At 63.9% G+C, this 56,753-nt stretch carries 49 protein-coding genes, 1 tRNA gene and 2 pseudogenes; 23 read left to right on the top strand and 29 right to left on the bottom strand.

The window, feature by feature from the left end:
• Nucleotides 1–31: 31 nt before the first annotated feature.
• From AC1DQR_RS22270 to AC1DQR_RS22245, 6 genes are all read right to left on the bottom strand, one after another.
• The gene (locus AC1DQR_RS22270) at nucleotides 32–1,090 is read right to left on the bottom strand and encodes a branched-chain amino acid ABC transporter permease (protein ID WP_416052048.1); all 1,059 of its coding nucleotides are present in this window, start codon (nucleotides 1,088–1,090) and stop codon (nucleotides 32–34) included.
• A complete protein-coding gene (locus AC1DQR_RS22265) occupies nucleotides 1,090–1,974 on the bottom strand; it encodes a branched-chain amino acid ABC transporter permease (protein ID WP_150986100.1) in 885 nt (294 codons plus the stop codon). Before AC1DQR_RS22265 ends, AC1DQR_RS22270 begins: the two co-directional genes overlap by 1 nt.
• A 12-nt stretch (nucleotides 1,975–1,986) precedes the next feature.
• Nucleotides 1,987–2,742 (bottom strand): ABC transporter ATP-binding protein, encoded by a 756-nt coding sequence (locus AC1DQR_RS22260; RefSeq protein WP_477133838.1) that lies wholly within the window; start codon nucleotides 2,740–2,742, stop codon nucleotides 1,987–1,989.
• Entirely contained in the window at nucleotides 2,742–3,518 is a 777-nt protein-coding gene (locus AC1DQR_RS22255; RefSeq protein ID WP_416052049.1) for an ABC transporter ATP-binding protein, read from the bottom strand. Before AC1DQR_RS22255 ends, AC1DQR_RS22260 begins: the two co-directional genes overlap by 1 nt.
• A gap of 46 nt (nucleotides 3,519–3,564) precedes the next feature.
• A complete protein-coding gene (locus AC1DQR_RS22250; protein WP_416052050.1) occupies nucleotides 3,565–4,791 on the bottom strand; it encodes an ABC transporter substrate-binding protein in 1,227 nt (408 codons plus the stop codon).
• A gap of 191 nt (nucleotides 4,792–4,982) precedes the next feature.
• Nucleotides 4,983–6,587: an MFS transporter gene (locus AC1DQR_RS22245; protein WP_416052051.1), complete on the bottom strand. Its 1,605-nt coding sequence runs from the start codon at nucleotides 6,585–6,587 to the stop codon at nucleotides 4,983–4,985.
• Between the two features lie 221 nt (nucleotides 6,588–6,808).
• Here AC1DQR_RS22245 and AC1DQR_RS22240 point away from each other — a divergent pair, with 221 nt between their 5' ends.
• The 8 genes from AC1DQR_RS22240 to AC1DQR_RS22205 all read left to right on the top strand — a co-directional run bounded on the left by AC1DQR_RS22240 (nucleotide 6,809) and on the right by AC1DQR_RS22205 (nucleotide 15,770).
• A complete protein-coding gene (locus AC1DQR_RS22240; RefSeq protein ID WP_416052052.1) occupies nucleotides 6,809–7,771 on the top strand; it encodes an amidohydrolase family protein in 963 nt (320 codons plus the stop codon).
• 23 nt (nucleotides 7,772–7,794) lie between these two features.
• On the top strand, nucleotides 7,795–8,547 hold the full coding sequence (locus AC1DQR_RS22235; RefSeq protein WP_463322599.1) for a maleate cis-trans isomerase family protein: 753 nt from the start codon (nucleotides 7,795–7,797) through the stop codon (nucleotides 8,545–8,547).
• Between the two features lies 1 nt (nucleotide 8,548).
• A complete protein-coding gene (locus AC1DQR_RS22230) occupies nucleotides 8,549–9,394 on the top strand; it encodes an alpha/beta fold hydrolase (protein ID WP_477133802.1) in 846 nt (281 codons plus the stop codon).
• Between the two features lie 39 nt (nucleotides 9,395–9,433).
• Complete coding sequence (locus AC1DQR_RS22225; RefSeq protein ID WP_477133801.1) at nucleotides 9,434–10,480, top strand: 2,5-dihydroxypyridine 5,6-dioxygenase NicX family protein; 1,047 nt, start codon at nucleotides 9,434–9,436, stop codon at nucleotides 10,478–10,480.
• A complete protein-coding gene (locus tag AC1DQR_RS22220) occupies nucleotides 10,477–11,106 on the top strand; it encodes an isochorismatase family protein (protein WP_477133800.1) in 630 nt (209 codons plus the stop codon). The genes AC1DQR_RS22225 and AC1DQR_RS22220 overlap by 4 nt, the downstream gene beginning before the upstream one ends.
• Nucleotides 11,107–11,349: 243 nt before the next feature.
• Nucleotides 11,350–13,758, top strand: a complete 2,409-nt coding sequence (locus AC1DQR_RS22215; protein ID WP_477133799.1) for a xanthine dehydrogenase family protein molybdopterin-binding subunit — start codon at nucleotides 11,350–11,352, stop codon at nucleotides 13,756–13,758.
• A 6-nt stretch (nucleotides 13,759–13,764) separates the two neighbouring features.
• A complete protein-coding gene (locus AC1DQR_RS22210) occupies nucleotides 13,765–14,592 on the top strand; it encodes an FAD binding domain-containing protein (RefSeq protein ID WP_416052057.1) in 828 nt (275 codons plus the stop codon).
• Nucleotides 14,593–14,600: 8 nt separating this feature from the next.
• Entirely contained in the window at nucleotides 14,601–15,770 is a 1,170-nt protein-coding gene (locus AC1DQR_RS22205) for a xanthine dehydrogenase family Fe-S subunit (RefSeq protein ID WP_477133798.1), read from the top strand.
• Between the two features lie 28 nt (nucleotides 15,771–15,798).
• On the opposite strand, the gene AC1DQR_RS22200 is transcribed toward AC1DQR_RS22205, so the two are convergent.
• The 3 genes from AC1DQR_RS22200 to AC1DQR_RS22190 all read right to left on the bottom strand — a co-directional run bounded on the left by AC1DQR_RS22200 (nucleotide 15,799) and on the right by AC1DQR_RS22190 (nucleotide 17,385).
• Nucleotides 15,799–16,425, bottom strand: coding sequence for a LysE family translocator (locus AC1DQR_RS22200; RefSeq protein ID WP_416052059.1), 627 nt, complete (start codon nucleotides 16,423–16,425; stop codon nucleotides 15,799–15,801).
• Between the two features lie 375 nt (nucleotides 16,426–16,800).
• Nucleotides 16,801–16,876 (bottom strand) — tRNA-Met (locus tag AC1DQR_RS22195).
• Nucleotides 16,877–17,145: 269 nt separating this feature from the next.
• The gene (locus AC1DQR_RS22190) at nucleotides 17,146–17,385 is read right to left on the bottom strand and encodes a hypothetical protein (RefSeq protein ID WP_150986120.1); all 240 of its coding nucleotides are present in this window, start codon (nucleotides 17,383–17,385) and stop codon (nucleotides 17,146–17,148) included.
• 157 nt (nucleotides 17,386–17,542) lie between these two features.
• On the opposite strand from AC1DQR_RS22190, the gene AC1DQR_RS22185 reads away from it, so the two are divergent.
• Both AC1DQR_RS22185 and gltS read left to right on the top strand, forming a co-directional pair.
• Nucleotides 17,543–18,349 (top strand): 5'-3' exonuclease, encoded by an 807-nt coding sequence (locus AC1DQR_RS22185; RefSeq protein WP_043354389.1) that lies wholly within the window; start codon nucleotides 17,543–17,545, stop codon nucleotides 18,347–18,349.
• A gap of 121 nt (nucleotides 18,350–18,470) precedes the next feature.
• Nucleotides 18,471–19,669 (top strand): annotated as a pseudogene (gltS, locus tag AC1DQR_RS22180) (sodium/glutamate symporter).
• A gap of 59 nt (nucleotides 19,670–19,728) precedes the next feature.
• On the opposite strand, the gene AC1DQR_RS22175 reads toward gltS, so the two are convergent.
• Complete coding sequence (locus tag AC1DQR_RS22175; protein ID WP_477133797.1) at nucleotides 19,729–20,895, bottom strand: serine hydrolase domain-containing protein; 1,167 nt, start codon at nucleotides 20,893–20,895, stop codon at nucleotides 19,729–19,731.
• 149 nt (nucleotides 20,896–21,044) lie between these two features.
• Here AC1DQR_RS22175 and AC1DQR_RS22170 point away from each other — a divergent pair, with 149 nt between their 5' ends.
• On the top strand, nucleotides 21,045–21,950 hold the full coding sequence (locus AC1DQR_RS22170; RefSeq protein ID WP_477133796.1) for a LysR family transcriptional regulator: 906 nt from the start codon (nucleotides 21,045–21,047) through the stop codon (nucleotides 21,948–21,950).
• 50 nt (nucleotides 21,951–22,000) lie between these two features.
• On the opposite strand, the gene AC1DQR_RS22165 is transcribed toward AC1DQR_RS22170, so the two are convergent.
• A complete protein-coding gene (locus AC1DQR_RS22165; RefSeq protein WP_416052063.1) occupies nucleotides 22,001–22,870 on the bottom strand; it encodes a LysR substrate-binding domain-containing protein in 870 nt (289 codons plus the stop codon).
• Nucleotides 22,871–22,965: 95 nt separating this feature from the next.
• Between AC1DQR_RS22165 and AC1DQR_RS22160 the strand changes: the two genes are divergently transcribed.
• The 4 genes from AC1DQR_RS22160 to AC1DQR_RS22145 all read left to right on the top strand — a co-directional run bounded on the left by AC1DQR_RS22160 (nucleotide 22,966) and on the right by AC1DQR_RS22145 (nucleotide 28,490).
• Nucleotides 22,966–23,847: an HpcH/HpaI aldolase/citrate lyase family protein gene (locus AC1DQR_RS22160; protein ID WP_416052064.1), complete on the top strand. Its 882-nt coding sequence runs from the start codon at nucleotides 22,966–22,968 to the stop codon at nucleotides 23,845–23,847.
• Between the two features lie 71 nt (nucleotides 23,848–23,918).
• Complete coding sequence (locus AC1DQR_RS22155) at nucleotides 23,919–24,926, top strand: tripartite tricarboxylate transporter substrate binding protein (protein WP_477133795.1); 1,008 nt, start codon at nucleotides 23,919–23,921, stop codon at nucleotides 24,924–24,926.
• A gap of 42 nt (nucleotides 24,927–24,968) precedes the next feature.
• On the top strand, nucleotides 24,969–26,162 hold the full coding sequence (locus AC1DQR_RS22150; protein ID WP_416052065.1) for a CaiB/BaiF CoA transferase family protein: 1,194 nt from the start codon (nucleotides 24,969–24,971) through the stop codon (nucleotides 26,160–26,162).
• Nucleotides 26,163–26,366: 204 nt separating this feature from the next.
• Nucleotides 26,367–28,490 (top strand): TonB-dependent receptor, encoded by a 2,124-nt coding sequence (locus tag AC1DQR_RS22145; RefSeq protein WP_477133794.1) that lies wholly within the window; start codon nucleotides 26,367–26,369, stop codon nucleotides 28,488–28,490.
• On the opposite strand, the gene AC1DQR_RS22140 is transcribed toward AC1DQR_RS22145, so the two are convergent.
• The 11 genes from AC1DQR_RS22140 to AC1DQR_RS22090 all read right to left on the bottom strand — a co-directional run bounded on the left by AC1DQR_RS22140 (nucleotide 28,474) and on the right by AC1DQR_RS22090 (nucleotide 38,559).
• The gene (locus AC1DQR_RS22140) at nucleotides 28,474–29,913 is read right to left on the bottom strand and encodes a PepSY-associated TM helix domain-containing protein (RefSeq protein ID WP_416052067.1); all 1,440 of its coding nucleotides are present in this window, start codon (nucleotides 29,911–29,913) and stop codon (nucleotides 28,474–28,476) included. The two genes, AC1DQR_RS22145 and AC1DQR_RS22140, sit on opposite strands and share 17 nt — an antisense overlap.
• 11 nt (nucleotides 29,914–29,924) lie before the next feature.
• The gene (locus tag AC1DQR_RS22135) at nucleotides 29,925–32,240 is read right to left on the bottom strand and encodes a TonB-dependent receptor (protein ID WP_416052068.1); all 2,316 of its coding nucleotides are present in this window, start codon (nucleotides 32,238–32,240) and stop codon (nucleotides 29,925–29,927) included.
• Between the two features lie 84 nt (nucleotides 32,241–32,324).
• On the bottom strand, nucleotides 32,325–32,699 hold the full coding sequence (locus AC1DQR_RS22130) for a DUF2946 domain-containing protein (RefSeq protein ID WP_416052069.1): 375 nt from the start codon (nucleotides 32,697–32,699) through the stop codon (nucleotides 32,325–32,327).
• A gap of 131 nt (nucleotides 32,700–32,830) precedes the next feature.
• Nucleotides 32,831–33,466: a Fic family protein gene (locus tag AC1DQR_RS22125; protein WP_477133793.1), complete on the bottom strand. Its 636-nt coding sequence runs from the start codon at nucleotides 33,464–33,466 to the stop codon at nucleotides 32,831–32,833.
• 61 nt (nucleotides 33,467–33,527) lie between these two features.
• Nucleotides 33,528–34,028 carry a hypothetical protein gene (locus tag AC1DQR_RS22120; RefSeq protein ID WP_416052071.1) on the bottom strand — a complete coding sequence of 167 codons (501 nt, stop codon included), beginning with the start codon at nucleotides 34,026–34,028 and terminating at the stop codon, nucleotides 33,528–33,530.
• A gap of 29 nt (nucleotides 34,029–34,057) precedes the next feature.
• Nucleotides 34,058–34,510, bottom strand: a complete 453-nt coding sequence (locus AC1DQR_RS22115) for a hypothetical protein (RefSeq protein WP_416052072.1) — start codon at nucleotides 34,508–34,510, stop codon at nucleotides 34,058–34,060.
• A 2-nt stretch (nucleotides 34,511–34,512) separates the two neighbouring features.
• Complete coding sequence (locus AC1DQR_RS22110) at nucleotides 34,513–34,863, bottom strand: hypothetical protein (RefSeq protein ID WP_416052073.1); 351 nt, start codon at nucleotides 34,861–34,863, stop codon at nucleotides 34,513–34,515.
• Between the two features lie 137 nt (nucleotides 34,864–35,000).
• Nucleotides 35,001–35,810 (bottom strand): YbaY family lipoprotein, encoded by an 810-nt coding sequence (locus AC1DQR_RS22105; protein ID WP_416052074.1) that lies wholly within the window; start codon nucleotides 35,808–35,810, stop codon nucleotides 35,001–35,003.
• Nucleotides 35,811–35,879: 69 nt separating this feature from the next.
• Nucleotides 35,880–36,473: a thioredoxin domain-containing protein gene (locus AC1DQR_RS22100; protein WP_416052075.1), complete on the bottom strand. Its 594-nt coding sequence runs from the start codon at nucleotides 36,471–36,473 to the stop codon at nucleotides 35,880–35,882.
• Nucleotides 36,474–36,511: 38 nt separating this feature from the next.
• On the bottom strand, nucleotides 36,512–37,057 hold the full coding sequence (locus AC1DQR_RS22095) for a DUF1697 domain-containing protein (RefSeq protein ID WP_416052076.1): 546 nt from the start codon (nucleotides 37,055–37,057) through the stop codon (nucleotides 36,512–36,514).
• Nucleotides 37,058–37,164: 107 nt separating this feature from the next.
• Nucleotides 37,165–38,559: an aminotransferase-like domain-containing protein gene (locus AC1DQR_RS22090; protein WP_477133792.1), complete on the bottom strand. Its 1,395-nt coding sequence runs from the start codon at nucleotides 38,557–38,559 to the stop codon at nucleotides 37,165–37,167.
• A 93-nt stretch (nucleotides 38,560–38,652) separates the two neighbouring features.
• Between AC1DQR_RS22090 and AC1DQR_RS22085 the strand changes: the two genes are divergently transcribed.
• A complete protein-coding gene (locus AC1DQR_RS22085; RefSeq protein WP_477133791.1) occupies nucleotides 38,653–39,852 on the top strand; it encodes an MFS transporter in 1,200 nt (399 codons plus the stop codon).
• A gap of 25 nt (nucleotides 39,853–39,877) precedes the next feature.
• Here AC1DQR_RS22085 and AC1DQR_RS22080 read toward each other — a convergent pair.
• Both AC1DQR_RS22080 and AC1DQR_RS22075 read right to left on the bottom strand, forming a co-directional pair.
• Nucleotides 39,878–40,009: pseudogene (locus AC1DQR_RS22080) on the bottom strand (PepSY domain-containing protein); the annotation flags it as partial.
• Nucleotides 40,010–40,063: 54 nt separating this feature from the next.
• Nucleotides 40,064–42,499 carry a TonB-dependent siderophore receptor gene (locus AC1DQR_RS22075; RefSeq protein ID WP_477133790.1) on the bottom strand — a complete coding sequence of 812 codons (2,436 nt, stop codon included), beginning with the start codon at nucleotides 42,497–42,499 and terminating at the stop codon, nucleotides 40,064–40,066.
• Between the two features lie 458 nt (nucleotides 42,500–42,957).
• Here AC1DQR_RS22075 and AC1DQR_RS22070 point away from each other — a divergent pair, with 458 nt between their 5' ends.
• The 7 genes from AC1DQR_RS22070 to AC1DQR_RS22040 all read left to right on the top strand — a co-directional run bounded on the left by AC1DQR_RS22070 (nucleotide 42,958) and on the right by AC1DQR_RS22040 (nucleotide 50,583).
• The gene (locus AC1DQR_RS22070) at nucleotides 42,958–43,761 is read left to right on the top strand and encodes a cyclase family protein (RefSeq protein ID WP_416052081.1); all 804 of its coding nucleotides are present in this window, start codon (nucleotides 42,958–42,960) and stop codon (nucleotides 43,759–43,761) included.
• Between the two features lie 70 nt (nucleotides 43,762–43,831).
• Nucleotides 43,832–44,512 (top strand): TetR/AcrR family transcriptional regulator, encoded by a 681-nt coding sequence (locus AC1DQR_RS22065; protein WP_477133789.1) that lies wholly within the window; start codon nucleotides 43,832–43,834, stop codon nucleotides 44,510–44,512.
• 74 nt (nucleotides 44,513–44,586) lie between these two features.
• Nucleotides 44,587–45,825: a thiolase family protein gene (locus AC1DQR_RS22060; protein ID WP_416052083.1), complete on the top strand. Its 1,239-nt coding sequence runs from the start codon at nucleotides 44,587–44,589 to the stop codon at nucleotides 45,823–45,825.
• On the top strand, nucleotides 45,822–47,426 hold the full coding sequence (locus AC1DQR_RS22055) for an AMP-binding protein (protein ID WP_416052084.1): 1,605 nt from the start codon (nucleotides 45,822–45,824) through the stop codon (nucleotides 47,424–47,426). The genes AC1DQR_RS22060 and AC1DQR_RS22055 overlap by 4 nt, the downstream gene beginning before the upstream one ends.
• Before the next feature lie 80 nt (nucleotides 47,427–47,506).
• Nucleotides 47,507–48,535 (top strand): porin, encoded by a 1,029-nt coding sequence (locus tag AC1DQR_RS22050; protein ID WP_416052085.1) that lies wholly within the window; start codon nucleotides 47,507–47,509, stop codon nucleotides 48,533–48,535.
• A gap of 35 nt (nucleotides 48,536–48,570) precedes the next feature.
• Entirely contained in the window at nucleotides 48,571–49,533 is a 963-nt protein-coding gene (locus AC1DQR_RS22045; RefSeq protein WP_477133788.1) for a Bug family tripartite tricarboxylate transporter substrate binding protein, read from the top strand.
• A 54-nt stretch (nucleotides 49,534–49,587) separates the two neighbouring features.
• Complete coding sequence (locus tag AC1DQR_RS22040; protein WP_416052087.1) at nucleotides 49,588–50,583, top strand: fumarylacetoacetate hydrolase family protein; 996 nt, start codon at nucleotides 49,588–49,590, stop codon at nucleotides 50,581–50,583.
• A gap of 462 nt (nucleotides 50,584–51,045) precedes the next feature.
• On the opposite strand, the gene AC1DQR_RS22035 is transcribed toward AC1DQR_RS22040, so the two are convergent.
• The 5 genes from AC1DQR_RS22035 to AC1DQR_RS22015 all read right to left on the bottom strand — a co-directional run bounded on the left by AC1DQR_RS22035 (nucleotide 51,046) and on the right by AC1DQR_RS22015 (nucleotide 56,391).
• Nucleotides 51,046–51,834, bottom strand: a complete 789-nt coding sequence (locus AC1DQR_RS22035; RefSeq protein WP_477133787.1) for a FecR family protein — start codon at nucleotides 51,832–51,834, stop codon at nucleotides 51,046–51,048.
• On the bottom strand, nucleotides 51,800–52,417 hold the full coding sequence (locus tag AC1DQR_RS22030) for an RNA polymerase sigma factor (protein WP_477133786.1): 618 nt from the start codon (nucleotides 52,415–52,417) through the stop codon (nucleotides 51,800–51,802). Before AC1DQR_RS22030 ends, AC1DQR_RS22035 begins: the two co-directional genes overlap by 35 nt.
• Before the next feature lie 125 nt (nucleotides 52,418–52,542).
• Nucleotides 52,543–53,943 (bottom strand): FAD-binding oxidoreductase, encoded by a 1,401-nt coding sequence (locus AC1DQR_RS22025; RefSeq protein WP_477133837.1) that lies wholly within the window; start codon nucleotides 53,941–53,943, stop codon nucleotides 52,543–52,545.
• Nucleotides 53,944–54,056: 113 nt separating this feature from the next.
• Nucleotides 54,057–54,860: a 4-hydroxy-2-oxoheptanedioate aldolase gene (gene hpaI, locus AC1DQR_RS22020; protein WP_416052090.1), complete on the bottom strand. Its 804-nt coding sequence runs from the start codon at nucleotides 54,858–54,860 to the stop codon at nucleotides 54,057–54,059.
• A 46-nt stretch (nucleotides 54,861–54,906) separates the two neighbouring features.
• Complete coding sequence (locus AC1DQR_RS22015; protein ID WP_477133785.1) at nucleotides 54,907–56,391, bottom strand: NAD-dependent succinate-semialdehyde dehydrogenase; 1,485 nt, start codon at nucleotides 56,389–56,391, stop codon at nucleotides 54,907–54,909.
• Nucleotides 56,392–56,753: the final 362 nt, after the last annotated feature.

Raw genomic sequence — 56,753 nt, 5'->3', positions numbered from 1 at the left:
GTACTGATTTAAATTGCCGACTGAATCAGCGTTAACCCTTGAGCGTCGCCGAGGTGGCGGAATGGCCATGCAAGGGCGTGGCGGCGCTGGCCTGGGCAGGGCGCGCCAGCGCGGCCCGGCGCTCCAGCAGGGCTTGCACCTCGCCCATGATGCCGCGGCGAAAGGTGAGCACGCAGACCACGAAGATCAGGCCGGTGACCATGCTGACCGACTCGCCCAGCGTATTGAACCAGTCCACGCCCGTCATCGCGGCCAGGCTGCTGCCGGCATCGCCGAGTTTGTTCTCGACCGCGACGATCACCAGCGCGCCCAGGATCGGCCCGGACAAGGTGCCCATGCCGCCCACCAGCGTCATCAGGATGACGGATCCGGACATGGCCCAGTGCACGTCGGTCAGCGTGGCAAAGCCGAGCACCAGCGTCTTCAATGCGCCTGCCAGTCCCGCCAGCGCGGACGACAGCACAAAGGCCAGCAGCTTGAACCTGTCCGTGTCGTAGCCCAGCGAGATCGCGCGCGGCTCGTTTTCCTTGATGGCCCGCAGCACCTGGCCGAAAGGCGAGTTCACCACCCGCGCGATCAGCAGCAGTGCGGCGCCGACCACGATGGATACCACGTAGTACATCGTCAGGTCGCCCTCCAGCGAGAGCAGCCCGAACAGGCTGCCGCGCGGCACCGCCTGCAAGCCGTCCTCGCCGCCCGTCACCGGAGCCTGCAGGCAGAAGAAGTAGAACATCTGCGCCAGCGCCAGCGTCACCATCGCAAAGTAGATGCCCTGGCGCCGGATCGCCAGCGCGCCAAAGGCCAGGCCGAGCAGCGCGCCGAACGCCGTGCCGGCCAGCAGCCCGAGCTCCGGCGTGGCGTGCAGGGATTTCATCACGTAGCCGCAGGCATAGGCCGCGCCGCCAAAGAACGCGGCATGGCCGAAGGACAGCAGCCCGGTAAAGCCCAGCAGCAGGTTGAAGGCGCAGGCAAACAAGGCGAAGCACATCAGCTTCATCGCCAGCACCGGGTAGGCGCCGAGGAAGGGGGCAAGCGCGACGGCCACCATCAGCAAGGTGCCGGTCAGTCTTGCGCGAGAGTCAAAGGTCATTATTTTTCCTTTCCGAACAGGCCGGCGGGGCGCACCATCAGCACGCACACCATGGCCACGAAGACGACGGTTGCCGAGGCTTCCGGGTAGAACACCTTGGTCATGCCTTCGAACACGCCCAGGCCCAGCCCTGTAAAGATGGAACCGAGGATCGAGCCCATGCCGCCGATCACCACCACGGCGAACACGGTGATGATCAGGTTCTGGCCCATCAGGGGCGAGATCTGCATCACGGGCGCGGCCAGCACGCCGGCAAAGGCGGCCAGCCCCACGCCGAAGGCGTAGGTCAGCGTCACCAGCAACGGCACGTTGATGCCGAATGCTTCCACCATGCGCGGGTTCTCCGTGCCGGCGCGCAGGTAGGCGCCAAGCCGCGTCTTCTCGATCACGTACCAGGTGGCGAAGCACACCACCAGCGAGGCCGCCACCACCCAGGCGCGGTAGTTGGGCAGCACCATGAAGCCCACGCTGGTGGCGCCCGTCAGCGCCTCGGGCGTGGCGTAGGACAGGCCGGAGACGCCATACGCCGAGCGCAGCAGCCCTTCGATCAGCAGGCAGATGCCTAGCGTCAGCAGCAGGCCATAGAGGTGATCGAAGCGATAGAGCCGGCGCAGCATGGTGCGCTCCAGCACCACGCCCAGCACGCCGGTGACGAGCGGGGCGAGGAGCAGCATCAGCCAGTAGCTCAGCCCCAGGTAGGCCAGGCCCATCCAGGCCAGCACGGCGCCCAGCATGAACAGGGCGCCATGGGCAAAGTTGATGACATTGAGCAGGCCAAAGATGACTGCCAGCCCAAGGCTCAGGATGGCGTAGAACGAGCCGTTGACGAGTCCGAGCAGCAACTGGCTCAGCAGGGCGGGCATGGGTATGCCAAAAAATTCCATGACGAGGGTTCCTTACACGCCAAGCAGGGCGTTCAGCGTGGGCATCTTGCGCGCGAGCGCGCTGGCGTCGAAGCGCTCCACCATGCGGCCGTGCTCCATCACGTAGAAGCGGTCGGCGAGTGGCGCGGCGAAGCGGAAGTTCTGCTCCACCATGACGATGGTGTAGCCGCGTTTCTTGAGCGTGGTGATCATTCTGGCGAGGGTCTGGACGATGACGGGGGCCAGGCCTTCGGAGATTTCATCGAGCAGCAGCASGYTSGCGCSGGTGCGCAGGATGCGSSCGACGGCCAGCATCTGCTGCTCGCCGCCCGACAKGCGCGTGCCCTGGCTCTKGCGGCGYTCCYWCAGGTTRGGGAACATCKCRTAGATCTCGTCCAGCGGCATCGGCTCTCGGCCTGACGTTGCGACGTCAGGCTTGAACACCGGCGGCAGCATCAGGTTTTCCTCGCACGACAGGCTGGMGAAGATSSCSCGYTCYTCCGGGCAATAGCCSAKGCCCAGCGGCGCGATSYKGTGCGTCKKCATGCCGATGGTCTCGGTGCCGTTGACGCGGATCGAGCCCTTGCGSKSGCCGGYCAGSCCCATGATGGCGCGCATGGTGGTGGTGCGGCCCGCACCGTTGCGGCCCAGCACGGTGACGACCTCGCCCGGGTTGACGCTCAGGTCCACGCCGTGAAGGATGTGGGATTCGCCATACCAGGCGTGCAGGTCCTGGATCTGCAGGGCGGGGGTGGGTTGGCTCGTGGGTTGGTTCGTGGGTTGGCTCATCATGCGGCCTCCGTCAGTGCGGCGTCGGCCGTGCCCATGTACGCTTCCATCACTTGCGGGTTGCGCGTCATTTCCTCGTACGGCCCCTCCGCCAGGATGGCGCCGCGCTGGAGCACGGTGATGCGCTCGGCGATGGACGACACCACGCTCATATTGTGTTCCACCATCAGCACGGTGCGTCCCGCGGAAACCTGCTTGATCAAGGCGGTCACCACCTCCACATCCTCGTGCCCCATGCCTTGCGTGGGCTCGTCGAGCAGCATCAGCTCGGGGTCCATGGCCAGCGTGGTGGCGATCTCCAGCGCACGCTTGCGGCCATAGGCCAGCTCGGCGGTCGGCAGGTCGGCAAAGCCCTCCAGGCCGACGGCCTTGAGCAGCGCGACCGCGCGGTCGTTGAGCTCGTCCAGCGAGCGCTTGCTCTTCCAGAAGTGATAGGCGGTGCCGAGCTTGCGCTGCAGCGCCACCCGCACGTTCTCCATCACGGTGAGCTGGGGGAACACCGCCGAGATCTGGAAGGACCGGATCACGCCCTTGCGGGCGATCTGTGCGGGGCGCTCCCGCGTGATGTCCTCGCCGTTGAACAGGATGGTCCCGGCGGAGGGCGAGTGGAACTTCGTCAGCAGGTTGAAGCACGTGGTCTTGCCGGCGCCATTGGGCCCGATCAGGGCGTGGATGGCGCCGCGCCGAACGCGCAGGTCGACCTTGCTGACGGCGGTGAAGCCCTTGAACTCCTTGGTGAGCCCCCGGGTTTCAAGGATGACGTCAGCCTGGCTCATGCGTGCTCCGCTTTTGGGTCTTGGCAGGTTGGTTCTGCATCGCGGCTCACTTCTTCACCAGTGCGCATTCGCTGGCGGACAGCGGGCGGAATGCCGAGTCGCCGGGGATGGTGCCGATGTACTTGACCAGGTCCCACGGGCCCTTCGACTCTGCCGGCGTCTTGGCCTGCGCCAGGTACATGTCATGCACCATGCGGCCATCCACGCGCACCTTGCCGGCATGCACGAAGTCGTCGTTGACCGCCAGGGCGCGCATCTTTTCCGCCACCGCCGGGCCATCCACCGTCCTGGCCGCCTCAACCGCCTTCAGGTAGTGCAGCACACCGGAATACACGCCGATCTGCCCGTGCGTCGGGTAAGCCTTGTGCTTGGCGTAGAAGCGCTCCACGAAGGCCTTTGACCTGGCGTCGAGGTCGAGCTTGAACGGGTCCACATAGGTCAGGCCCTGCGCCACGCTCGGGCCCAGGCTCTTCAGGTCGGTGATGAAGGTCGACGGCGTGATCACGGTCTGTCCGCCCTTGATCAGGCCGAACTCGCCCGCGGCCTTGACGCCGTTGATCATGTCGTTGCCGGCGTTGGCCAGCACTACCACCTTGGCCTTGGACGCAGAGGCGGCCACGATGGGGCTGCTGAAATCGCTGGCGTTAAGCGGATGCTTGGTGCTGCCTACGTTCTTGCCGCCGCTGGCCTCCACCTCCTTGCGGAAATCCGATTCCAGCGACTGGCCCAGCGCGTAGTCCACGGTGATGTAGTACCAGCTGTTCTTGCCGTCGGCGATCAGCCGCTTGACCAGCGGCGCCGACACCGAATACGTATCCCAGCCCCAGTGAAAGCCGGTGGGCGAGCAGTTCTGGTTGGTCAGCGCCATGGCGCCGCCGGTGGAGACGATATTGATCTTCTGCTTTTGCCTGGCGATTTCCTGCACCGCCAGCGCGGTGGAGGAGTTGGGGAAATCGATCACCATGTCCACGCCATCGGTGTCGAACCAGCGGCGCGCCAGCGACGAAGCGATGTCCGCCTTGTTCTGGTGGTCGCCGGAGAGCACCGTGACCGGCTTGCCGAGCGCCTTGCCGCCGAACTCTTCCACGGCCATCTGCGCCGCGAGCACCGAGCCGCGGCCCGAGAGATCGGCGTAGGAGCCGGACATATCGGTAATCACGCCAACCTTGACGCCGTTGGCATCCGCCAGCGCGGCGGTGCTGCATAGCAGTGCGATCAGGGCCGGGATCAAGGCAGGAATCGGGGTGCGGCGTGCGTTGTGCAGAGACTTCATGGGGGCGCTCCAGACAGGGTGAGTGGGGTTCGGGAACCGGGATAGAAAACCAGATGGCTTCGTCTTGGTGCAGCGATCAGTATGCTAATTATTAAATGCAGTGTACTGAGCAAATTTCGCGCCAGAGGACGAAGCCGGGCTACGGGGCTACAGGGCTACAGGGCTACAGGGCTACAGGGGGCACAGCGGGATCAGGTATCCAGGTCGCGGCCACGGGTCTCGGGCACGAACACCATGCCGACGACAAAGGCGATGGCGGCGATCGAGACCGGATACCAGAGGCCAAAGTACACATTGCCGCTGGACACGTTCATCGCCGTCACGACGAACGACAGCATGCCGCCCACCCAGCCCGCACCCAGGTGGAAGGGCAGGGACAGCGACGTGTAGCGGATGCGCGCCGGGAACAGCTCGACCATGAACGCCGCCAGCGGGCCGTACACCATGGCGAGCAAGAGAATGGGGATCAGCAACATCAGGAACAGCATCGGGCGGTTGATGGCAGCCGGGTCCGCGTGCTCCGGCCAGCCGGCGGCCACCAGCGCCTGCTTGATCGCCGCTTTGTCAAAGCCCTGCAGCGCGGTGTCGCCGATGCGCAGAGCGGGTTGCTCGCTGGCATCAATCTGCGTGAATTCGTAGCCGACGCCAAGATCCGTCAGGTAGCCCTTGACCTTGTCGCACGCCGACACCGGCTCGGCAAACAGGCGGAAGTGGCAGTCGCCGGCGCGCAGCTGCACCGTGTTGCGCTGCTGGAACTGCTCCAGCGCCGGGTTGGCGTAGTGCGTCAGCGCCCTGAAGATGGGCTGGGTGGCCAGCGCCGCCAGCAGGCAGGCGGCCATCATGATGTGCTTGCGGCCGATCCGGTCCGACAGCCARCCAAAGAACAGGTAGCAGGGCGTGGCGATCACCAGCGCGATGCCGATCAGCAGGTGCACCAGCTCCAGCGGCACGTGCAGCGTCTTGTTGACGAAGAACATCGTGTAGAAATGGCCGGTGCCGAAGATGGCGCCGAGCCCGGATGCCACCACGAACAGCAGCAGCACGTACTTCAGGTTGGCCCAGTTCGTGAAGCTGTCCAGGATGGGGGATTTCGACGTGGCATTGCCGGCTTTCATGCGCGCGAAGATCGGCGACTCATGCAGCTTGCCGCGGATGTAGACCGACACCACCAGCATCAGGAACGAGACCAGGAACGGCAAGCGCCATCCCCATTCGCGGAACTGCGCCTCGGTGAGGAATGTCTTGAGCAGGTACACGACCAGCAGCGACGAGAGCAGGCCGAGTGTGGCCGTGGTCTGCAGGGAACTGGTGTAGAGCCCGCGTTTTTCCACCGGAGAATGCTCGGCGACGTAGGTCACCGCGCCACCCACTTCGCCGCCCAGCGCCAGCCCCTGCAGCAGGCGCAGCACCACCAGCAGGATGGTGGCGGTGATGCCGATCTGGCCATAGGTGGGTAACAATCCGACGCCCACCGTGGCGATCCCCATGAGCAGGATCGTCACCAGGAAGGTGTGTTTCCGGCCGATCTTGTCGCCCAGCCGGCCGAACAGCAACGCCCCGACCGGGCGCACCAGGAAGCCTGCGCCGAAGGTGGCAAGGCTGGCGAGGAAGGCCGTGGTCTCGTTGCCGGGCGGGAAGAACAATGCACCAAAGTAGACCGCCAGCGCCGCGTAGATATAAAAGTCGTACCACTCCATCAGCGCCCCGAAAGACGACGCGAGGATCACTTTGCGTTCTTCCCTTGTCATGCCCTGCTTGCGCACGGCGGCACCATCATTGGCCAGGCTGATCGTCATGGTCGTTTCTCTCCGGGGGCAGGTCAGCCTGCCCGTGTGTGTGTCCCACACTGTCAGCATGCTGAGTAATTTCAGTCAGTGTACTGAGCAGAATTTGTCAGTGTTATGGGGGTTAACCCTTTTGGCTCCGGCTAGACATTCCCCAACCTCGTTGCTATATTAAAAATGCTCAGCATACTGATCAATTAGCAAGCCCCCACCCAAACAGGAGTCGCCACAGCATGACGAGAATTCGGAAGATTGCCCTGGAAGAGCACTTCATGGCCCCCGGTTTCCAGGCCTATTCGAAGGGATACCTCCAGCACATCGACGCAGCGGTCATGGCCGATCTCGCCAGGCGCCTGGCGGATTTTGACGACATCCGCATCGGCGAGATGGACCGCGCCGGCATCGATTTCACTATCCTGTCGCAGACCGGCCCGGGCGTGCAGGGCGAGACGGATCGCGTCGCCGCCATTGGCCGTGCCCGTGAGAACAACGACTTCCTGGCGGCGCAGGTGGCGCGCCACCCCACGCGCTTTGCTGGCTTTGCCGCGCTGCCGATGCATGACCCCGTCACGGCCGCGGACGAGCTGGAGCGCGCCGTGAAGCAGCTTGGCTTCAAGGGCTCGCTGGTCAACGGCCACACGCAGGGCGTGTATTACGACGATCCTTCCTATGACGCGTTCTGGGAGCGCATGCAAGCGCTGGACGTGCCCATGTACTTGCATCCGACCGATGCGTTTGTCGCGCCGCATGTGTATTCGGGCCATCCCGAAATCAGCGGCGCGGCCTGGGGCTGGGGCGTGGAGACGGCCAGCCACGCGCTGCGCCTGGTGTTCGGCGGCGTGTTCGACCGCTTCCCCCGGCTCAAGCTCATCCTTGGCCATATGGGCGAAGGGCTGCCGTTTCAGCGCTGGCGCTTCGATAGCCGCTTTGCGGTGTACTCGCATGGCATCAAGCTGGCGAAGAAGCCGTCGGAATACATCGGCAGCAATATCGTGATCACCACGTCGGGCGTGTGCTCGCCGGCTGCGCTGAACGGCGCCATTGCCGAGATGGGCGCCGAGGCCGTGCTGTTCTCGGTCGACTATCCCTACGAATCCACGGCGATTGCGGCGGATTTTATCGAGCAGGCACCGATGGATGAGGCCACCCGCCGCCTTGTCTGCCATGGCAATGCCGAACGCATTTTCAAGCTTTGAACCCCGAAACAACGGAGCGCCCCGTGCAAAAGACTTTCCGGATCGGCCAGATCGTGCCGAGTTCCAACACCACGATGGAAACCGAAATCCCCGCGATGCTGCTCGCGCGCCAGCAGGTGCGGCCCGAGCGGTTCACGTTCCACTCCAGCCGCATGCGCATGAAGAAGGTGGTCAAGGAAGAACTTGCCGCGATGGACGGCGAGTCCGACCGCTGCGCGCTGGAACTGAGCGACGCCCGCGTCGACGTGCTGGGCTATGCCTGCCTGGTGGCCATCATGGCGATGGGCCACGGCTATCACCGGGTCTCGGAGAAGCGCCTGCAGGCCCATACCGCGGCCAACGGCGCCGACGCGCCGGTGGTCACCAGCGCCGGTGCGTTGATCGATGCGCTCAAGGTGATCGGCGCCAAGCGCATCGCTGTGGTCGCGCCGTACATGAAGCCGCTGACCGAGCTGGTGGTGGACTACATCCGCAACGAAGGCTACGAAGTGGTGGACTGGCGCGCGCTGGAAATCCCCGACAACCTTGAAGTCGGCCGCCACGACCCCGCCAGGCTGCCCGGCATCGTCGCGCAGATGAACACCAAGGATGTGGACGCCATCGTGCTGTCCGCCTGTGTACAGATGCCGTCCCTGCCGGCGGTGGCCAAGGTCGAAGCCATGACCGGCAAGCCGGTCATCACCGCCGCCATCGCCACCACCTACGCCATCCTCAAGCAACTCGACCTGGAGCCCGTGGTGCCGGGCGCCGGCGCCTTGCTCTCGGGCGCTTACTAAGATGAGTACCTTTGTTTGCGGCGGCAACGTCCACGCCAACGGCATCCGCCAGCACTATCTCCGCTATGGCGGCCACAGCGGCGCGCGCGTGACGCGCGATCCGGTGATCGTGGTGCCGGGCATCACCAGCCCGGCCATCACCTGGGGCTTCGTTGGCGAGCGCCTTGGCGAGCAGTTCGATACCTATGTGCTGGATGTGCGCGGACGCGGCCTGTCGTCCGCGTCGGACACGCTGGACTACAGCCTGGACGCCCAGGCCGCCGACGTGCTGGCGTTCGCGCAGGCGATGAACCTCCCTAGCTACAGCGTGGTGGGCCATTCGATGGGCGCGCGCATCGGCATCCGTGCCGCGCGCAGCCAGCCTGCCGGGCTGGCGCGGCTGGTGATGGTGGATCCGCCGGTGTCCGGTCCGGGCCGGCGCGACTATCCCGCGCAGCTTGCCTGGTATGTGGACTCCATGGCGGTGGCGCGCCACGGCGTGGACATCGAGACCATGCGGCGCTTCTGTCCCACCTGGACCGACGAGCAACTGGCGTTGCGCGCCGAATGGCTGCACACCTGCGACGAGCGCGCCGTGCTGGCCAGCTTCCAGGGTTTCCATACCGACGACGTGCATGCCGACTTGCCGGGCATTGGCATTCCCGCCTTGTTGATGGTGGCCGGCCGTGGCGATGCGGTCCGCGCCGAGGATATCGAGGAGATTCGCGGGCTGCTGCCGCAGCTTGAAGTCAGCCATGTACCGGGCGCCGGCCACATGATTCCCTGGGACGACGAGGGCGGCTTCTACAACGCGCTGGGCGACTTCCTCGGCGCCGAAATTGTCCCCCGGCAAAAGGCCGCGGCCTGAACTATCGATCGACCGATCTACCGATCAGCAGGAGAGAACATGCCAGTCAGTGACCACGCTCTGATCCAGGCCTGGAAACAGGTCCTCACGCTGTCCCGGCTCGCGCCTGGGCAGACCGTCACCATTCTCACCAGCGCCGCCACGCATCCGCAGACGCTGTCGTGCGCGCTGGTTGCCACCCAGGCCATGGGCGCCATCGTCAATCGCCTGGACCTGCCGCCCGTCAATGCGGACAAGGCCTTGAGCCGCGACCCGCTGGCCTACCTGGGCACCACGGCGCTCACCGGCAACCGCGCGGCCATTGCCGCGCTCAAGGAGAGCGACCTGGTGCTGGACCTGATGACACTGCTGTTCTCGCCCGAGCAGCACGATATCCTCAAGACCGGCACCAAGATCCTGCTGGCGGTGGAGCCGCCCGAAGTGCTGGTGCGCATGGTGCCCAGCGAAGCCGACCGCGAGCGCGTGAGCGCCGCCAACGCGCGGTTGTCGCGGGCGAAGGAGATGACGGTCACATCTGGCGCGGGCACCGACCTGCGCTGCCCGCTCGGCGAGTTTCCCGCCATTAGCGAGTACGGCTTCGTCGACGAGCCGGGGCGCTGGGATCACTGGCCCAGCGGCTTCGTGCTGACCTGGCCGAACGAGGGCGGCGCGAGTGGGCGCATCGTGCTGGACCACGGTGACATTTTGCTGCCGCAAAAAGGCTACGTGGCGGACCGGGTCGAGTTGACCGTGGAAGGCGGCTTTGCCACGCGCATCGAAGGCGGCCTGGATGCCGAGCTGCTGAACGACTACATGGCGTCGTTCAACGACCGCGAGGCCTACGCCATCTCGCATATCGGCTGGGGCCTGCAACCGCGCGCGCGGTGGTCCACGCTGGGCCTGTATGACAGGGAGGCCTCGATCGGCATGGACGCGCGGGCTTACGAGGGCAATTTCCTGTTCTCGCTCGGCCCCAACAACGAGGCAGGCGGCAGCCGCACCACCGCCTGCCATATCGATATCCCGTTGCGCAACTGCACCGTGAGCCTGGACGGCGAGGCAGTGGTCAGGCAAGGCAAGGTACTGGACGGATGGAACAGCAAATGACGAGACATGGGGAGCTCCCCACCTACGAGCGCCAGGGCTTCGGCACCCAACTGCCGCTGCAGGGCCCCGTAGGCCTGCTGATCGTCGACTTCGTCAACGGCTTCGCGGATCCGGCGATGTTCGGCGGCGGCAATATCGCCGAGGCCATCGCCAACACGGTGCCCCTGCTGGCCAGCGCGCGGGAACAGGGCTGGGCGGTGGCGCACAGCCGCATCGTGTTTGCCGACGACGACGGCGACCAGAACATCTTCACGCTGAAGGTGCCCGGCCTGCTGACGCTGAAGGAGCATGGGCCGGCCAGCGCGATCGTTGCGCAGCTGGCCCCGCGCGATGGCGAGCTGGTAGTGCGCAAGACCGTGCCGTCCGCCTTCTTCGGCACGTCGTTGGCGGCGTGGCTGACGCAGCGCGGCGTGCGCACGCTGGTGGTGGCCGGCGCGGTCACCAGCGGCTGCGTGCGCGCCAGCGTGGTCGATGCCATGTCGCACGGGTTCCGCCCGCTGGTGGTGTCGGACTGCGTGGGCGACCGCGCGCTCCAGCCGCACGCGGCCAACCTGTTCGACATGGAGCAGAAGTACGCCGCCGTGATGCCGCGCGAGCAGGCGCTGGCGGCGCTGGCCCGGCTCTGAGCGGTGCCCGGTGCGCACGGTGATGCGCACCGGGCACATGCATCGGCTGAAGCCCCAATTGACGGGCGCCGCCCGTTTCGCCAATGTGTCGATAAGCTCAGTGCACTGAATATGTGCCGCTGGACGTGCGATCAGGCAGGTGCACGGAAATTGCTTGCCGACCTGCTGGTTGCCGGGCTATCCGCTACCCACGAACCCCACAAAGCAGTCACGGACGGCGGCAAGCCCGGGCTGGAGAAATGTATGGACAAAGACCACATCGAGAAGCAAGGCGGGCAAGGCGTAGGCGCGCGCGTGGCGCGCAAGGAGGACGCGCGCCACCTGCATGGCAAGGGCCGCTTCGTCGCCGATATCGCCATGCCCGGCCTGCAGGAGGTTGCGTTCCTGCGCAGCCCCATGGCGCATGCGCGGCTGCTGGCGCTGTACAAGCCGGAAGGGCTGGAGCATGCGGTGATCGGGCGGGACGATATGCATGGCGCGCTCGATATCGTGGCCGACTCGGCTTTCCCGTCATACCAGCCCTCGGCGCAGCCGCCCCTGGCCGCCGGCAAGGTTCGCTTTGTCGGCGAGCCCATCGCCATGGCCTTCGCGCCGACCCGCGCGCAGGCCGAGGATATCGCCGAGCGCATCGTCGCGGAGCTGGATGAACTGCCGGCGCTCACCGATGTGGATGGCGCACGGCAGGCCAGCGGCACCACGCGCGTGCACGAGCACTGGAAGGACAACCACTTCCTCACACTCACCGCCGACAAGAATTTCGACGCGCTCAGCAAGACGGCCTCCGTAGTGGTCAGCCGCAAGATCGACCTGGCGCGCCAATGCATGGTGCCGATGGAAGGCAAGGCCGTGCTGGCCTACTGGGACCACCAGTTCGACCAGCTGATCGTCTACAGCGCCACCCAGGTGCCGCACATGATTCGCACGGTGCTGAGCCATTGCCTGGGCCTGGAGCAGGAAAAAGTCCGCGTGATCTCCCCCGACGTGGGTGGCGCCTTTGGCTACAAGTGCGTGCTGCAGCAAGAGGAGCTGTGCATCGCCTGGCTCGCCATGACGTACCGCAAGCCGTTCCGTTTTATCGAAGACCGGCGCGAGCACCTGACCGCGGGCGCCAACTCGCGCGAGCATCATTACGAGGTCACGGCCTACGCCGACGCGCGCGGGCGCCTGCTGGCGCTGGACGCCAGGATCGCCATCGACGGCGGCGCCTATTCGGTGTGGCCCTTCACCATCGGCCTTGAACCCGGCCAGGCCATCGGCAACCTGCCGGGGCCGTACGCCTTCGACGGCTACCGCTGCATCACGGAATGCGTGGCTACCAACAAGCCCGGCTTTGTCCCGTACCGGGGCGTGGCGCGCACGGGCGTGTGCTTTGCCATGGAACTGCTGATGGATGCGCTGGCGCGCGAGGTCAAGCGCGAGCCGTGGGAGATCCGCTGCGAGAACCTGGTACAGCCGGAATCCATGCCCTATGTCAACGTCACCAACAAGCACTTCGATGGCGGCGACTACCCGGCCAGCGTGCGCAAGGCCGCGCAGATGATCGGGCTGGCGCGCATCCGTGAGCGCCAGCGTCAAAGGCTGAACGATCCTTCGGCGGGCTCGCGCTATCTCGGCGTGGGCTTTGGCACCTACACCGAGCAATCGGCGCATGGCACCTCGGTGTTCGCCGCCTGGGGCACGCCGGTGATTCCCGGCTTCGATTCCGCCACCGTGCGCATCACGCCGGATGGCGGGCTGGAAGTCCGCGTTGGCGTGCACTCGCATGGCCAGGGCATGGAAACCACCTTTGCCCAGATCGCGCACGAGATCCTCGGCGTCGATGTGTCGCGCGTGAAGGTCGTGCACGGGGACACCGGCGTGACGCCCTTCTCCACTGGCACCTATGCTTCGCGCTCGCTCGTGATGTCGGGCGGCGCGGTATCGCGTGCTTGCAAGGCGCTGGTGCCGCGCCTGCTGAAGATCGGCGCGCATATGCTGCAGCGTCCCGAGGAAGAGGCGACGCTGGCTGGTGGTTCGGTCAAGGCGGGCGACGCCGCCGTGCCGATCAGCGAAATCGCCAACGCCTGGTATATCAACCCGCAGCGGCTGCCCGCCAATGTGGATCCCACCGGGCTGGAAACCACCATGGGCTACAAGCCCAACGTGGATACCGGCAGCTTCACGTACTCCACCCACGCCGTGCTGGTGGAGGTGGACACGGATTCCGGCCACGTCGAGATCCTCGACTACGTGGTGGTGGAAGACTGCGGGACCATGGTCAACCCCATGGTGGTGGAAGGGCAGACCTATGGCGGCGTGGCGCAAGGCATCGGCACGGCCATGTTCGAGGAGATGCGCTACGACGGCAACGGCCAGCCGCTGGCCTCCACGCTGGCCGACTACATGCTGCCTGGCCCGACCGAAATCCCCTCGATCCGCATCCACCATTTCGAGACGCCGTCGCCGCATACGGAATTCGGCGCCAAGGGCATGGGCGAGGGCGGCGCCATCGCGCCCCCCGCGGCCATTTTCAACGCGGTCAACGACGCGCTGGGGCAGTTCGGCGTGGAGTTGCTGGAGACGCCGCTCACGCCGCGCAAGGTGCTCGAAGCGCTGGCCCGCGCCGAGCAAGCCCGGAAGCCGCAAGCCACGCCAACCAGAGAGGCGGCCTGAACCATCATGAAAGCAGCTGCATTCACCTATCACGCGGCCCCCACGCTGGCCGCCACCTGCGCCGAGCTGGCGGACCGCACCGACAACGCCAAGGTCATGGGCGGCGGGCAGTCCATGGGCCCGATGCTTAACCTGCGCCTGACGCGCCCCGATGCCATCTACGATCTGTCGAAGCTCGCCGAGCTACGCACAGTCACCACGCAGCAGGATCGCGTGCGCATCGGCGCGGCGGTCACCCATGCGCAGATCGAGGATGGCGAATTCCCGGCATTGCGCGGCGGCATGCTGCAATCCGTGGCGCGCGGCATCGCCTACCGCGCCATCCGCAATCGCGGCACCATCGGCGGCAGCCTGGCGCACGCCGATCCCGCGGCGGACTGGGTGGTGGCGCTGACCGCCATTGGCGCGCAGATCGAGCTTGCATCGAAGGCCGGCACGCGCCTCGTGCCCATGACGGAGTTCATGCTGGGTGCGTACACCACGGCGCTCACCGAAGGCGAGCTGATCTGTGCTGTCCATGTGCCGAGCCAGCCCGATACAGCACGCTGGGGCTACCACAAGCTGTGCCGCAAGACCGGCGAGTTCGCCGAGGCCAGTTGCGCCGCGTACTTCGATCCGTCCACGCGCTTCGCCCGCATCGCACTGGGCGCGCTCGACGGCGCGCCGGCGCTGCTGCGCGGCCTCGCCCACGACATTGCCGCGCAAGGCCCCGCCGCGCTCACGCCGCAGGCCGTGCTGGCCGCCGTGACGCAAGCCACGCCGGCCAAGGATGCGATCGACCGCAAGCTCTGCTGCGCAGCCGTCACTCGCTGCATCGAACAACTTTTCAACTGAGGGCAGCAGTGGAAACCATCGCACTGACGATCAATGGCCGCGCCGCGTCCGGCGCCTGCGCGCACCGCACCCACCTGGGCGACTTCCTGCGCGACGCACAGGGCCTCACCGGCACCCACCTGGGCTGCGAGCACGGGGTTTGCGGCGCCTGCACCGTGCTGGTCGACGACAAGCCCGTGCGCTCGTGCATCACCTTTGCCAGCGCCTGCGCCGGCAGCAAGGTGGTGACCATCGAAGGCTATGACGACGACCCCGTGATGCGCGACCTGCGCGCCGCGTTCAACCAGCACCACGCGCTGCAATGCGGCTACTGCACGCCCGGCATGCTGGCCACCGCGCGCGACAYTGTGCTGCGGCTGCCGGATGCCGACGAGGCAACCATCCGCCATGAGCTATCGGGCAACCTCTGCCGCTGCACGGGCTATATGGGGATCGTGGCCGCGATCAGCTCTGTGCTGGCGCAGCGCAAGCCACCTGCAACGGGCAACGCGGTGCAAGCCGTAGCAGCGACCGTGAAGCGCGAATTCGTCTGCTTCACGCCTGCGGCCGACAGCACTGTCCAGGCGCACGCCGAGCCTGCCGCCAAGGAAGAAGCCGAGCGCAGCGCCGACAAAAAGGGCTGGTCGCGCATCGACGGCAGCTTCAAGGTGCCGTTCCCGGCTGATGACGTGTGGCGCTTCATGGCGGACCTGCCGGCGGTGGCAAGCTGCCTGCCAGGCGCGGCGCTCACCGAGCAGGACGGCGATCGCGTCAAGGGGCATGTGGCGATCAAGTTCGGGCCGATGGCGGCGCGCTTTAACGGCGCGGCGCGGCTGGAGCGCGACGACGCGAACCGGCGCGGCGTGCTCAAGGGTGCGGGGCAGGATTCGCTGAGCAACTCCAAGGCCGCTGGTGATATCACCTATGTGCTGCAGGCGATATCGGCGGGCGAGACCGAAGTGCTGATCGACCTGCAGTACTCCCTGCAAGGCCCGCTGGCGCAGTTCTCCCGCTCGGGGCTGGTGCGCGATTTTGTCCGGCGCATGATGGCGGACTTCGGCAAGAACGTCGCCCGCAAGATGGACCCGTCGTTGTCGGAGAGCGAGCGCAGCCAGGCCACGCAGATGAATCCGGTGTCGATGATGCTGGGGGTGATGTGGGAGAGGGTGAAGCGGGTGTTTGGCGGAGGGCGGGATTAGAAGAGGGCGGCCAGCGGCCGTCCTTGGCCTACAGCCGTGACGACGCCAGCCGCGCGGCCAGCCCCAGGAACACCACCCCCGCAAACCGGTTCAGCGCGCGCTGCGCGCGTGCCGAGCGCAGCAGCAGGGCGCCGAACATGGCCGAGCAGTAGGCGATGACGGAAAAGACCAGCAGGGTGGCGATGATGAAGACCACGCCGAGCACCATGATCTGCAGCGCGATATGGCTACGGTCCGGCGCGACGAACTGCGGCAGGAACGCGAGGAAAAAGATCACCACCTTGGGGTTGGTCAGGTTCATCACCACGCCCCGCCGGTACATATGCCCCACGCCAGCCTTGTCGCCGTTGCCCTGGCTCATCACGCCCACCGGGGCGCGGAACGCCTGCCAGGCAAGATAGGCCAGGTATAGCGCACCGGCGATCTTGAGCACCATGAATGCGAGCTTGGACGCGGCGAACAGCGCGGCCAGGCCAAGCGCGACCGCGGCCGTATGCACCAGCAGGCCGGTGCACAGGCCAAGCACCACGACCATGCCCGCTCGGGGCCCCCGCATGGCGGATTGCAGCAGCACAAAGACATTGTCCGGGCCCGGCGTCAGTCCAAGCACCACGGCGATGCCGAAGAATGGCAATAGTGTCTCGAGTGGGGGCATGCGCTTCACTCCTTTGCGGCCGCGGATATCGCGTCGTCGGGTTAGGCCCGAGATCGGGCAAGATCGGGCAAAAGGCATGGCCGGAGCATCCGGCGCGCCATCCGAATATTGCCAGCCAGACAGCGTTTTGTGCCAGCCAGACGCTTTGGCTGGCTCCGGCAGGCTTTGGCAGTCCCAGTCAAGGGTGCCAGGTCGCCGGACTACCTGAGGCTGCCTCCGGCGCCGGCCGATGGCTTCCCGCAGGCTTGCTTGCTGGCGGACGACCCGGCGATGGAACTGGTGGTGCCGAAGCTGCTGACACCGTCGCTGCTCGCGGTCCTGCCCCGGCAATGCAAAAAGCCCGTGCGGCGTGAACCGTACGGGCTTTTCAGAATCTGGTTGCGGGGGCAGGACTTGAACCTGCGACCTTCGGGTTATGAGCCCGACGAGCTGCCAACTGCTCCACCCCGCGGGCCGAAATATACGCGGGTTGGCGCGTCATGGATAGTCCTGATTGGGATTATTTCCAGAAATGGTCTCGGCGCATTGCCAGAATCAATGCAGTTGCTGCAAGAATGAGCGCGGCATTCGCGCTTTGTCGGGCATCCGCCCGGTGGGCGATCACGTCGTCAAGCCACGTATTCGGCGCACACGCGGCATCAACGGACACGATTGCCCGTGAGATCGGCGGTGCACATGCACCAGATCCTGGCGCCAGCCGGGCAGCAACCACCTCCGCTTTTACCCTCCGGCGGCATCCTTCGGCGCCGGAGCCAGGCGGAACTGCGCGGACAAGTCGGCCTCGGCGCCAAGCTGGGCGTCGGTCTGCACGACGCCTTTTGCGGCGAGCTTCGTGAGCGTGCGCGCTGCCTGGATCGGGCTGACGCCCGTGGCCTTTGCGACCTGATATGCATCCATCGGGGTGCCCGTCTTTTGCAGGGCGTCGATTACTGCCTGGCGAGTGTCGTGATTGTTGTTCATTTCCGGGCGTAGGTTGAGTCTGCTCAGACTAGACGAGGTGGACCGCCGGCGCAACCCCGCATTCTTGCTGATCCGCCTGCCCGAAAAGGTTGCGCGACGGGCTTCGCACGTCAAAATAGAGGGTCTGATCGCTCGCATCGCAAGAATCGCAAGAACAATGAAGCACACCCTACTGCTCATCGACGGCCTGAACATCCTGCGCCGGGTCTACGAAGCCAACCCGGCCGAGGACATTCCGGCCAAGGTCGAAGGCGCCGTACTCTCGGCGCTGGCCTCGTTTCGCCGCGCCCTGACCGAGTGCAAGCCGACGCACGCGCTGGCGGCGTTCGACACCGGCGGCAAGACCTGGCGCCACGCGCTGTATCCCCAGTACCGCCAGCACCGCAAGCCCATGGATCCGGAGCTGGCGGAGGTCCTGCCTGATTTCCGCCTGACGCTGACGGAAGTGCTCGGGCTGCAGACAGCCATGATCGAAGGCTACGAGGCCGACGACATCATCGCCACGGCCTTCTATCGCTGGACCGCGAGCAAGGAGGGGCAGGTGATCCCGGTGAGCACGGACAAGGACGTGCTGCAGCTCATCGCCGACGGCGCCATCGTGCGCAACCACTTTGCCACCGCGAAGAACGGGGAGCCGTCCTGGTTCGATGAACGCTATGTCATGGACAAGTTCGGCGTGGGCAGCCACCAGCTTGCCGACTATCTCGCCCTGCTGGGGGATAGCACGGACGATATTCCCGGTGTCGAGAAGGTCGGGGCGAAGACCGCGGCCAAGCTCTTGCAGCGCTACGGCGACCTGGAGGGCGTGCTTGCCAACGCCGCCGAGGAAAAAGGCGTGGTCGGCAAGAACCTGGCGGAACAGGCGCATCTGGCCCGGCTCTCGCGCCAGTTGCTCTCGCTGAAGACCGATGCCCAGCTGGGCCTGACGTGGAACATGCTGCGGGTGGGAGACACGGCTGAGTAGGGGTGCTGATTAGGGGCGCTGATTAGGGGCGCGGAATAGCGGCCCGGGCCGCGTTCAAAAAACATTCAATATCCCGTCGGGGTCCTTCCGGTGCAGACTATGGCTTCCCGGAGGAGGCGAGATGCTGCAGCTCAACACATATGAAACCCTGGTGGCGGCCTCGCTGGTCCTGCTGGCCGGCCGCAAGCTGATTGCCGTCACGCCGTTCCTGAAAACCTACAGCATCCCCGAGCCGGTGGTCGGCGGCCTGGTAGTGGCGTTTGGCCTCTTTGCCGCGCGCGCGTTCGCGGGGGGCAGGTGGGGTTCGATCTCACCATGCAGACGCCCTTGATGCTGGCGTTTTTCGCCACGCTGGGGCTCAGTGCCGATCTGGCCAGCCTGCGCCGCGGCGGCAGGAGCATCGCTGTCTTCCTGCTCGTCGTGATCGGGTTGCTCGTGATGCAGAACGCGATCGGCGTCGGCATGGCGACCGTTCTCGGGCTGAAACCGGTGGTCGGGCTGCTGGCGGGGTCGATCACGCTGTCTGGCGGCCATGGCACTGGCGTGGCCTGGGGCCACACGTTCGCCAGCCAGTACGGCGTGGCCTCCGCCACGGAACTGGCCATTGCCTGCGCCACGTTCGGGCTCGTGCTCGGCGGTTTGCTGGGCGGCCCTGTCGCACGTGTGCTGCTGCGACAAATCAAAACGCCAGGCAATGCCGCGCAGGAGCCCGACCCGCTCAATTTCGAGGAGCCGGCGGCAGTGCGGCTGATCACCGCGTTCGCGCTGATTGAAACGCTGGCCCTGATCCTGGTCTGCCTGACCGCCGGACAGGCGCTGGCCACTGCTTTTGCCGATAGCTGGCTCGCCTTGCCAAGCTTCGTCTGGGTCTTGTTCATCGGGGTCATCCTGCGCAACGGCCTGTCGGTGCTCGGCTGGTACAGCGTGTTCGACCGCTCGGTCTCCGTGCTGGGCAACGTCAGCCTGTCGATGTTCCTGGCGATGGCGCTGATGAGCCTGCGGCTGTGGGAGCTGTCCGCGCTGGCCCTGCCCTTGCTGGCGATCCTGCTGGTCCAGGCAGCGGCCATGGCGGCCTACGCCATGTTCGTCACCTTCCGCGTGATGGGACGCAACTACGATGCCGTGGTGCTCGCCGCCGGGCATTGCGGCTTTGGCCTGGGCGCGACGCCGACGGCCATCGCCAACATGCAGGCGATCACCGATCGCTTCGGGCCGTCGCACCTGGCGTTCCTGGTGGTGCCCATGGTCGGCGCGTTTTTCATCGACCTGGCCAATGCCATCGTGATCAAGGCCTACATGCTGCTGCTCGCCGCGCTTTAGCCGATGGCCTGGGTGGCCTGCATGGCCTGGATGGCGGGGAAGCCGGGCAGCCATATCGCTCATCGCATTGCCGGCTCGTGCCCATAGACGGCGTCACGCAAATCCGTCACGAAGCGGCCGGACATGCCTTCATACAGGGTGTTGGTGAACGCGGCCACGCTCAGGCCACGGGCGCGGTCGACGAACCATGAGTGCCCGTAGGCGCCGCCCCAGCGCCAGGTGCCGGCCGACTCCGGCGAGCCGGCCGCAGCCGGATCGTGCAGCACCGAGAAGCCCAGGCCGAAGCCGGTGCCTGGCGCATCCGGCGGGCCCCATTCGCCGGTCTGGTTGCGGCCCATTTCATCCACCCAGGCAGCGGGCATCAATGGCTCGCCGCCCTGGCGCAGGGCTTCCAGCAAGCGAAGGAAATCGCCGGCGCTGCCAATCATGCCGGCGCCGCCGGAGGGGAAGGCACTGGTGTCCAATGCGCGCGCCGGCGCGTAGTGGATGCCGGCCGTGCCGTCGACAACGGGGACCACATCGTGCGCGAGCATGCGGCGCGGCACCGGCGTGTCATTGACGTAGGCGGTGGCTAGCCGCCCGGCATCGGCCGCGGCAAAGCCTGTGTCGCCCATGCCCAGCGGACCCGTGACCAGCGCGTGCACCGCGTCGGCCAGCGGCGCGTCGCAAACGCGTTCGATCACGGCGCCAAGCACGTCCGTGGCCAGCGAATAGCCCCAGGCGCTGCCTGGCTTGTAGAGCAAGGGCACGCTGGCGATGCGGCGCAGGTTCTCCGCAAGGGTGATGCCCGGCTGGTCCATGCCGTCCGAGACGCCGGCGCGGGCATAGGGCCCGTGCTCGTCGGCTTCGAAGAAGCGGTAGCCCAGCCCTGCGGTATGGGTCATCAGTTGCCGCACGGTGAGGATGGCGGGGCTGCCGTCGGCTAGGCGGGGCGTGAACTCCGGCAGCCAGCGCGTCACGGCCTCGTCGAGCCCCAGGCGGCCCTGCGCCACCAGCACCATCGCCGCGCTCGACACGATGGGCTTGGATACCGACGCCAGGCGGAACAGGGTATCGGTGCGCATGGGCCGGCCGGCCTCGCGGTCGGCCAGGCCCGCGGCGCGGCGGTGGATGACTTCGCCGTGGCGGGCAACCAGCACGACGGCACCGACCAGGCGGTGGTCGGCAAGGGCTTGTTCAATCGCCGCATCGACGCGGGCGGACAGGGAGGACAGGGGTGACAACATGCGTGTTTTCCTTCGTCGCAAGACAGGGATGGGATCAAGCAAACGATAAGAAACATTCGACTCGGGAAAAAGTAGGCTAGAGTTCCTGGTTATCCGGACATATTTGTCCGTAATCGAAGATCAAGGCGCTTGGAATGGCAGGAAAGCCAATGGACAGCCTGAGTGGCTTTACGGTGTTTGTGCAGGTCGCCGAGACCCGCAGCTTCGTGGTGGCCGGCCGCCAGATGGGCGTGTCGGCGTCGGCCGTGGGCAAGAGCGTGGCAAGGCTGGAAGAAAAGCTCGGCACGCGGCTGTTTCACCGCAGCACGCGCAGTATCACGCTGACCGCGGAAGGGGCGCTGTTCCTGGAGCGCAGCCGCCGCATCCTGGCCGAGATCGAGGCGGCGGAGCAGGAGTTGTCGCGCGCAGCGCAAGCGCCGCGCGGGCGCTTGCGCGTCAGCCTGCCGCTGGTGAGTTCGCTGGTGCTGCCGGTGCTGGGCGACTTCATGCGGCAGTACCCGGAGATCGAGCTGGACCTGGATTTCACCGACCGCATGGTGGACGTGATCGAAGAGGGGTTCGATGCCGTGGTACGCACCGGCGAGCCCAGCGACTCCCGGCTATCGGCGCGGTGCCTCGGCGCGTTCCGGATCCTGCTGGTGGCGTCGCCGGCGTATCTCGCGCAGCGCGGGGAGCCCCGGCAGCCCGCGGACCTGGCCGGGCATGCCTGCCTGCAATACCGCTTCCCGAACAGCGGCAAGCTGGAAGCCTGGCCGCTGCGCCGCGCAGCCGTTGATCCGGAATTGAACCTGCCCACCTCGATGATCTGCAACAACATCGAGACCCGCGTGAGCTTTGCGCTGCAGGGCCTCGGCATCGCCTGCCTGCCGGACTTCGCCATTCGCGAGGCGCTGGCTGACGGCCGGTTGCGTACCGTGCTGGACGACTACGTGGACCGTAGCGGCACCTTCCGTGTGCTGTGGCCGGCCAGCCGGCACCCGTCGCCAAAGTTGCGCGTGTTCATCGACTTCCTGGGCGAGCGGGTGTTTCCGGGCGGCGCGGATCCTGCTGTTTGAGCCTCTCCGGATCGGCGCCAGATCGGTGCCGGATTGGCGCCAGTAAGCGCTCAGGCGGCCGCCTGCCGCGCGTGCCGCAGCAATGAGAGGATCAACGGCGTGCGGGGAGACGAGCGTTGCCACAAGATGCCGAACCGGCGCGGCTCGGTCGCTTCGGGCAGCGCCAGCTTGGCGATGCGCAGGCCTGCCGTCAGCGGCGACGCGATGTCGGGCACGAGAGACACCCCCAGCCCCCGGTCGACCATCATGGCGATTGCCACCAGCGAGCTGAGCTCGAACCGTTCGTGCGCGGCGATGCCAGCCTGCCGCAGGTACCGGTCGGCCTGCTTGCCGCCGCCCACGCTGCGGTCGTAGCGGATCAGCGGCTCGGTGCGCAGCAGTTCGTGCGGATCGCGCCGGGCCAGCCGGGCGGGCGCCAGCACGACCAGGGGTTCCTCACGCAGCAGTTCCCACACGATGGTCTTGGGCAGCGCGAAGGGCGGGTGCAGGCAGACGGCCGCATCCAGCTCCGCGTTTTTCACGGCGTCGTACAGCGCCGCCGATTTGTCCGACTGGATGAACACGGAGACACCCGGATGCTCCGCGGCGAACCCGGCTAGTGTTTCCGGCAGCAGGCTGTGCAGCGCGGTGTTGATCGTGCCCAGGCGCAGTTCGCGCGGTGCCTCCGTTTCATTCACCCAATCCCGCAACTGGCCGAAGTCCCGCAGCAGGGTGCGCGCGCGTTCGGCCAGCCGTGCGCCCGACTCGGTCGGCGCCACAGTGCGGCCGGCCCGGCCCAGCAAGGTGGTGCCCAGCTCCCGCTCCAGGACGTGGATCTGCTGCGCGATGGCGGCGGGCGTCACGTTGAGCCGCCGGGCGGCTTGCGCGAGGGAGCCGGTATCCACGACGACCAGGAACGCGTTGAGGTAGGCTGTCTCCATACATTTTCTATCGATTAAAGAAAGAGATACATAGTTTATCTTTGTTCTGGCGTGACTCACACTGGCGCACTCCAAAGCCATTGGTTCACGTTGCCATGAGAAGCAAACTGTTCGTCCCCGGTTCCCGCCCGGAATTGTTCGACAAGGCCTTGGCCAGCGCTGCGGACGGGCTGTCGTTCGACCTCGAGGACGCGGTGGCGCAGGAGCGCAAGCCGCAAGCGCGCGAGGCACTGCGCGCGCTGCTGCGCTCGGGCCAGGCCCGCGCCAGCGGCAAGACGCTGATCGTCCGGGTCAACGCGATGGACACCCCTCACTTTGCGGCCGACGTGGCCGCAGTGGTGCAGCCCGGCCTGGACCTGATCAACCTGCCCAAGCCCGAGAGCGCCGACGACGTACGCCGCGCTGCCGCCGCCATCGAGCAGGCGGAACGTGTCAACGGGTTTGCGCATGGCGTGGACAGCCCGGTCCGCCTGCTGCTCAACATTGAAACGCCCAAGGCGCTGCGCCTGGCCGGCGAACTGGCCGCGGCCCACCCGCGCGTGGCTGGCTTGCAGCTTGGCCTGGGCGACCTGTTCGAGCCGCTGGGCATCGCGCGGCGCGAAAGCGCGGCGATCCAGCAAGCCATGTACGCGGTGCGCATGGCAGCCGGCGAGGCCGGCGTGTTCGCCTACGACACGGTGTTTGCCAACATCAAGGATGAAGCCGGCTTCCGTGCCGAGGCCGAGCTGTCGCGCCGCATGGGCTTCCTTGGCAAGAGCTGCATCCATCCCAGCCAGGTCCCGCTGGCCAACCAGGCCTTCCGTCCGAGCGATGAGGAGATCGGCCATGCGGCGCGGGTACTGGAGGCCGCGCGCGATGCCGAGGCCAGGGGCGTGGGCGCCTACGTGGTGGACGGAAAGATGATCGATCCGCCGTTCGTGAAGCGGGCGCAAGCCATCGTGGCTACCGCCAGGCGCCTTGGATTGCTGCCTGCCTGACTTCACCGGAGTCCGCTGCCGGGATCAGGCTGCATCGCATGGGGCAAACAAAAAAAACAGAAGGAGACATCTTGAAAACACCATCCGTATCCGTAACCGCATTCGTATCCATTTCCCGTAGCGTAGCCTTGGCCGCCACTGCCATTGCCAGCCTGGTATCCGGCGCGGCGTTCGCGCAGGGCGGCTATCCAAGCAAGCCCATCACCATCGTCGTGCCCTATCCCCCGGGCGGCTCCAACGATATCTTCGCGCGTATCGTCGCCAGGGAGATTGGCGAAGAGCTCAAGCAACCCGTGGTCATCGACAACCGTCCCGGCGCCAGCGGGAATACCGGCACGGGCATCGTGGCCAAGTCCGTCCCGGACGGGTACACGCTGGTCGCCGTGTCGTCCAGCATGACGACCAATGCCGCGGTGCAGGCCAAGCTGCCGTTCGATGCGGTCAAGAGCTTTGTGCCGGTGGCGATGTTTGCGCAAGGGCCGTTCATTGTCGCGGTCAACAATGCATTTCCCGCCAGGACGCCGCAGGAGCTGATCGCGGCGATCCGCGCCAGGCCGGGCAAGTACAACTACGCTTCAAGCGGGCCGGGCAGCGTCAACCAGTTTGGCACCGAGCTGCTCAAGGCCAGGGCAGGGAACCTGTTCATCACCCATATCCCGTATCGCGGCATGGGGCCTGCCGTGACCGACCTGATCGGCGACCAGACACAACTGCTGATCTCCAGCGGCCCCTCGCTGCTGCCGATGGTGCGCGCCGGCAAGGTGCGCGCGGTTGGCATCACCAGCCTCAAGCCGAGCCCGATCGCGCCGGATCTCACGCCCATGTCCAGCGCGGTGCCAGGCTACGAGTTCGAACTCTGGTGGGGCCTGCTGGCGCCGGCCGGCACGCCGCCGGCGATCGTCAGCCAGCTCAACGCCGCCGTCAACACCGTCTTGTCCAAGCCCGAGATCAAAGCGGCCTTCCTGAAGGAGGGCGCCGAAGCCAGGCCCGCCACGCCGGCCCAGTTCGCCGCCATCATCGGGCAGGACGTGGAACGGTGGAAGACGCTCGCCAAGCGCCAGAACATCGTCGTGGACTGATGCGAGCGCTTTGCCTCTACTGCCAATTCTCCGGAGATTTCCATGCGTCCCCCCTCTGATGACCGCGCCGCGCCACTGAGCGAGCGCACCGGCAAGCCGGGCCCGCTGTCCGGCCTGCGCGTGCTGGACCTGAGCGCCTACATAGCTGGCCCCTATGGTTGCTCGCTGCTGGCCGACCAGGGTGCCGAGGTCATCAAGATCGAGCCGCCCGCCGGCGACAACCTGCGCAAGTATCCTTCCTCGCTGGAGGCCGAGAGCCGCGCCTTCCTGGGCGTGAACCGCAGCAAGCTGGGCGTGGTGCTGGACCTCAAGCAAGCCGACGACCTGCAGCGCCTGATGGCGCTGGTGCGCACCGCCGACGTGCTGGTGCACAACTTCCGGCCCACCGTGCCGCCCAGGCTGGGCATCGCTTACGAACAGCTCAAGCTGGTCAACCCGCGCCTGATCTATTGCGCCGTGACCGGCTATGGGGAAGACGGCCCGCTCAAGGACAAGGCCGGCTACGACCAGGTCCTGCAGACCATGACCGGCATGTGCACGCTGCAGGGCAAGCAGGGCGGTGCGCCAGAGATTCTCTATGGCTCGGTCGTCGACTACTACGGCTCGGCGCTGGTCGCCGGCGGCGTCGCGTCCGCACTCTACGAGCGCGAGAAAAGCGGCGAAGGCCAGTATGTCGGCATTTCCCTCTTGCGCGCGGCGCTGACCATGCAATCGGCCCGCATGGTCTGGGCGGACAACGAACCCAGGGAGGTTGGCCGCGACATGCGCTCCGGCGGCATCACCGGCATCCATCCGACCAAGGAAGGCTATCTCTACATTTCCGCCAACACGCCGCATTTCTGGGCGGCGCTTTGCGAGAAAACCGGCCTGGCGGAACTCGCCACCGAGCGTTACGACAGCGTGCGCAAGCGCGCGCAGCATCAGGATGAGATCGTCCCCATGCTGCACCGCGCGCTGGCAGCCCGCACCGCGCTGGAATGGGAGGCGCACTTCGGCGAAGCTGTGCCCTGCGCTGCCGCGCGCTCCGTGGAAGACATGTTCGACTTCCCACAGGTGCAGGCGGAAGGCATGGTGACCACGTTCGAGCATCCCACCGTGGGCCGGTATCGGGGCTTTACCCGTGCCATCAAGTTCGGGCGCACGCCGGGGCCCGAGCCATTCGCGGCGCCGGTGCTGGATCAGCATGGGCAGAGGGTGAAGGCGGAGGCGGACAGGTTGGTGAGCGAGGGGATGTAGCCGATCTCGCCGGGCTTCGATTCATTGGCAAGCCCGTGGCAAATGGTCGCTGCATGGATGGCGCGATCATGCATTGCGCCCAATGCGTCGCATTGCCGCATTCCTTTGATGTCGGGCCGCTGGGTAGACTTTCGCGCCTCTAGCGCCACTCGCACGAGTGGCGCTCCTAGCCGACAACTCGCCGGACTCAGCGCGCCTCCATTCATGCTCCCCACCTCGCTTCGACATCATTGCTTTGCACTCGCCGCCGCGACCGCCGGCTTTCCCGCCTACGCTGAGGACGCACTTCGCAAAGCGTCCGACCTTGCCCCGGTGACTGTCTCCGCCGCGCCGGAGTCCGCGTTGCGCGGGCAGGCATCCACGGGCTCCAATCTCGGACTGACGCCCATGCAGACCCCGGCCAGCGTCGACGTCATCCCGCGCGAGCAGCTGGAAGAACGCGGCGACGCATCGCTCGTGGACGCCATCACCCGGGCGCCCGGGCTGTCCGGCCTCGGCCACCCCGGCAATGGCGGCGCTGCATTGTCGGCGCGCGGCTTCACGGGCTCGACCTCGGTGATGCAGCTCTATGACGGGATTCGCCAGTATGGCGGCATCGGCATCACGTTCCCTTTCGATACCTGGTCCGTTGAGCGTATCGAGGTGCTGCGCGGCCCGGCTTCGGTGATCTACGGGGAGGGCGCCATCGGCGGCGTGGTCAACGTGGTGCCGAAGAAGCCAGCGCGCGGCCCGGTCGAGAATGAAATCCAGGCCGCGCTGGGCACGGAGAATACACAGCGGCTGGCGTTCGGCAGCGGCGGCGCCATCAACGACAAGCTCGCCTACCGGCTCGATGTGAGCGGCAACCGGTCCGACGGATCCGTCGATCTCGGCGATTCCCGGAACCTGTCGCTGTCCGGTGCCATCCAGTGGGACGCCACGCCGGACCTGAGCCTGAAGCTCAGCTATGCCAAAGGCTGGCAGGAGCCGCAGCGCTATTTCGGCGTGCCGCTGGTCAACGGGCAGGAGGACGCGGCGCTGCGGAGCAAGAACTACAACGTGGGCGACAGCCTGCTCAAGTTCGACGACCAATGGACGGAACTTGCCGCGCAGTGGACACCGAATGCCGATGCCACGGTGCGCTCGCGCCTTTACTACATCGACAGCAAACGGCACTGGCGCAATGCCGAGTACTACAACTACGTGCCGGCCACGGGACTGGTCAGCCGCTCGTCCTATACGGAGATCCTGCACGACCAGTGGCAGGTCGGCAATACCACCGATGCTACGTTCCGGCACCATCTTTTTGGCATGAAGAACAGCGTGTCGGTGGGTTTCGACGTCAACCGGGCATCGTTCACGCACACCAATAATTCGCCATACTCGGGTACATCGGCGGTGGATCCCTATGTCTTTGATCGCGGTACGTTCATCAACGTGGCGGGCACCACGCCGCGCTATCGCAACGAGGCGACGCAATACGCGCTGTTTGCCGAGGATCGCCTTGAGGTGACGCCGCGCTGGTCCGTGCTGGGCGGGTTGCGCTATGACCGCGCCGACCTGTCGCGCGGTGACCTGGTGGCCGGGCAGGCCGCCTTCGACAAGACGTTTTCCAATGTTGGCTGGCGTGCCGGCACGGTCTACAACCTGACGCCGGATCTTGCCGTATACGCGCAGTACGCGGAGGCGGCCGATCCGGTCAGCGCCTTGCTGATGCTGACGCCAGCCAACAGCAACTTCGACGTCTCCACCGGCCGCCAGGTCGAAGTCGGCGTCAAGCAGGGCTTCTGGCAGGGCAAGGGCGAGCTGACGCTGGCCGCCTATCGGATCGTCAAGAAGAACCTGGTCACGCGTGACGTTGCCAATCCTTCGGCCAGCGTGCAGGTGGGGCAGCAGTCGTCGAAGGGGCTGGAAGCTACCTTCGGGCTAGCGTTTCTCTCCGGCTGGCGCGTGGATGCCAATGCCGCGTTGCTGCAGGCGCGCTATGACGATTTCACGGAGTCCGTGGGGGGCGCAGCGGTTTCCCGCAGTGGCAATGTGCCCACGGACGTGCCCGAGCGGCTCGCCAACGTCTGGGTGACGTGGCGCTTCCTCCCGGCATGGACCGCCGGCGCAGGCCTGCGCTATGTGGGCCGGCGCTTCGCCGACCGCGCCAACACGCTCGAGATGCCGGCCTATACGACCACCGACCTGTCGCTCCAATGGCGCGCGCGCCGGGACACGACGCTGGCGCTGCGCGGGTTCAATGTCTTCGACAAGCACTACGTCACCACCGCCTACTACAACGCTACGCAATGGCTGCAAGGATCTGGCCGCCGGGTCGAGCTGAGCGTCAACTACCGCTTCTGAGCGGACTGGCGGCGTCTGGCGCGGCCGGCCGCACGGCGGCCGACCGTGCGAACCAGCGATCCAGCAGCCAGACCATCACCAGCGTGGCGCCCATCATCGGGAACACCGCGCCCAGCAGACCCAGGCCGATCACCCACGCCCGCATGGGCGGGAGCGTGCGCGGGAATGACGGCGCGGCCAGGGCGCGCGCGGGCCGGCGCTTGAGCCACATCACGAGGCCCGTCACGGCGAGCATCATCAGGCCCAGCGAGATCACCGTGCACGCAATCTGGTTGGCCAAGCCGAAGTAGCGGCCCATGTGCAGGGACGTGCCGTAGGAGATGGCCTGCGCCACCGCGCCGTAGTCGCCGTAGCGAATGTCCCTGAGCACCTTGCCGGTGTACTGATCGATATGCAGCGTGCGTTCCACCTTGGGATCCGCCGGGAAATAGGAGGCGGTGAACACGCCGGTGGCGGACTTCGGCAGCACGAGCTGGTAGCCGCTCGACACACCGTTCTCGGCCACGATCGCCACGGCGCGGTCCAGGCTGATCGTGGCAGCGCCCACTGCCGGCGGCGTGCCGGATGGAACCTTGGCCATGCCGACTGCCCAGGGAACCGCCGCGAGCGGAAGCGCATCCATGCTGGCCGCGCCCGGCGTCGACCGGACCCCTGCGTCGCCCCATGCGCCGGCCGGATTGCCCAGCCGCGCCGCAGTCGCGATCGCCTTGAATTGCTTGCCCCACGATGCGGTCCAGGGCAAGCCGGACACCACGAACGCCACGGCGCCGATGGCCATCCAGGCGCCGATGACCAGATGGACTTCCTTCCACCAGCCGCGCCCGCCAGCGGCCTTGCCGATCACCAAGGCCTTGCCGCCTTTGTCGCGCAGCCGCGGCCACCACATCGCGACGCCCGTAGCAATCATCACCAGCGACCAGCATGCCGCCAGCTCCATCAGCAGCTCCCCGGTCTTGCCCAGCAGCAGCGCGCGATGCAGCATGCGCACCTGCTTCATCAGCCGGTCCTCCACGCTCAGGCTGCCGAGAAAATTGCCGGTGTACGGGTCCAGGTACAGGCTTTCGCTCTTGCCCGACGGCAGCCGAAAAACAAACTCGGCGCTGGCGCGCGGGGACGAATCGACGGTGTACGTCGTCGCAACGGCCCCTTCTGGCGCTTGGGCCCATGCCCGGTCCAGCAAGGCCTGGGCGGGAAGCTTCGCACCCACGGGCTCCACGCGCAGCAATTGCGGATAGAGCAGCGATTCGATCTGCGGCTGGAAGCAGTAGAGCGTGCCGGTGATCGCCAGGACGATCAGGAAGGGCGCGACGAAGAGCCCGGCGTAGAAGTGCCACCGCCAGAGCATGCGATAAGACGCCGCAGCGGCTGGCGAGGGCTGGGTGGCTTGCGCGCGCATGGGCGGCCGTTCGAGTGGCTGGGACATGGCAGGATCTGTCAAAGGGTGTACTTCAGGCTTAGATAGAACGTGCGCTGCGGGAAGGGGTGGAACAGGAAGTACTTGTGATTGTTCAGGTTGTCCACGCCCAGCGCACCGCTCCAATGCTTGTCTAGCTGGTAGTGCACGCGCGCATCCATCACGAAGAAGCTCTCGAAGCCCTGGTAGGTCGCGGGGTTGATGTCGGTGTTGTCGACCGTCGCGTACACGCGGCTGCTATAGCGCGCGGCCAGCGTGTAAGCCCATTTGTTGTCAGGCCGATAGGTTGCCGCTACCGTGCCGCGCCACGTGGGCACGTAGGGCACGCGCTTGCCGACCGCCGTCGCGCCAGGGGTGGTCGGCACGTAGCTGTCGTCCGAGAGAATCCGGGAGTTGACATAGGTGGCGTTGCCCGAGAGCGTCAGGCCGTTGATCAGCACATTGTCTTGCTGGCCGGCCAGCTCTAGCCCCAGTTGCCGTGTCTTGCCCACGTTCTGCGTAAAGGAGACGGGCGTGGCGAACCCGGCAATTGTCGAGGTCTGGGAGATCAGCGCGTTCTTGACGTACTCGCTGAAGGCGGAAACACGCAGTTTGCCCTCGCGGGTGTGGCGCTCGATGGCAAGTTCGCCCGACAGGACGCTCTCCGGTTGCAAGAACGGATTGGCCTGGGTGAACGTCGTCCCGGTCTGCACGCTCTGGTAGAGCTCGCCGACCGTCGGGAAGCGAAGCGCCTTGCCGAACGAGCCGGTCACCGACCACAGCTGGCTGGCCTCCCAGGTCAGCGACGCCTTGGGGGAGAAGCCGGATTTGTCGAGGCTAGGCTGCTGGATCGGCACCCCCACGCCGTTGCTGCCAATGGCGTAGTTGAACCCGTCATAGGCGCGCCACATTTCATAGCGGCCGCCCAGCGTTGCCTGCAGGCTCGGTGTCATGCGCCAAACGTCCTGCAGCCAGAGCGCGCCGGTCTGCGTCTTGCCCTGCGAGGTGCTGAACAGGGCGCCATTGCCGCCGGATACCCAGTTGGTGGTGCTGTAGGTGGGGCTGCTCAGCTTGAACTGGTCGTAATGGGCGCCAAAGCTGACGATGTTCGCGCCGGCGATGCCCTGCGGCCGCCAGATGCCCTTGACGTCGAAGGTGGACCAGCCGGAGCCGCTCATGTCGGTGGTCCGGCCCGGCCCACCCGTCAGCGCCGCCGGATAGAGCCCGGTGGACAAGCGGCTCGAATCCTGCAGATAGTAGAAATTGCTGACAATGGCCTCCCAGTCGAACAGCCCTTGCGTCCGGGTCCCGACCTTCAGGCTCTGCATCAGGTGTTCCTGATCGACGTTGTTGCTGGAAAACTGGCCCGCGATGGTGCTGGCGCTGTACGCGAACCCACCGATATTGACGTTGCCGCCCGGTGCGCCATAGAAGGGCGACCCGGATGCCGTGCTCAGGTAGGTCTGCGCGCTTGCCTTCGAACTGTTCTGCCAATAGCCCAGCGTGTAGACGGCGCTCAACGTGGGCGTGAAATCGTAGCCCAGCTTGACGGTGGCGTTGTCCTGCAGCGTATGGATGAAGTTGCCCGCGCCGATTACCTGGATGGCGCCGCCGGTCCGGTTGCGGTCGGCGTGCGCGCCAGTGATGACCGGCAGGCCGGCGCCGGCGGCGGCCGTCGACTGGCCGACGGTGGCGAAGGTGAGCGGCTGGCTGAAGCTGTTGAGGTGGTTCGCGCTGAACCACCACGAGAACTTTCCAGTGCGGTCGCCCAGCGTGGCGCTGACCTGCTGCGCCGGCTCGTTCTGGTCGGTGCCGTATTTGCTGAACTGCTGGATGGCGCCCGTGACTTCCAGGCTGCCCTCGAACGATTTCGGCATCCGTGTGGTGATCTCGGTCACGGCACCGTAGGAGTTGCCCGGATACGCCGCGGCGAACGGGCCGTACATGACGTCGACCCGGTCGATCGATTGCGGCGTCACCATGAACCACTGCGGGGAGCCGTTGCCGTTGTTGTTATTGATCAGGGTCGACAGCAAGACCCCGTCGGCATAGATCAGGCTGCGCGCGCTGGCGTTGATGCCGGTGGTGCGGGTCGCCATCGGGGACTGGGTGTCGCCGATAAAGCGCTTGCGCACCAGCACGTCGGGCAGGTATTTCAGGGCATCTTCCGCGCCCGTCACGTTGATGGCCTGCGCGGCTTGTTCGCCGGTGATGCTCGCGGTGGTCTGCGGCAACTGGTTCTTCTCGGCAAACGAGCGAGTCTCGGTCACCTGGACCGCCGGCAGGCTCTGTTCGTCGGCGGCCTCGGCCAGCGTGCCGATGGTGCCAAGGATGACTAGGGGCAGCAGCGTGCGCATGATTGGGTCTACCTCAAATCGTTGTCCGGCGCTCGCGGGCAGGTGCGCGCGGACGCCACGATCACGCCAAAGGGCGTGCGTTGCTTACAGACTGGATTGAGGCAGGGCCGGAGGGCCCCTGGGGCGTCCTGAAGGAAAGGCCCCGAGTGGCGTGAAGCGGGTGACCAGCACGTGCGACGTGGCGACCACCAGCAGCGGGATCGCCGACAGCGCCGCAGGCGCAAGGGTAGGCAGCGGCACATGATCCGCCAGCAGATCGCAATAGCCGCAGGCGTTCAGCGAGCTGCCCGGCATGTCATGCGGCGCATCGCCCGGGTGGGCGGCCGAGCAGATGACGGCTTCGGGATCGCTGGCCTGGGCCGCGGCCACGAACTGGCTGACTGCCGGCGCAAGCACGATGAGCCACATGGCGATCAGGCCAAGCCATGCGGTCAAGCGGATGCGGCGGATAAGCGTCATTGTTATGTGCGAGCGGGCGCGGCGCAGTCTACCTCAGCCAAGGCGAGGTGCGATCAGGCACGCTGCGCGTCATTTTGACACAGGCAAGGACCGGGGTATGGGCGTCAGGCAGCGAAATCGTATGGTTCCGCTCATTGAGCTGGCCCCGCCGAATGCGCCGTTTGCCAGGCGGCGAACTCGGACGGCCRCAGACCGTACCTGGCCAGCACACCCTCGTGCAGCCGCCGCAATTCCTCCACGATCAGCGCCTGTACATTGCTGCGCTCGGCTTGCGGCACATCGGCCATGACGGCCAGGTGAATCAGCGAGAGCGCATCCTGGCCAGGATGGGTTACCACTTCGCGGATGGTCTGCTTGATCAGTTCACGCCAGGCCAGGCGTGCCGGGTCCGGTTCCGCCAGGGCTTGCTTGATGGCCAGGTACTCTTGCGTCGATCGCTCGTAGGACCAGACGTAAAGATCGCGCAGCAATTCCACGCGCGTCATCTCATACAAGCCGAGGATGGCCGGGCTGTAAGCATGATCGGGCACATCAAGAAAGGTAAGCGGACATAGGTTTGCGCGGAAGAGCGGCAAATTGGCGGCCAGCCGCGAGGTCCGCTTGTTGATGTCCGCGAACGGTTGCAGGTAAGGCAGGTGCACCATCACGAAGAAGGACTGCTCGAAAGGGTCGGTAATGCGATTCGCTTTGTCTAGCAGGTTATCCAGTGCCTCGTCGAGCTGCTGAGGCGCCGATAGCGGCCGATACACGCTTTTGCCGATGTCCACGGCATGTTGCCGGATCCGGCATTCATCGGTCGGGTTGGGTAACAGGTTCTCCGACAAGGCGCTATGCGATGATGCCCGCATCGACCCATTGGCTTAGCCAGCGTTGCGCGGTCCGGCGTGCCACCAAGGGGTGAGCCGCCAGTAATTCCGCCAGAGTCAGTCCGGCCGGGGAGGCTCGAATGCTCTTCAGTATTTCGTGGTCTGCGGGCATGGGAGGTTGGGCGGTCGGTTCAGTCGGTGGCGCGATTGTGGCGCGATTCTGGCGCGATGATCGAAACCGCGCCACCATGCGGATCTGGGTCATTCTGACGCCCAACGGCAAAAAAGCTGTGCTAATGCGCCGGGTCAGGCATTTTTCCAATGAGCCCGCGTAGCAGATATGCAGCTTTCCGAACAGCAGGTCCTGGCGCTCGCGCCAGACAGCGGTGCCGCCAGCAAGCAATTGCTGGGCCGAAGCGATCCAGAAGCAGGACGTGAGCCTGTGGGCCGCGAAACAAGGGTTAGTGACGAATCGAGCAGAGTAGGGCGCGGCCGCCCTGGTTTCGATCAATCCGGCGCGCATTTCTCTCAATCAAATCCTGTTCTTTCCCCTCACGGAGTCAGGCACATCTGCGCAAACTCTCTACAGCCGTCGTCCGCGGCGGGGTGTCGCAGCACCGCGTTAAGCGCATCCAGGAAGGCCGCAACGGTTGGGCCGCCTTGCTCCTCGCGCTCGGCTTCGTCCATGCGCATCATGCGGTCCAGGAACCCCACCACTTGCGTGCTCGGCTGCCGCTTTAGTGACGCCAGCAACTGCGCTGCATAGGCGCCGACGGGCTGGCGCTCAATCAGCGACCCGAAGGGGCCAGGACCACCATAATCCAGCTCGGGGTACTTTTCGATCAGGGCCAATATGCGCGCCAGGACTTCTTGATAGTCTTGGCTTTCTAGCGCATCCAGGTGTTCGTAGATGCGATCGATCACAATCCATTTGTCACCCTGTGCTCGAGCCTCTGCGGCCGCCTTGTCGAGGTTGGAAAAAATCGAATCGGAATCTGGGTTCACTGTCACGCTCCGGAGTAATAGGTAAGTAGGTAATAGGTCGGAAAGTCGGTCAGAAAAGCTGATTTGAGTGAGGCCTGAGCGCTACCGCCCACGGCCGCAATCCGTCGATCCGGTTGACGGGGTGATGGGTGGTGCGACCCAGCACGTTGCGTGGTGGCACGCGACGGAAACTGCACTTTACCCGTGACCTGTGTGGCTTGTCTGCAAAAAGTGGCGCTTTCTTGATGGTTCTGGGTGCGGGCAAGCAGTGGCAAGTGTGCTGGCCGCACGGCCAATCCCAGTCGATCCGCGACCGCCAACAGGTGCCGGTCGCGCAGCGCGCCCAGCACCAGATGATGCGAATTGACGTGCATCACGGCTTCCGGTCACGCCTGTATCCGCTGCGAGGCGGCCGCAGTCACCTGCGCGCAAGCCAGGCCTGGACTTCTGCGTGGGTCTTGTGACAACACGCAAACGCGCAGCTGCCCCCCTTAGATGGACAGCCTCTCTTCTACCGCAGCGCTACAGCCTCGAAGCTCGCCACCACGGCATTGTCGGCGCCGAGCAGGTCGAGCTGGCGGCCCGCAATGCGGTAGCGCCGTACCGTTTCCAGGGTATGCAGGAACTGCGTTTCCTGGGCCATGCCCTGCGCGCAGGCCATCATGGTGCCCGCCAGGCCTTTGAAGCGAAGCTGGTCGCCATCGGCTTCATAGCCGCCCATCAGGCTGTTACAGCCGCCATTGCCTGACAGCCGCGCTTCGTGCGGGGCGAGGATCAGGTGCGGTTCGCGCTGGCGCTCCGCCACGCTGACCGGCGCATCGCCCAGCCGCGTGAGCTTCCAGTAGGTGCCGCGCAACGGGCTGTCGGGCACCTGGGCAGTTCGCTTTTCCGATGGCTTCCCCTCGCCCCTGGAAGCCGATACCAGCTGCAACTGGAGCGGCGCGTTGTTGCCGCCCAGCGCCGGGACATGCGTGTCGGTGGTGAACAGCAACCGGCCATGCTGCCGGATCACCGCCCGCACGGCGTAGCGATGGCCAGGCTCGATCGCCTGGTCCTGGTAGGCAACCCCGAAATGGAAGGGCGGCTGGCCCGCCGGATCCAGCGTGGAGCGGCCGATAACCAGGGCTGGCGCGCCGGCGCGCGACACATCTTGCAGCGTGACTTCGAACACGGCATCGGGAGGCAGCGCGATACGCTCACGATAAGTCGCCGTGCCCGTCACGATACCGGCCAGCGCAGGTAACGCCAGGGTGGCAGCGAATGCGGCAAGGGTTTGGCGTACGGGGTGCTTCCACATGGTCTTGTCCATTCTCAGGTTCATCAGGTGAAATCGTGAAGCGTTCACGCCATCACGATCAGGTAGTTTGCCAGGTTGGGAAACAACGGCTGACTATATGCCAAGCCGCTCTTTGAGTGCATCGGTAGTCAGCGCCCCCGAAAACGTCAACATCTCGCCCCCAGGGCCCTGATATACGGCAAATGGCACGCTGTCCAGATTCAAGCGTAGAAAGTACTCGGTGTTGGCCTTGACCTGGCTCACGGCAATTTCCGGGGCCTGTGCGGCGGAGACCTCAAGCCCACCCTTGCGTGCATCGAGCAAGGCTTCATGATTGTCCATTTCCTTGACGGCGTTCTGGCTACCGAGCAGGTAGGCACTCTGCAGCGCGGATTTTTCCGGGGTCAGCAGTCCGACCGGGATCCAGATGAAGTGCGCGGACGACAGCAGTGGCTTCGCTGCCTTCCAGAGCTCACCGCAATGGGGGCACTGCGGATCAAAGAAGATATAGATCTTCCTGGCGCTGAGCACATTGCCGGCATTGAACCCGTGCGTGTTGCTTGCCACGGACTCGATCGACAGCGTGACAGCCGGCTGCTGGGCGACGCTAGACGGCGCGGGATTCGCATCGACTTTGGCTTTCTCTCCGCAACCATAAACCTGGACGATGAGCGCTGCGCAGATCGGCAGCAGTAGTGTTCTTTTCATATGGAGATCGTTTCAAAGACGATTCAGGAGGAAAGCCGTCAGCCAATAGCACCGAGCGCAATGAGCTTCGAGATCGTATTGAAATTACGCGTCGTCGCGGCCACCTGGAGCTTTCTCTCGATGAAATTGTTGTTGGCCTTCAGATCGCTGTATTTCGTGGCGCACAACACATACGCCATGTCGCCGACCACTTGTACCTGGTCTGGCGCATGTCCAAGCGCATGGAACACTTCGAGCAACGCATCTTCAGGCCCGGCTGACAGCAGCGTGAAATAGAGCTTGGCGGGATCGGCGCCCTTGAACGGGTTGTTCTCCATCGCTTCGTTGAAGTACGGCGCGGACCTTGCCAGGACTTTGATATCGCCGCCAAACCGTTCCTTGATGACATCGTGAACCAGGTCCTCGATGGCGGACTGGTTCAGGTTCGTGGAAGCAATGACGTTGCCACTCTGGATGTAGGTTCTTACGTTGCCGAGCCCCGCTTCTTCCAGCGCAGCGCGCAGCGGTGCCATGAGCACCTTGTTCTTTCCCGTCGGCGTTACACCGCGCAACAGAATGATCTTGTCTTCATGGTTCGACGCCATCGTGAATGTTCTCGGCTGCTAAACGCCAAGTATAGACTGCGTCGCTTCCATGTAGGAGCCGACCATCGTGGCCCGGCTGACCGAGCTCTATCACATCGAGGCCCGCGTCAAGGGCTGGGGCGTGCGTTCCTGGCCGTCTGCACCGCGTCACGCTGGCGTGGTCCGTTCAACGTCTGCGCCACGGCCAGGAGCCCGGCTTCCAGTTGGCGGATTGTGGCAGGCGCCGCCATGGCGATTCTTATCGTACGGTTTGCCGACACATCAGGCGCGGCAAAGGCGGCCAGGGGTGTGATTGTCACGCCTTGCCGTGCCAGTGCGAAGACGAGGTCATCGGGTCTCCAGTGTTTCGGCAGGTCGAGCAAAAGATGAAAGCTGGTGTGGTGCGCCTTGATGGGCCACGCCCCGAGGATGCGCCGCGCGAGGTCTTGCCGCAATCGCGCCTCGTCGCGCTTCGCCACGATCCAGTGCGCCAGCGTGCCATCCCGCATCCATGCCGTGGCCAGTGCGGCTGTCATGGCGCTTGCGGACCACAAGGTGGCGCGAAGTCCCTCATGGAGCCGTTCCCTGAACCGTTCGGGCGCGACCATATAGCCCACTCGCAACCCGGGGGCCGCGCTCTTCGACAGGCTGTGAATTTCGATTACGCAATCTGGCGCCAGGCTGCGCAGCGTTGGTGGAGGCGACGCTTCGAGAAAGCCGTACACGCTGTCATCGACCAGTAGCAGGTCGTGGCGACGCGCGACCTCGATCAAGGCGAGCCTGCGCGCGAGCGGCATCACGCTCCCGGTGGGATTGTGAACCGTGGGCATGGTGTAGACGATGCGCACCCGGCCTGCATGCTTGCGGCAAACCGCGTCGAGCGCGTCCGGCATGATGCCATCGTCGTCGATTGGAACGCCGACCAGGGGGATGCCCAACAGTTTTGCGGCGCTCTTGAAACCGGGGTAGGTCAGGGATTCCACGGCAACCAGATCACGCCGTGTGACAAGGCTTGCGAGAATGACACTCAGGGCGTGCTGGCTGCCGCCACAGACCATGATGCCCGCGGCATCGATTGGCGCGCTGGCGGTGGAGAACCACGTTGCCGCCATCTCCCTGTCTTCGCGACGCCCAGGATGCGGGTGATAGTCGAGCAGGGTCGACAGGTCTCCCTTGTCCGAGAGATTGCGAAGCGCATGACGCAACTGTGCGGCTTGCTCGGGCAGGACCGGATAGTTGAACGCCAGGTCGATCAGACCGGGCTCGCGCTCGCTGATTTGAGAGAACTCGGCGGCGGCTTGTGTCTCTAGTGTGCGGACAAAGGTACCTCGCCCAACTTCGCCAATCGCCAGTCCGCGCTCAATGAGCTCCCGATAGACGCGGGCGGCGGTCGCAGCGGCGATGCCATGCTCGTCCGCGTAATCGCGGTGCGCCATCAACCGGCTGCCCGCTTCGAGCGTGCCGTCCTGTATCAGCGACGCAAGTCTTTCAACGTGTTCCAGGTATCGCGCAGGGGCTGCCATCGTTTCTTGGATTGATATTAGTGCAATGAAATTATTGCACTAATATCTCCGAGGGCCAATACTCAGTTCCTTCGATCTCTTGCCCACACACCCATGCTTGATCCCTTGGTTCGTTCCACCGCGAAGGCGGGCCCATGGCCCGTCCGGGTGGTGGCCCTGACGCTGTTCCTGATTACCGGCGCGGTGAATCTGCAGGCGCCGTTATATACGACCTATGCACGGGCAAGCCAGATGGGCGCGGGGGCGCAGACGCTTGCCTTTGCTTGTTACGTGGCCGGGTTGGTGCCCACGCTGATTTTTCTTGGCGGGCTATCGGATCGCGTAGGGCGGAAATTGCCTTTGATCGGCGCGCTGCTGCTGACATCCGCAGCAACCGCGTTGCCGATGATGTGGCCCCGGCTAGAGGCGCTGGCAGCGGCACGCGGATTGTGCGGCATCGCGACCGGACTGATGGCTGGAAGCGGCACGCAGTTTCTTGTCGAATTGATCGGGCCTCGGCCGGCGGCGGCTGCGCGGGCCGCGCGCATCGTCGCGGCGGCCACCTCGCTGGGCTTCGGCTGCGGCGCGCTGGCGACCGGCCTCTGTCTCCTGGCTGCGCCGTCTCAACAGACTCCCGTGACCTATGGTGCTTACATACTTTGCGCCGCTTGCGGGGTGGTTTTGCTTGCCGTGATCCGGGAGCCGTCGTTCCCGCGTTCGTCGGCTTGGCTGCGCATGCCCGTCTTTCCCAGGCAGACGCTCATCTATGGCGTTGCGATTCTCATTGCCTGGTCGGCCGTCGGGATGGTGATCGCTCTGGTCCCGGTGGCGCTCGCCGCGCATGGGCACGATGCGTGGACGGGGTTTTCCACGTTCTTCGTGATTTCAACCGGACTCATTGTCCAGCCCGTGGCGCGCAAGCTATCGCCTCCGCAGTCGTTGCGCCTGGGCATGCTGCTCGTACCCTGCGGCTTCACCGTATTGATCGCGGGCGTCGTCTACTCGTCGTTACCCTTGCTGCTGTCAGGCGCGATGCTCGCGAGCGCGGCTTGCTACGGCTTTACCTATCTCGCAGGCCTCGCCGCGAATTCAACCTGTTCCACCGACGCCAACCGGGCTCGGGCAACGTCCGGCTATTTCCTTTTCGCGTATTTCGGATTCAGCGTGCCGGTCATCGCGAGCGGTGCGCTGGCGGATCGGGTCGGCGTGCATTCGGCCCTCTGGATCTTCGACGGCGCAATCATTGTGGCGACCGTTTTGCTCGCGCTGTCGATGGTGCTGCGATCGTCTATCAGGAGATATCGGACGATTTAGAGGCCATTTCAAAAAGACCCTGGCTGCCGGGCAATGCCGGCTGCGCCTGCATCCAGCGCGTGATCGGCTCGCGAAACACACTCAGCGTGCCGGTCAGGAAAATGGCGCAGAGCAGCCAGCCGCAGGCCAGGCCGCACCAGGTATGAAGCCATGCCATGCGCTGGCGAAAACTGTCTTTCATGTCACGAGCGTGCAGGATCGGCGGGCAAGATCAGAACGACCCGCGCAAGGTCAGTGTCACGTTGCGCGGCTCGCCGTAGTAGTTGCCACGCCGCAGCTCGCCCAGCATGGCGTAATAGCGCTTGTCGAACAGGTTGGCCACGTTCAGCGCGGCCGTCCAGTGGCGGTTGATGCGATAAGCGGCACGCAGGTCCCACACCGCGCGCGCGCCTTCGCCCATGTGCACCTCGGGGTCGTCGCCTGCGAAATACGAGTAGCCGGTCTGCGCCGATACGCCGCCGCCGATGGTCCAGGCATTCCACGCTCCCGGCAGGCGATAGGTGGTGGAGGCGCGCAGCAGATGGCGCGGAGTCTCGGCGTTGATGCTGCCGCCTTCGTCGTTGCGGCTGGTCACATAGGTGTAGCCTGCGGCCACCTGCCAGCCGGGCAGGATCTCGCCGCTGGCCTCGGCCTCGAAGCCCTTGCTGCGCAGCGTGCTGCCATTGCGGAAGCACTCTGCGTCGGCGGAGGTGCCAGGGCAGTTGCCATAGTTGGCCGCGTCGGACACGGCAATGTTGTTCTTCCTGACGCTGAACACCGCCGCCGAAACGTTGAGGCGACCGTTGTACAGTTCGCCTTTCACACCCGCCTCGTAGTTGGCGCCGATCGCCGGCTTCAACGTATCGCCGGAGACGCTCCGGTACTGGCTCTGCGGCTGGAAGGTGTCCGCATAGCTGGCGTACAGCGACCATTGCTTGTTCAGGTCATACACCACCCCCGCGTAGGGCGTGAGCTGATGATCGACTTTGTCGTCGCGCAGCTGGCTGGCGCTCAGGCGCTCCGACGCGCGGTAGTCTAGCCAGCTCAGCCGTGCGCCAAGCAGCATGTGCAAGGGCTCGGCCAGTTGCAGGCGCGCGCTGGCGTAGATGCCGTAGCGCCGGTCCCGGGAATCCTCCTCGCTGCTCCATGCCGGGCGCATGGGGTCCGGAATGGCGACGTGATTCGGGTTGAACACATTGATGGCGGTGCCATCGTCGAGCGATGCGCTGTTGTTCTTTACGCGCTGGCTCGATGCATTGGCGCCGACCAGGATCTGGTGCGTGCCGCCGAATGCCGCGAAGCTGCCGGTGACGTTGGCATCGATCCCATCGCTGACAACCTTCAGGTCCTTGAAGTAGAGGCTATAGAAGCGGGTTCCGGTGCCCATGGCACGGTCCACCGCCCCGCGTGGAATCGCCACCCGCTGGTCGAGCTCGCCCTCGGTGTGGTTGTAGGAGACCTTGGCCCTCCAGTCGCCGTCAAAGCGATGCTCGACCTCGGCGAAGGCTTCGTTGACCGTTGCCCTCTGACGGTTCCAGTCTTGCACCAGCGAGGTCGAGCGGGACACGTCCAGCGCGCCGCCATCGCTGTAGCGGGGCAGGCCGAACAGCCAGAATCCGTCGGCGGTCTTCAGCTGGTGGCGCACGCCCAGGGTCAGCGTGGTGTCGCGGCCCAGGTCGGCGTCGATGACGCCATAGAGCAGCGGCTGGCGGGAATGCGTGACGTCGTAGAAGTACTTGCGGTCTTCATAGGCGGCTACCATGCGAGCGCGGATGGTGCCCTCGGCGTTGAGCGGGCCGCCGGTATCGATGTCGGTGCGGTAGTTGCTCCATGAGCCCACGCTGGCCGTCACGTCGAAATGCCGCTCCGTGCGCGGGCGCTTGCGCACCAGGTTCACGGCGCCGCTCGGGTCGCTGGCCCCCACGATCAGGCCGCCCGCGCCACGCAGCACCTCGACCCGGTCAAGGATGGCGGTGTCCAGGGGCAGCCAGCCGGTGGAGGAGTACAGCGTGCCCGAGACGCCGTCGATCATGTAGTTGTCGTTGTCCACCGCGAAGCCCCGGATGGTGAACTTGTGGTCGCCAAAGTTCCTCTGCGAGCGGGTGACGCCGGTGGACTGCGCCAGGACCTGGTCGAGGCTGGTGAGGTTCTTGTCGTCCATCTGCTGGCGCGTCACCACGCTGACGGACTGCGGCGTTTCGCGGATTGACTGTGTCATCTTGCCGATGGTCAGCACCGGGCTGGTGTACGAGCCAGTGAGCTCGGTCATCGCGCTGCGCTCGACCTGCGCGCTTACTGTCACGGCGGGCAGCGTGGCGTGGTCGTCGGATGCAGCCTGCGCAGTCCGCCGGATCGTCACGGCCGTGCCGTCGATGTCCGCGCTCAGCCCGCTGCCAGCCAGCAGCCGCTCCAGTGCTTGCCGCGTGGTCAGTCGGCCGGTGACGGCTGGCGCGGTCTTGCCGGCCAGCAACGCTGGCGCGGTGACGAGCGTGATGCGGGCTTGCCGCGCCAGCTCGGTCAGGGCCTGCGCCAAAGGCTGCGCGGTGATGGATATCTCCACCGGCGTACCGGCGCTGCTTGTGGATTGCGCGTTCGCGGCGTACGGCGCGCCGAGCACCAGGAAAGCCGCCAGCGCCAGCGGCGCCAAGGCGAACGGGGTAGGAGACATCTGCATTCGATCCTTCTTCTGTATGAATATGGCGTCAAGAAAACGACGCCCTCTCTACAGATGACGAATCACGAACACAAATCCTGATGTCCCCCTTGAAAAAAGGATGCCGTTGAGAACAAGCCGTTTCATTAATCTGTTGAAATCCGGGACGTGTTGACTAATCAAGCAGTCACATCCCCGCCTTCCAGTCGTCTCTGACCGACCCGCAGCGGCGGCATGTGGCGGCAGTCGCCGATGACTGCTCCTGCACCGTAACGGGTTCTTCCGCCAGATGTCCAAGGCCTCGAAGCCAAGCGGCGCGCAGGACGTAATGTCCTCCCAACCTTTGTCACTAGGGAAAACGCGCAAAGAACGGAGGTTGACCTCTGCCGGTCCGCTCCGTATCATTGGCTTGAGTAACAATGTTACTGTACCTGTCGCTTGGCGCGTAGCTGAGCAATTTCGGAGAATCTCAGATGAAGCTTGTTGACCTGACCGGTACTATCGATCCGACTGATCGGGATCGCTTGCCCGAGCCTATGCGTGGTACGCCAATTGCGAACGTCTTCGCGCCCCGAATTGAATATCACGCGCCTAACGCTGCCGGGAAGGATATTTTTTGTGCAGCACTTGGATGCACGCATGCCGACTTGCCGGATGGGGAGGGATGGGGATCAGAAGTGTTGCTGGAGATGTCATCGCATTGCGGCACTCATGTTGATGCACCTCTACACAGCGGATCGCTTTGCGAAGGACGAACCTCCAGAACAATCGACGAAATCGATCTGAACGAACTTTTCCTACCGGGCGTCGTATTTGACGTGCGCGAGTATGTCGCTCCAGGGCAAGCAATCACCAGCGAGATGCTCGACAAGGCGCAACGGAAAGCCGCGGTAGATGATGTACATGGTCATGCCGTACTCATCCGCACAGGTCAGGAACGGTTCAAAATCTCCGATCCGGAGTACTTCAACTACCCTGGCATGACTTGGGAAAGCACCCTACATCTCACCGAGCGTGGTGTTCGAGCTCTTGGGACCGATGCCATTGGGTGGGACCGCCCCTTTCCAGTCATGAGCGCCGATTTTAAGCGGACCGGAAACAAGCGACTTCTATGGGATGCACACAAGGCCATCACCGTCAAGGAGGCGTTTATCATCCAGAAGCTGGTCAATCTCGCCTCCTTGCCAGCTAGCGGCTTTCAAGTTGGCCTGTTCCCACTTAAGCTCGCGGGATGCAGCGCTGCTCCCGCACGGGTGATTGGCTTCATCCCGGATTGAGGTTGTGCACCGTGGGCGCCAGGGCCCATTTCCTGGAAAGACACTTTGTTGATAGCCACCGGCAAACATCATGAGTAAGGTAACGAAGTTGCAACGTGATACAAAGCATACCGCCAGCAGCGTTCGTGAGCCCAGTTGTGCGCCTTCAGACTTCCGCGCAATCCCCTTGGATGTTAGCGAACGGTTATCACCGGTGGTTCTGAACATATATTCGGAGGGCGATTTCCACCGCGCTGATATGCGATCCATCGCGAAGGAAGCGGGAATGAGTTTTAATACCATCTACCGCTATTTCGGGGATAAGGAGTCTTTGCTATTTTGGTTTATTAATGATTGGTTTAGAGAGCTTTATCCTCATGCCGTTGCTCCGTTGGTGGGATGCCAATCGATAAGGGAAGGAATGCAAGATTCTCTAAGGCGGCATTTCGAGTTCTACGAACGACATCCAAAAGTCGGCAGAATCGTCTTCCTGACCGTTCCTCTCGAGCGTTGGATGAGAGATGCGACCTACCATCAGCATGACGTCATGCAGATCTTCCTGAAGTCTATTAGTGATGGCCAAGCACGCGGCGAAGTCCGTTCAGATATTTCAGCGTTGTCGATCCTCGACGCATTCGCTGGCATGTTGAACAGAACGTTCGTTATGTGGGAGTATCGTCGTAGAAAATACTCGCTGGTTGGAAAGACAGAAGAGATTTTTTCTATTATATGGGAAGGCATTAGCTCTAGCCAGGCTTTTGTTGAGACGTGATTTTATGACGCTCAAAATCTCTCTTTATAACCACTCAGTAACAATGTTACTACTGCCGACGGAAACCCTTCTTTATGAATCGAGTATATATAGCCGGGGCGGGAATGACCGCATTCGGAAAACATCTTGACCGAGGCCTTAAATCATTGGCTTCCGAAGCTATTTCGGCTGCGTTGAATGATGCGGGGATGTCCAAAAATGCGATTCAGGCGGCGTACATGGGAAACGCGGCCGCGGGCGTAATGACGGGGCAAGTGTTGGTCCCCGGACAGGTTGTACTTCGAGGCATGGGCCTCGGGCGCATTCCAGTTGTCAATATTGAGAATGCATGTGCCACGTCTGCCTCTGCATTCCAGCAAGCAGTCACGATGATCGAACTGGGCGCCTACGACGTTGTGTTGGTGGCTGGCTTCGAAAAATTGTATAGCGAAGATAAGCGCAAGACGTTCTCAGTCTTCCAGGGCGCAGTCGACGTGGAGGCAATGGACGACGTTCTAGCGTCGCTCGCGAAGAATATCAAAGAAACCGGCTCGGAAGCCGACCTTGCCGGGGCGGGTACCACTCGATCTCTCTTTATGGATATCTACGCAGCAATGGCACGTGAGTACTCGAAAGAGACTGGGGCTACCGCTCGGCACTTCGCAATGGTATCGGCAAAAAATTCAAAGCACGGCAGCTTGAATCCTAAAGCCCAGTTCCGGGAAGTGTTGACTGTGGAGGAAGTGCTAGCTGCACCAATGGTAGTCGCCCCGTTGACGCGACCCATGTGTTCGCCTATCGGTGATGGAGCGGCGGCCCTAGTACTCGTTTCAGAGAAGAAGGCGAACGAGCTCGGGCTGCAAAAGCGTGTGCGGGTACTGTCGTCCGTTGCCGCTACTGGCTGGGATTACCAGGACGGCGAGGAAAAGCTCGTGCCGTATGCGGCGAGGAAGGCTTACGAAAAGGCCGCCATCGAACCCAGTGACATTGACGTAGTCGAGCTACACGATGCAGGGGCGCCAGCGGAACTCATTTACTACGAGTATCTGGGCCTTGCAAAACCCGGTGCGGGGATCGAATTGATTGAAAGTGGCGCGACAGAACTCGGTGGCCGCATTCCCGTTAACACGTCCGGCGGATTGCTTCGCAAAGGGCATCCCATTGGTGCTTCTGGATGTGCTCAACTCGTTGAGCTATTCGATCAACTGCTGGGACGCGCAGAAGCTCGCCAAGTTGACGGCGCGCGTACTGCCGTCGCAGAGAATGGTGGGGGCTGGATTGGGGACGACGCAGCGACCATCGTGGTCTCTGTCTTGCAGAGAGAGGACCAATGAAACATCTAGAGGTGACCATCCTCGATGTGATCCGCCGCAGGGCTTTCGAGACTCCCGATTCTGTAGCATTGATATTTGAAGGGGCGGCGAAGGTCGCCGACGTCGAAGTCACGTATGCCGCATTGTGGGATCGGATTCAAGCAGTGGGCCGCGGCCTGAAGCATAGCGGATTAGCATCTGGTGACAGGTGCGCGACGCTCATGGCAAATCATCTCGAGTTCATCGAGTTGCTATTTGCGTGCAGTCTGATCGGCGTGACGCTCGTGCCAATCGATCCTCGAACGCGTGGGGAAAAACTCGCATTCATGCTGGCCCAGGTCAACGCGTCTGCATTGGTGTCGGCCGACTACTCGCTCCCGCACGTTCTGGAAATCTTGGATGAATCGCCCTCGCTCACCTGCATTGCGGTCCTTGCCACCGGTGAAAAAGCGGCCGCGAGACCCTGTAACGAACTGATAAGAGATTTCACCGATTTCTATCGTGATGGTGACGAGATCGGGCATCAGATCGACCCGGACGATCCCATGGAAATTCTCTTCACATCGGGGACCACCGGCGATCCAAAGGGTATCGTAATGACCCATCGACGCTACTTCAGCACGTCTAGGGCAGCTTTTAATCAGTTTGGATACGTAGCGTCAGATCGCCTTTATACCGGCTTATCGCTTACGCATGCCAATGCGCAAATTGTAACGCTCGGCGCGGGGATAGTCGGTGGGCTTTCCATCGTGATCTCGCGCAGGTTCACGAAGACCCGTCTCTGGGATATTACACGTCGCTTCGCATGTACTTCATTTACTTTGCTCGGCGGGATGACTACGGCGGTATATGCAGAGCCTCCTCGCGGTGACGATGCGACGAATCCAGTGCGCCTGGTGGTCTCTGCGGGTATGCCTGAGTCGATCTGGCGCAGATTCGAGTCGCGCTTTGGCGTCCAAGTTCTTGAATTCTATGGAGCGGCAGAAGGTGGGCTCGCAGTGAATCCTCCAGGGGTTGGCCCTGTAGGGAGTTGTGGACGCCTCGGAAATGACTTTATTGCAAGGATCGTGGACGAGGCTGGAGAGCCGGTGATTCCGGGAGCCTTGGGCGAACTACTCATTGGGCGGGCAGATGGCTCGCCTATCACAGTCGAATATATCGGCGCTCCGGAAGCGTCAAAGCGCAAATGTGCGGGCGGATGGCTGCATATGGGGGATATTGTTCGCACAGATTCGGACGGCTGGATTTTCTTTTCACATCGAAAGGGCGGAGGAATTCGAAAAAATGGAGATTTTGTCAATACCGCATTCATCGAGCGCGTAATCGCAGATTCAGGATTTGTGGACGATGTCTATGTCTACGGTATCGATGCAGCGTCAAAAGCGCCCGGAGAGATGGATATTGTTGCCGCAGTCGTACCATCTCGCATCATTAGCTTCGATCTGCAAAAGCTCATCAATATTTGCCGCGATATGCTGGAGGCGAATTTCGTTCCGACCTATATTCATATCATGGAAAATATACCAAAAACTGCGTCGGAGAAACCGCAGGATAGGTTCTTGATTTCTGAATTCGAGAAGCAGCCACGAAACGTTTTTCATACTGGAAAATACGGCCGTTAGACTGGATAAGATAAATTAAAAATAACAAAAATATACGGCTGAAAAAGTTCGTAATAAAAAATTCAAAAATTGGAGGAGACATGATTGTTGAATATGGCCGCCGTAGCGGCCGGAAAGCGTTCGCCTTGGCGATTCTTCTGGCTGCAGCGACACCCGTCAACGCGGGCGGGCAAGTGTATGGCATTGCGGACGCATACTTTGGCACGATGAAGCCAAGTGGGGCCAGCGGCAGTGCAGTTGGCATCGGCAGCGGCGGAATGTCGTTGTCATTTTGGGGCGTGGCAGGAAGTGAGGATCTTGGGAATGGCCTGAAGGCAAACTTCCGGTTGGAAGGCTTCTACCAAATCGATACGGGAGCATCTGGGAGATCAGCAGCCGACAGTCTTCTGTCAAGGAACGCCTACATTGGCATTGAAGGAAGGGGGGGAGAGGTGCGCATCGGGCGACTATCCAATCCTACCTACTTGGCGACCGCTCAGTTTGATCCATTTGGAGGTTCGACGGTCTTTTCCCCGGTGATGAACCCGCTTTGGGTTCCATCGTTTGGCCGATACATCGCAAGCGACACGGCCTGGAGCAATGCCGTCGGCTACTACACCCCCGAATATGCCGGCGTGTCTGGTCGCTTTGTCTATAGCTTGGGCGAGGTCAGTGGCACGAACTCCTCGAACAATGCCGTCGCTATGTTGTATTTGGACCGCGGACCACTTACCGCAACCATCTTATTTCAACGAACTCGCGTAGGTCCAGGCCTGCCGACGGGAAGTTGGGCACAGAGCGTCTTAGTAGCAGGCGCTGCTTATGACTTTGGCTGGATCAAGCCAATCTTGCAATATGACGCGACGCGCGCGAGCGGGACGACCTTTAGAACGGATACGTTCATGGTTGGCGCGAATATTCCATTTTCGGTCGGAAAAATTGCGCTCGGTGTAACGCAAACTAATATTCACTCCTCCGCCCAGGCAGACGTTCGTCGGCGCGACGCGGCAGTTGGTTACATTCATCCGCTGTCAAAGCGAACCGATATTTACGGAAACGTGCTCTATGACAAGCAGGGAAATTTCGGTAGCGGAATTACGGCAGGTATCGGCATGCGACATAAATTCTGATTTGAATAGGCGCTGTTTTATTTGAGGAGTCCTAAATGAATATTCGTGGATGCTTTTTTCTCACATTTTCAATATTTTCGTCAGCCGCGCTGGCTCAATCATCGTCGTGGTTGCCGTCAAAACCCGTTCGAATCGTAGTTCCTGCCTCTGCCGGGTCTGCTCCGGACATTTTTGCGAGAATCTATGCGAATGAGTTACAGAAAGTGTTGGGGCGATCTGTTGTTGTCGACAACAAGCCTGGCGCCTCCGGAATAATCGGAACGGAAAATGTTGCGAAAGCTGATCCGGATGGGAGCACTATTCTTTTTGGCTACAATCAACTTGTCACGATAAATCCATATCTTTATAAAAAATTGACATTTAACGTAAAGCGAGATTTGAAGCCCATCTCGATAGTTTTGGCAGGATCATATGTTCTCATTGCGAATAATGATTTACCTGTCAGAAATTTGAATGATGTAATCAAACTCGCGAAAAGCAAGCCGGGAGCGCTAAACTACGGCAGCAGCGGAAACGGGAGCATGATGCATCTGGGCACAATGTTGATTGAGCAGGCAACAGATATTCAGCTTACTCACGTGCCATATAAGCAAGCGGCGATTAACGATTTGGCGGCAGGTCACATCCAATTATTGATGGAGCCTGCGGCCACCGCTATCCCTCAAATTAAAGCAGGGAAGGTCAAGCCGATTGCAGTGACCGGTTTGAAGCGGCTCGCCGCTCTTCCAGACGTACCGGCAATATCCGAGACGTTGCCAAACTATGATTTGTCGGGTTGGAACGCATTTTGGGCGCCCGGAAAAACGGGGGATGTCGTTATTCAGCGATATCAGCAGGAGATCGATAAAATTAATCGAATGTCAATTATTAAGGACCGTGCGCGAGATCTCGGTTATTCTCCAGTTTCAATTAACTCTCAGGAAATGATTTCAAGAATTAACAAGGAATCTGAAATCTGGGGAAAATTAATCAAGGACCACCATATTCAACTTGATTGATCTAGGTCGCCGGGACAGCCCGGAAAACAACTAATCTTCGAAGGAGATGAAAGCGTGAAACTTGGGACTGTTGACAATTGGACGCGGGATGGTGCTCTCGCTTTGGCCGACACGAGCTCAGGCCAGGCGATCGTTGTATCGCACATCGTTAGCACGATGCAAGAGGCCATCGATTCGTGGTCGAAATATTCGGAACTTCTGCATGCAGAGTATCAACGCCTGCAGGAAGGCACACTGTGCGCAACGGTACCAATCAGCGAGTTGCGGTGGCGAGCGCCGTTGCCTCGTGCGTATCAGTTGCTCGACGGCGGCGGATACAGGCCGCATTTAGAACTCGGCTTTAGCATGCGAAAACAGAGTTTCCCTGAGGAAATGGCTGAGAAGCCCAGCTTCTATCAGAGCGTTTCCGACTCAATCTTGGGTCCAACGGAAGACTTCATTCTCGGCACTGACGATCTAGGTACGGATTTCGAGGCCGAACTGGTGGTCGTGACTAACGACGTCAAGCAAATGGCAACAAAGGCCGAAGGCGAAAATGGAATTCTGCTGATTGGGCTTATGAATGACATTAGTCTTCGACTTACTCAAAGGGTGGAGCACGCGAGAGGTTTCGGTTTTTACCACTGCAAGCCTAAAAAGACACTCGCGCCGTTCTTAGTTACGCCGGACGAGCTTGGTGAACATTGGATCAATTTCAAAGTTTCACTTCCGGTGGAAGTCAAGTGGAACGGCGAGGTATTTGGTTGCCCAGACGGGGCGGAGCACATGATGTTCGATTTCGCGACGCTGGTTTCGGAGGCCTCGCGCCATAGAAGGCTCACCGCGGGTACGATTATCGCTGGCGGCACCGTCGCAACTTATGACCGGGACACTTTCGGCCAATGTTGCATTCTTGAGCGCCGTGCACAGGACATTTTGGAGTTCGGCGAAGAAAGAACGTCGTGGTTAAAGCCCGACGATCGGGTTCGGATCGAAGTCAGAATGCCGGATGGGTCGACTGTCTTCGGCGCGATCGATCAGGTTTATCGTGTCACGCCATGGGGGCACTAAGGCAACCATGCGCCGGGGATCGGCTTACGTATGCCGCCCATGCGGGCGGCGGATCTCGTCAAGTGTGCATCAAAGACTGGGCACACGGGCTTCGCGTTCCGGAGCCTTTACTGGATGGCGCAGCTCACCGCTTCGTCGACAGCAGAAGGGCCCTGTAACGCATGCTCAGGAATACGACGCCTCGAAGCTCCTGTTACCAGTCGCGCGACGGGAGAATGTGTTGAATGCATCGTATGCGACTAGATCTGAATTCCATCTCGCTTTCGCCTGCACGCGCTCACTGACGGGAAGCGGGCAGCGTCGGCCACTGGGTGTCGGCCGCTTGCGTGACCGTTACTGGCTGAACTCTGCCATCGGGCCATCGAGCTTGCCCGCAAATCAACGTGGCGCAGAAAGAAGAGCGGCCCTGAAGGGGCGGGCCATAGGTGAGCCGTATTTCACAAATCCCCAACACCTTTTCCGTCAACGCGCGACGATGTCCGTGGCGCCATCGTGCTGCCGCAGGCGCACGGGCAGCACCAGCGGCAAACTGCGGGTGAAGCCGCCGATATGGTCGAGATCCACGCTGGCCGTGACGGGCAGGCCGCCGATGGCGGGATCGCTCACGCGCAGGCCGGATTCGCCGTAGCGGCCTAGTTCGGCCAGCACGTTTGCCAGAGGCGCGTTGTCGAAGCTCAGGCGCCGGCGTCGCCACGGTGCCATGGCGTCGGGCGGCACCGAGTCGACACGGCCGGGCCGCCCCTGGTCGTCGACATTCACGGCTTGTCCTGGCGTCAGTTCCACGGTTTGCCCGTGTCCTTCGCCGCTGGCGCTGGACACGCGTACCTTGCCTTCCATCACGGCAACTTGCACGGCCTTGCTGCCTATGGAAGGGGTGTAGCGCACGGAGAACTTCGTGCCGACCACCGTAATGCGTGCCGCACCGGCAATGACGTGGAAGGGCCGGGACTTGTCGGCCTGGACCTTGAAGACGGCCTGGCCCTCGGGCAAGCTGACCTCGCGGCGGTTGCGGTAGAGCGTCACGTCGGCCTGGGTGGCGGTGTCGAACACGAGCTGGCTGCCGTCGGGCAGCGTGGCATCCAGGCTCTGGCCCCGTTGCGTGGCGTAGTGGCGGTTGAAGACGGGCTGGTTCTGCCAGGTGTCCCAGCCGAACCAGCCGCCGCCCAGCAAGCCGGCCGCCAAGGTCGCGACGAGGGCATGGGGCAGTAGCCGGCGGCTAGTGCGGGCGCGTTTGGCTGCCGGTGCAGGCACCGGGGGATGCGCGTCGCCGGTGGCGCCCAGCGCTTAGCCCGGATGGCAGTCCGGATGCCGGCTGCGTTCTTGCCTTGCGTGGGTCGTCGCCCAGCGCCTTGCGGCAGGCCGCCACCGCCAGCATGACGTGCCGCTCCACGGCGTTGATGCCCACCCCCATGCGGGCGGCCACTTCGGCGTGGGACAGGCCATCGATCTTGTGGAGCACGAAGGCTTCGCGGCAGCGTGGCGGGAGGCGTTCGATGGTGGCGACCAGCAGGCGACCGCGCTGGCGCCCGGCATAGGCCGCTTCCGGGTCGTCGGAGAGCGGGCCCGCCATGTCTTGCAGCACGGCGTCGGACTCGTGGTTGCGCACTTGCCGCGCGCGGTGACGGTCGATCAGCAGGTGGCGGGCGATCTTGTAGTGCAGCGCGCGCGGGTCATCGATGCGTTCGCCGGCGCTGGCCATGGCCAGCCCGCGCTCGCAGGCTTCCTGGACCAGGTCTTGCGCCTCATCCAGGTTTTTGACTTCACGTAAGAAGAAACGCAGCAGCTCGCCGTAATACCGCACATGCACGATGCACCCCAGCCAGAAAGAGGACAAAAAACTTGCCCGTCTGGTGGCTGAGATGTGGCGGCGGCTAGATCTGTTGCGCTGTGTGCGACGGGAACCGGCGGATTATAAATGAGAACGTTTCGCATTGATAGGCCGCCGGAACCCGCTTTCCGTCAGTCCAGCCTTGGCAGCATCTTGGCGGGATTGAGCAGGTTCTTCGGATCCAGCGCCCGCTTGACCTGCCACATCAGCTCCAGCTCCACCGGCGATTTGTAGCGCTTCAGGTCGTCGCGCTTGGCCACGCCAATGCCATGCTCGGCGGAGATCGAGCCGTTCTCCGCGTGGGCCAGCGTGTCCACCGCCTCGGAGATCGGTGCGTACCATTGGCCGAGGAAGTCCGCGGCGCTGCGGTCCTTGGGGCGCAGCGGGTTGAAGTGCACGTTGCCGTCGCCCATATGGCCGTAGATCACCATGCGCGCGGCGGGCTCCAGTGCCAGCACCTTGGCCGAGGCGTCGCCGATAAACGCGGCGATGCGCGACAACGGCACCGACACGTCGCACTTGATGCTGCCGCCGGTACGGGTCTGCGCGTCCGAGATTTCCTCGCGGATGCGCCAGAAGCGCTGGGCGTCGGCCAGGCTGGCGGCCACCGCGGCGTCCAGCACCAGTTCTTGCGCCAGCCCGGCTTCGAGGATTTCCATCAGCGTGGCGTTGAGGCTTTCGTCGCTGCCGCCGGAGGTCAGCTCGATCAGCACCATCCAGTCGTGCCGCGCGGGCAGCGGCGAGGCCACGTCGCCCAGGTATTCGAGCACCAGTTCCAGCGCGGGCGCCGAGATCAGCTCGAACGCGGTGACGGCCTGGCCGCCATGCTGCTTGGCTACGCCGAGCAGGCGCACGGCGGCCTCGGGGCTTTGCATGGCCACGAAGGCCACGGCATTGGCGCGCGGCTGCGGCATCAGCTTGAGCACGGCCGCCGTGATGATGCCGAGCGTGCCTTCCGAGCCGACGAAGAGTTGCTTGAGGTCGTAGCCGGTGTTGTCCTTGCGCAGGCCGCGCAGCGACGAGTAGATGCGGCCATCGGGCAGCACGGCCTCGATGCCCAGCACCAGGTCGCGCATATTGCCGTAGCGCAGCACGGCGGTGCCGCCCGCGTTGGTGGCCAGGTTGCCGCCAATCTGGCAGGAACCTTCCGAGCCGATGCGCAGCGGGAACAGGCGCTGTTCCTGCTCGGCGGCGGTGCGGGCCGCGTTGAGCGTGACGCCGGCCTGCACCGTCATGGTGTCGTTGATGGTGTCCACGGCCAGCACGCGGTTCATGCGGCCCAGGCTGAGCAGCACCGCGGTGCCGCTGTCGTCGGGCACCGCGCCGCCCATCAGCGAGGTATTGCCGCCTTGCGGCACCACCGGCACATCGTGCGCGTGGCACCAGGCCATGACCTGGCTGACCTGTTCGGTGGTGGAGGGCATGACCACTACCTGGGCCTTGCCGCGGTAGATGCGGCGGTAGTCCGTGACGTAGGACTCGGTGTCGGCGTCGCCGCTCAGGCAGGCACCGGCGCCGACGATGGCTTGCATCGCAGCCAGGGTGGCGCTGGTGGCGGGGGCGGTGTGGGAATCAGTCGGCATGTTGGCGTGCTTTGTCGTATTCAGTCGTATTCAGTCGTGTTCTGCGATTGCGGTGGCGGGCATCAGTATGCGGCAGATGGCCCTGCCGCGGGCGCGGCGCCGGTGCCGATGAAGTCCGCGGCCAGCCGGCGAGCCGCGCTGGCATAGAGCAGCACATCCACGCCCGTCGCCACGAAGGTGCAGCCCAGATCCAGGTAGCGGCGCGCCAGCTTGGGGTCGGAGGTCAGCGTGCCCGCGGCCTTGCCGCTGGCGGCGATGGTGCGCATGGCGCCTTCGATGGCGGCCTGCACCTCGGGGTGGCCAGGGTTGCCGCGATGGCCCATGGAGGCGGCCAGGTCGGCGGGGCCGATAAAGACGCCGTCGACGCCGTCGACGGCGCAGATGGCATCCAGGTTCGCCAGGGCCTTCACGGTTTCGGCTTGCACCAGCAGGCAGATCTCATCGTCGGCCACATCCAGGTAGTCGGTGCGCGCGCTCCATTGCGAGGCACGGCCCACGGCGCTGCCCACACCGCGAATGCCCTGCGGCGGGTAGCGGGTGGCGCATACCAGCGCGGCGGCTTGCTCGGCGGTATCCACCATCGGCACCAGCAGGTTCTTCGCGCCGATATCCAGCAACTGCTTGATCAGCGGGACTTCGCCGGCCACGCAGCGCACCACCGGTTGCGAGCGGTACGGGGCGATCGCCTGCAGCGCATTTAGCGTGCCGCGCAGGTCGTTGGGCGCGTGCTCGCCGTCGATCAGCAGCCAGTCGAAGCCGGCCGTGGCCGAGACTTCGGCGAGATAAGGCGATGCCATCGAGAGCCACAGGCCGATCTGGGGCTGGCTGGCCGCCAGCGCGGCCTTGAATGCGTTTTGTGCGGGCATGGTGTTCCGAAGAATGTCGTGGGCGTGGATGGGATGCCGCCGGGTCTTAGCCGAGCAGGCCCTGGCAAATATATTTGGTGTGCATGTAGTCGTCCAGCCCGTGGCGCGAGCCCTCGCGCCCGTAGCCGGATTCCTTGACGCCGCCGAAGGGCGCGGCCTCCGAGGCGATGGCCCCTTCATTGACGCCGACAATGCCCGTTTCCAGCGCCTGCGCCACGCGCCAGATGCGGCGCACGTCATTGGAGTAGAAGTAGGCGGCCAGGCCGAAGGGCGTGTCGTTGGCGTCGCGGATCACTTCGGCTTCATCGGTGAAGCGGAACACGGCGGCTACCGGGCCAAACGTTTCTTCGCACGACAGCGCCATTTGCGGCGTGGCGTTGGTGAGCACCGTGGGCGCGTAGTAGTGCGGGCCGTCTGCCAGGCGCACGCGTTCGCCGCCGGTCATCACCACGGCGCCCTTGGCCACGGCATCTTCGACATGGCGGGCGATCTTCTCCACGGCGCGCGCGTTGATCATGGGGCCGATCTGCGACGCGTCATCGGTGGCAGGCCCGACCTGCAGCGCGGCCACCCGCAGCGACAGGCGCGCGACGAAATAGTCGTGCACGCCAGCCTGTACATAGACGCGGTTCGGGCAGACGCAGGTCTGGCCCCCGTTGCGGAACTTGGAGGCCATCAGGCCATCGACGGCGGCATCGATGTCCGCGTCGTCGAACACGATGAACGGCGCATTGCCACCGAGCTCCAGCGACAGCTTCTTGAGCGTGCCCGCGGATTCGCGGGCCAGGTGCTTGCCCACCGGCGTGGAGCCGGTGAAGGTGATCTTGCGCACGCGGCTGTCGGCCAGCCAGGCATCGACCACGGCGGGCGTATTGGCGCGCGAGGCGGTGACGATGTTGAGCACACCGGCGGGCAGGCCGGCTTGCTGCGCCAGGTAGACCAGCGCCAGCGCGGTCAGCGGCGTGTCTTCCGCGGGCTTGGCCACCACGGTGCAGCCGGCGGCCAGCGCGGGCGCGATCTTGCGCGCGATCATGGCGAGCGGGAAGTTCCACGGCGTGATGGCGGCTACCACGCCAACCGGTTCCTTGAGCACCAGCATCTTGCGGCCGGGGGCGGACTCGGCGACGATCTCGCCGCTGATGCGGGTGGCTTCCTCTGCGAACCACTCTACGTAGGAGGCGCCGTACAGCACTTCGCCGCGGGCCTCCTTGATGGGCTTGCCCTGTTCGGCGGAGATGATCTGGGCCAGGTCTTCCTGATGTTCGAGGATCAGGGCGTGCCAGCGCTTGATGATCTGCGCGCGGTCGCGGGCAGTGCGGCGGCTCCAGGCTGGGAAGGCGGCTGCTGCGGCATCGGTTGCCTGGATGGCATCCCGGGCGTCGCTGTCGGGCACGCAGGCGAAGACGGTGTTGGTGGCAGGGTTGGTGACATCCAGACGGTGGCCGGTGTGGGCGGCTGACCACGCTTGGCCGATTAGGTTGCTGGTGCGGAGCAGGGCTGGGTGGGTTAGGGGGAGTGGGGTGGATGGCATGGTTTTTGGGATATGGGGGGTGAGTGCAACCGCAACCACAACTGCAACTGCTTAAATTCAAGGACAACTGCAACTGCAGTTTCACCACCCCTGCGGGGCGGCGACCTATTTTCTTGTCTTGCCAAGAAAGTAGGCAAAGAAGGCGCGCCGGATGGGGCGACTACCCCTCGGGATCCAACGAAAAGAGCGGCCGGGACCCAAACGCGCATCGCCTTAAGGATCGCCTGAAAAACTCAGTTTCGTGACCCGGGCGTCTTATCGACACCATCGCGGTTTGGATCTCCGCGGCTCTCCGGCTGGTTGCGTCAGCGCAATCCCGTTCTCTACCCGGTTGGGAGGCCATTTGGCCCCTCAATCTCAAT

Source organism: Cupriavidus sp. 05L411 (assembly GCF_056398045.1).
Note: the sequence above shows the minus strand (reverse complement) of the source record. Positions and strands in the feature narration are given on the sequence as shown.

What these genes read in the sequence shown, in the direction of transcription:
- AC1DQR_RS22150 (WP_416052065.1), top strand. Translation starts at nt 24,969, where the DNA reads ATGCGTCCCCCCTCTGATGACCGCGCCGCGCCACTGAGCGAGCGCACC.
- AC1DQR_RS22165 (WP_416052063.1), bottom strand. Translation starts at nt 22,870, where the DNA reads ATGGAGACAGCCTACCTCAACGCGTTCCTGGTCGTCGTGGATACCGGC.
- AC1DQR_RS22065 (WP_477133789.1), top strand. Translation starts at nt 43,832, where the DNA reads ATGAGTAAGGTAACGAAGTTGCAACGTGATACAAAGCATACCGCCAGC.
- AC1DQR_RS22185 (WP_043354389.1), top strand. Translation starts at nt 17,543, where the DNA reads ATGAAGCACACCCTACTGCTCATCGACGGCCTGAACATCCTGCGCCGG.
- AC1DQR_RS22055 (WP_416052084.1), top strand. Translation starts at nt 45,822, where the DNA reads ATGAAACATCTAGAGGTGACCATCCTCGATGTGATCCGCCGCAGGGCT.
- AC1DQR_RS22070 (WP_416052081.1), top strand. Translation starts at nt 42,958, where the DNA reads ATGAAGCTTGTTGACCTGACCGGTACTATCGATCCGACTGATCGGGAT.
- AC1DQR_RS22060 (WP_416052083.1), top strand. Translation starts at nt 44,587, where the DNA reads ATGAATCGAGTATATATAGCCGGGGCGGGAATGACCGCATTCGGAAAA.
- AC1DQR_RS22190 (WP_150986120.1), bottom strand. Translation starts at nt 17,385, where the DNA reads ATGAACAACAATCACGACACTCGCCAGGCAGTAATCGACGCCCTGCAA.
- AC1DQR_RS22200 (WP_416052059.1), bottom strand. Translation starts at nt 16,425, where the DNA reads ATGCCCCCACTCGAGACACTATTGCCATTCTTCGGCATCGCCGTGGTG.
- AC1DQR_RS22095 (WP_416052076.1), bottom strand. Translation starts at nt 37,057, where the DNA reads ATGGCGTCGAACCATGAAGACAAGATCATTCTGTTGCGCGGTGTAACG.
- AC1DQR_RS22085 (WP_477133791.1), top strand. Translation starts at nt 38,653, where the DNA reads ATGCTTGATCCCTTGGTTCGTTCCACCGCGAAGGCGGGCCCATGGCCC.
- AC1DQR_RS22050 (WP_416052085.1), top strand. Translation starts at nt 47,507, where the DNA reads ATGATTGTTGAATATGGCCGCCGTAGCGGCCGGAAAGCGTTCGCCTTG.
- AC1DQR_RS22220 (WP_477133800.1), top strand. Translation starts at nt 10,477, where the DNA reads ATGACGAGACATGGGGAGCTCCCCACCTACGAGCGCCAGGGCTTCGGC.
- AC1DQR_RS22175 (WP_477133797.1), bottom strand. Translation starts at nt 20,895, where the DNA reads ATGTTGTCACCCCTGTCCTCCCTGTCCGCCCGCGTCGATGCGGCGATT.
- AC1DQR_RS22025 (WP_477133837.1), bottom strand. Translation starts at nt 53,943, where the DNA reads ATGCAAGCCATCGTCGGCGCCGGTGCCTGCCTGAGCGGCGACGCCGAC.
- AC1DQR_RS22215 (WP_477133799.1), top strand. Translation starts at nt 11,350, where the DNA reads ATGGACAAAGACCACATCGAGAAGCAAGGCGGGCAAGGCGTAGGCGCG.
- AC1DQR_RS22145 (WP_477133794.1), top strand. Translation starts at nt 26,367, where the DNA reads ATGCTCCCCACCTCGCTTCGACATCATTGCTTTGCACTCGCCGCCGCG.
- AC1DQR_RS22255 (WP_416052049.1), bottom strand. Translation starts at nt 3,518, where the DNA reads ATGAGCCAGGCTGACGTCATCCTTGAAACCCGGGGGCTCACCAAGGAG.
- AC1DQR_RS22075 (WP_477133790.1), bottom strand. Translation starts at nt 42,499, where the DNA reads ATGTCTCCTACCCCGTTCGCCTTGGCGCCGCTGGCGCTGGCGGCTTTC.
- AC1DQR_RS22105 (WP_416052074.1), bottom strand. Translation starts at nt 35,810, where the DNA reads ATGAACCTGAGAATGGACAAGACCATGTGGAAGCACCCCGTACGCCAA.
- AC1DQR_RS22140 (WP_416052067.1), bottom strand. Translation starts at nt 29,913, where the DNA reads ATGTCCCAGCCACTCGAACGGCCGCCCATGCGCGCGCAAGCCACCCAG.
- AC1DQR_RS22240 (WP_416052052.1), top strand. Translation starts at nt 6,809, where the DNA reads ATGACGAGAATTCGGAAGATTGCCCTGGAAGAGCACTTCATGGCCCCC.
- AC1DQR_RS22210 (WP_416052057.1), top strand. Translation starts at nt 13,765, where the DNA reads ATGAAAGCAGCTGCATTCACCTATCACGCGGCCCCCACGCTGGCCGCC.
- AC1DQR_RS22090 (WP_477133792.1), bottom strand. Translation starts at nt 38,559, where the DNA reads ATGGCAGCCCCTGCGCGATACCTGGAACACGTTGAAAGACTTGCGTCG.
- AC1DQR_RS22130 (WP_416052069.1), bottom strand. Translation starts at nt 32,699, where the DNA reads ATGACGCTTATCCGCCGCATCCGCTTGACCGCATGGCTTGGCCTGATC.
- AC1DQR_RS22160 (WP_416052064.1), top strand. Translation starts at nt 22,966, where the DNA reads ATGAGAAGCAAACTGTTCGTCCCCGGTTCCCGCCCGGAATTGTTCGAC.
- AC1DQR_RS22270 (WP_416052048.1), bottom strand. Translation starts at nt 1,090, where the DNA reads ATGACCTTTGACTCTCGCGCAAGACTGACCGGCACCTTGCTGATGGTG.
- AC1DQR_RS22015 (WP_477133785.1), bottom strand. Translation starts at nt 56,391, where the DNA reads ATGCCATCCACCCCACTCCCCCTAACCCACCCAGCCCTGCTCCGCACC.
- AC1DQR_RS22225 (WP_477133801.1), top strand. Translation starts at nt 9,434, where the DNA reads ATGCCAGTCAGTGACCACGCTCTGATCCAGGCCTGGAAACAGGTCCTC.
- AC1DQR_RS22045 (WP_477133788.1), top strand. Translation starts at nt 48,571, where the DNA reads ATGAATATTCGTGGATGCTTTTTTCTCACATTTTCAATATTTTCGTCA.
- AC1DQR_RS22120 (WP_416052071.1), bottom strand. Translation starts at nt 34,028, where the DNA reads ATGCGCGCCGGATTGATCGAAACCAGGGCGGCCGCGCCCTACTCTGCT.
- AC1DQR_RS22250 (WP_416052050.1), bottom strand. Translation starts at nt 4,791, where the DNA reads ATGAAGTCTCTGCACAACGCACGCCGCACCCCGATTCCTGCCTTGATC.
- AC1DQR_RS22265 (WP_150986100.1), bottom strand. Translation starts at nt 1,974, where the DNA reads ATGGAATTTTTTGGCATACCCATGCCCGCCCTGCTGAGCCAGTTGCTG.
- AC1DQR_RS22170 (WP_477133796.1), top strand. Translation starts at nt 21,045, where the DNA reads ATGGACAGCCTGAGTGGCTTTACGGTGTTTGTGCAGGTCGCCGAGACC.
- hpaI (WP_416052090.1), bottom strand. Translation starts at nt 54,860, where the DNA reads ATGCCCGCACAAAACGCATTCAAGGCCGCGCTGGCGGCCAGCCAGCCC.
- AC1DQR_RS22135 (WP_416052068.1), bottom strand. Translation starts at nt 32,240, where the DNA reads ATGCGCACGCTGCTGCCCCTAGTCATCCTTGGCACCATCGGCACGCTG.
- AC1DQR_RS22100 (WP_416052075.1), bottom strand. Translation starts at nt 36,473, where the DNA reads ATGAAAAGAACACTACTGCTGCCGATCTGCGCAGCGCTCATCGTCCAG.
- AC1DQR_RS22230 (WP_477133802.1), top strand. Translation starts at nt 8,549, where the DNA reads ATGAGTACCTTTGTTTGCGGCGGCAACGTCCACGCCAACGGCATCCGC.
- AC1DQR_RS22110 (WP_416052073.1), bottom strand. Translation starts at nt 34,863, where the DNA reads ATGCACGTCAATTCGCATCATCTGGTGCTGGGCGCGCTGCGCGACCGG.